The organism is Marinomonas foliarum (genome assembly GCF_003337275.1).
Classification (GTDB): domain Bacteria; phylum Pseudomonadota; class Gammaproteobacteria; order Pseudomonadales; family Marinomonadaceae; genus Marinomonas; species Marinomonas foliarum.
Genome location: NZ_QPJQ01000020.1, coordinates 1 through 57,671 on the forward strand (window position 1 = coordinate 1; position 57,671 = coordinate 57,671).

48 protein-coding genes (1 of these 48 running past the window's edge) are annotated in these 57,671 nt (G+C 43.0%); 23 read left to right on the forward strand and 25 right to left on the reverse strand.

Annotation, left to right across the window (positions count from 1 at the left end):
- The first annotated feature begins 88 nt into the window (after positions 1 to 88).
- Entirely contained in the window at positions 89 to 889 is an 801-nt protein-coding gene (locus DFP77_RS11215) for an MBL fold metallo-hydrolase (protein WP_258861134.1), read from the forward strand.
- A 70-nt stretch (positions 890 to 959) separates the two neighbouring features.
- Here the strand turns inward: DFP77_RS11215 and DFP77_RS11220 are convergent, their stop codons facing one another.
- Positions 960 to 1,853, reverse strand: a complete 894-nt coding sequence (locus tag DFP77_RS11220) for a LysR family transcriptional regulator (protein WP_114412380.1) — start codon at positions 1,851 to 1,853, stop codon at positions 960 to 962.
- 256 nt (positions 1,854 to 2,109) lie between these two features.
- On the opposite strand from DFP77_RS11220, the gene DFP77_RS11225 reads away from it, so the two are divergent.
- Entirely contained in the window at positions 2,110 to 4,065 is a 1,956-nt protein-coding gene (locus DFP77_RS11225; protein WP_114412381.1) for a ligand-gated channel protein, read from the forward strand.
- Between the two features lie 96 nt (positions 4,066 to 4,161).
- Here the strand turns inward: DFP77_RS11225 and DFP77_RS11230 are convergent, their stop codons facing one another.
- The gene (locus DFP77_RS11230; protein WP_114412382.1) at positions 4,162 to 5,538 is read right to left on the reverse strand and encodes a glycine--tRNA ligase; all 1,377 of its coding nucleotides are present in this window, start codon (positions 5,536 to 5,538) and stop codon (positions 4,162 to 4,164) included.
- A gap of 271 nt (positions 5,539 to 5,809) precedes the next feature.
- Between DFP77_RS11230 and DFP77_RS11235 the strand changes: the two genes are divergently transcribed.
- Positions 5,810 to 6,250, forward strand: a complete 441-nt coding sequence (locus tag DFP77_RS11235; RefSeq protein WP_114412383.1) for a DUF3429 domain-containing protein — start codon at positions 5,810 to 5,812, stop codon at positions 6,248 to 6,250.
- A 156-nt stretch (positions 6,251 to 6,406) separates the two neighbouring features.
- Here the strand turns inward: DFP77_RS11235 and DFP77_RS11240 are convergent, their stop codons facing one another.
- Positions 6,407 to 6,667: a DUF5062 family protein gene (locus DFP77_RS11240; protein ID WP_012068645.1), complete on the reverse strand. Its 261-nt coding sequence runs from the start codon at positions 6,665 to 6,667 to the stop codon at positions 6,407 to 6,409.
- 262 nt (positions 6,668 to 6,929) lie between these two features.
- Between DFP77_RS11240 and DFP77_RS11245 the strand changes: the two genes are divergently transcribed.
- The 10 genes from DFP77_RS11245 (at position 6,930) to ggt (ending at position 21,632) form a co-directional block, all read left to right on the forward strand.
- Positions 6,930 to 7,619 carry a GntR family transcriptional regulator gene (locus DFP77_RS11245; RefSeq protein ID WP_114412384.1) on the forward strand — a complete coding sequence of 230 codons (690 nt, stop codon included), beginning with the start codon at positions 6,930 to 6,932 and terminating at the stop codon, positions 7,617 to 7,619.
- Between the two features lie 28 nt (positions 7,620 to 7,647).
- Positions 7,648 to 8,526, forward strand: coding sequence for a methylisocitrate lyase (prpB, locus tag DFP77_RS11250; RefSeq protein ID WP_114412385.1), 879 nt, complete (start codon positions 7,648 to 7,650; stop codon positions 8,524 to 8,526).
- A 108-nt stretch (positions 8,527 to 8,634) separates the two neighbouring features.
- On the forward strand, positions 8,635 to 9,774 hold the full coding sequence (prpC, locus tag DFP77_RS11255) for a bifunctional 2-methylcitrate synthase/citrate synthase (RefSeq protein ID WP_114412386.1): 1,140 nt from the start codon (positions 8,635 to 8,637) through the stop codon (positions 9,772 to 9,774).
- Positions 9,775 to 9,820: 46 nt separating this feature from the next.
- Positions 9,821 to 11,308 carry a 2-methylcitrate dehydratase gene (gene prpD, locus DFP77_RS11260; RefSeq protein WP_114412387.1) on the forward strand — a complete coding sequence of 496 codons (1,488 nt, stop codon included), beginning with the start codon at positions 9,821 to 9,823 and terminating at the stop codon, positions 11,306 to 11,308.
- A gap of 468 nt (positions 11,309 to 11,776) precedes the next feature.
- Positions 11,777 to 13,753 carry a methyl-accepting chemotaxis protein gene (locus DFP77_RS11265; RefSeq protein WP_258861135.1) on the forward strand — a complete coding sequence of 659 codons (1,977 nt, stop codon included), beginning with the start codon at positions 11,777 to 11,779 and terminating at the stop codon, positions 13,751 to 13,753.
- A 93-nt stretch (positions 13,754 to 13,846) separates the two neighbouring features.
- Positions 13,847 to 15,949: a tRNA(Met) cytidine acetyltransferase TmcA domain-containing protein gene (locus tag DFP77_RS11270; protein WP_114412389.1), complete on the forward strand. Its 2,103-nt coding sequence runs from the start codon at positions 13,847 to 13,849 to the stop codon at positions 15,947 to 15,949.
- A 269-nt stretch (positions 15,950 to 16,218) separates the two neighbouring features.
- On the forward strand, positions 16,219 to 17,211 hold the full coding sequence (locus DFP77_RS11275; RefSeq protein WP_114412390.1) for a TRAP transporter substrate-binding protein: 993 nt from the start codon (positions 16,219 to 16,221) through the stop codon (positions 17,209 to 17,211).
- Between the two features lie 169 nt (positions 17,212 to 17,380).
- Positions 17,381 to 18,058: a TRAP transporter small permease gene (locus tag DFP77_RS11280; RefSeq protein WP_114412391.1), complete on the forward strand. Its 678-nt coding sequence runs from the start codon at positions 17,381 to 17,383 to the stop codon at positions 18,056 to 18,058.
- 16 nt (positions 18,059 to 18,074) lie between these two features.
- Positions 18,075 to 19,688: a TRAP transporter large permease gene (locus tag DFP77_RS11285; protein ID WP_114412392.1), complete on the forward strand. Its 1,614-nt coding sequence runs from the start codon at positions 18,075 to 18,077 to the stop codon at positions 19,686 to 19,688.
- A gap of 183 nt (positions 19,689 to 19,871) precedes the next feature.
- Positions 19,872 to 21,632: a gamma-glutamyltransferase gene (ggt, locus tag DFP77_RS11290; protein ID WP_114412393.1), complete on the forward strand. Its 1,761-nt coding sequence runs from the start codon at positions 19,872 to 19,874 to the stop codon at positions 21,630 to 21,632.
- Between the two features lie 20 nt (positions 21,633 to 21,652).
- On the opposite strand, the gene DFP77_RS11295 is transcribed toward ggt, so the two are convergent.
- The 3 genes from DFP77_RS11295 to DFP77_RS11305 form a co-directional block, all read right to left on the reverse strand.
- Positions 21,653 to 22,411, reverse strand: a complete 759-nt coding sequence (locus DFP77_RS11295) for a sulfite exporter TauE/SafE family protein (protein ID WP_114412394.1) — start codon at positions 22,409 to 22,411, stop codon at positions 21,653 to 21,655.
- 96 nt (positions 22,412 to 22,507) lie between these two features.
- On the reverse strand, positions 22,508 to 23,866 hold the full coding sequence (locus tag DFP77_RS11300; RefSeq protein WP_114412395.1) for a sigma-54-dependent transcriptional regulator: 1,359 nt from the start codon (positions 23,864 to 23,866) through the stop codon (positions 22,508 to 22,510).
- The gene (locus tag DFP77_RS11305) at positions 23,866 to 26,157 is read right to left on the reverse strand and encodes an ATP-binding protein (RefSeq protein ID WP_258861136.1); all 2,292 of its coding nucleotides are present in this window, start codon (positions 26,155 to 26,157) and stop codon (positions 23,866 to 23,868) included. The genes DFP77_RS11300 and DFP77_RS11305 overlap by 1 nt, the downstream gene beginning before the upstream one ends.
- A gap of 125 nt (positions 26,158 to 26,282) precedes the next feature.
- Between DFP77_RS11305 and DFP77_RS11310 the strand changes: the two genes are divergently transcribed.
- Entirely contained in the window at positions 26,283 to 28,847 is a 2,565-nt protein-coding gene (locus DFP77_RS11310) for a bifunctional diguanylate cyclase/phosphodiesterase (protein ID WP_114412396.1), read from the forward strand.
- On the opposite strand, the gene epmA is transcribed toward DFP77_RS11310, so the two are convergent.
- Genes epmA through DFP77_RS11325 form a run of 3 tightly spaced genes read right to left on the reverse strand, consistent with a single transcriptional unit; the run spans position 28,832 to position 31,383 of the window.
- Positions 28,832 to 29,809 carry an EF-P lysine aminoacylase EpmA gene (gene epmA, locus DFP77_RS11315; protein ID WP_114412397.1) on the reverse strand — a complete coding sequence of 326 codons (978 nt, stop codon included), beginning with the start codon at positions 29,807 to 29,809 and terminating at the stop codon, positions 28,832 to 28,834. The genes DFP77_RS11310 and epmA overlap by 16 nt on opposite strands.
- Positions 29,810 to 29,857: 48 nt before the next feature.
- Positions 29,858 to 30,496, reverse strand: coding sequence for a LysE family translocator (locus DFP77_RS11320; protein ID WP_114412398.1), 639 nt, complete (start codon positions 30,494 to 30,496; stop codon positions 29,858 to 29,860).
- The gene (locus DFP77_RS11325; RefSeq protein WP_114412399.1) at positions 30,472 to 31,383 is read right to left on the reverse strand and encodes an EamA family transporter; all 912 of its coding nucleotides are present in this window, start codon (positions 31,381 to 31,383) and stop codon (positions 30,472 to 30,474) included. The genes DFP77_RS11320 and DFP77_RS11325 overlap by 25 nt, the downstream gene beginning before the upstream one ends.
- Before the next feature lie 234 nt (positions 31,384 to 31,617).
- Here DFP77_RS11325 and DFP77_RS11330 point away from each other — a divergent pair, with 234 nt between their 5' ends.
- On the forward strand, positions 31,618 to 33,072 hold the full coding sequence (locus DFP77_RS11330; protein ID WP_114412400.1) for an aminotransferase-like domain-containing protein: 1,455 nt from the start codon (positions 31,618 to 31,620) through the stop codon (positions 33,070 to 33,072).
- A 44-nt stretch (positions 33,073 to 33,116) separates the two neighbouring features.
- Here DFP77_RS11330 and DFP77_RS11335 read toward each other — a convergent pair whose 3' ends face one another.
- The 7 genes from DFP77_RS11335 to DFP77_RS11365 all read right to left on the reverse strand — a co-directional run bounded on the left by DFP77_RS11335 (position 33,117) and on the right by DFP77_RS11365 (position 42,454).
- Positions 33,117 to 34,748 (reverse strand): type I restriction-modification system subunit M, encoded by a 1,632-nt coding sequence (locus DFP77_RS11335; RefSeq protein WP_114412401.1) that lies wholly within the window; start codon positions 34,746 to 34,748, stop codon positions 33,117 to 33,119.
- Positions 34,745 to 35,929 (reverse strand): AAA family ATPase, encoded by a 1,185-nt coding sequence (locus DFP77_RS11340; protein ID WP_114412402.1) that lies wholly within the window; start codon positions 35,927 to 35,929, stop codon positions 34,745 to 34,747. Before DFP77_RS11340 ends, DFP77_RS11335 begins: the two co-directional genes overlap by 4 nt.
- The gene (locus tag DFP77_RS11345) at positions 35,926 to 36,237 is read right to left on the reverse strand and encodes a virulence RhuM family protein (protein ID WP_114412403.1); all 312 of its coding nucleotides are present in this window, start codon (positions 36,235 to 36,237) and stop codon (positions 35,926 to 35,928) included. Before DFP77_RS11345 ends, DFP77_RS11340 begins: the two co-directional genes overlap by 4 nt.
- A 76-nt stretch (positions 36,238 to 36,313) precedes the next feature.
- Complete coding sequence (locus tag DFP77_RS11350; RefSeq protein WP_147270556.1) at positions 36,314 to 37,159, reverse strand: hypothetical protein; 846 nt, start codon at positions 37,157 to 37,159, stop codon at positions 36,314 to 36,316.
- A 4-nt stretch (positions 37,160 to 37,163) separates the two neighbouring features.
- On the reverse strand, positions 37,164 to 38,444 hold the full coding sequence (locus DFP77_RS11355) for a restriction endonuclease subunit S (RefSeq protein WP_220235537.1): 1,281 nt from the start codon (positions 38,442 to 38,444) through the stop codon (positions 37,164 to 37,166).
- An 87-nt stretch (positions 38,445 to 38,531) separates the two neighbouring features.
- Positions 38,532 to 39,374 carry a DNA damage-inducible protein D gene (dinD, locus tag DFP77_RS11360; RefSeq protein WP_114412406.1) on the reverse strand — a complete coding sequence of 281 codons (843 nt, stop codon included), beginning with the start codon at positions 39,372 to 39,374 and terminating at the stop codon, positions 38,532 to 38,534.
- Between the two features lie 17 nt (positions 39,375 to 39,391).
- Positions 39,392 to 42,454: a type I restriction endonuclease subunit R gene (locus DFP77_RS11365; protein WP_114412407.1), complete on the reverse strand. Its 3,063-nt coding sequence runs from the start codon at positions 42,452 to 42,454 to the stop codon at positions 39,392 to 39,394.
- Between the two features lie 203 nt (positions 42,455 to 42,657).
- On the opposite strand from DFP77_RS11365, the gene DFP77_RS11370 reads away from it, so the two are divergent.
- The gene (locus tag DFP77_RS11370) at positions 42,658 to 42,909 is read left to right on the forward strand and encodes a hypothetical protein (RefSeq protein WP_309477161.1); all 252 of its coding nucleotides are present in this window, start codon (positions 42,658 to 42,660) and stop codon (positions 42,907 to 42,909) included.
- A 65-nt stretch (positions 42,910 to 42,974) separates the two neighbouring features.
- On the opposite strand, the gene DFP77_RS11375 is transcribed toward DFP77_RS11370, so the two are convergent.
- Positions 42,975 to 43,703: an SDR family oxidoreductase gene (locus DFP77_RS11375; RefSeq protein ID WP_114412408.1), complete on the reverse strand. Its 729-nt coding sequence runs from the start codon at positions 43,701 to 43,703 to the stop codon at positions 42,975 to 42,977.
- Between the two features lie 255 nt (positions 43,704 to 43,958).
- Between DFP77_RS11375 and DFP77_RS11380 the strand changes: the two genes are divergently transcribed.
- Positions 43,959 to 44,396 (forward strand): DoxX family protein, encoded by a 438-nt coding sequence (locus DFP77_RS11380; RefSeq protein WP_114412409.1) that lies wholly within the window; start codon positions 43,959 to 43,961, stop codon positions 44,394 to 44,396.
- 80 nt (positions 44,397 to 44,476) lie between these two features.
- On the opposite strand, the gene DFP77_RS11385 is transcribed toward DFP77_RS11380, so the two are convergent.
- The 3 genes from DFP77_RS11385 to efp all read right to left on the reverse strand — a co-directional run bounded on the left by DFP77_RS11385 (position 44,477) and on the right by efp (position 48,024).
- Positions 44,477 to 45,451 (reverse strand): universal stress protein, encoded by a 975-nt coding sequence (locus tag DFP77_RS11385; RefSeq protein ID WP_114412410.1) that lies wholly within the window; start codon positions 45,449 to 45,451, stop codon positions 44,477 to 44,479.
- Positions 45,448 to 47,160, reverse strand: a complete 1,713-nt coding sequence (locus tag DFP77_RS11390) for a cation:proton antiporter (RefSeq protein ID WP_114412411.1) — start codon at positions 47,158 to 47,160, stop codon at positions 45,448 to 45,450. The genes DFP77_RS11385 and DFP77_RS11390 overlap by 4 nt, the downstream gene beginning before the upstream one ends.
- A 288-nt stretch (positions 47,161 to 47,448) precedes the next feature.
- A complete protein-coding gene (efp, locus tag DFP77_RS11395) occupies positions 47,449 to 48,024 on the reverse strand; it encodes an elongation factor P (RefSeq protein WP_114412412.1) in 576 nt (191 codons plus the stop codon).
- 214 nt (positions 48,025 to 48,238) lie between these two features.
- On the opposite strand from efp, the gene epmB reads away from it, so the two are divergent.
- On the forward strand, positions 48,239 to 49,255 hold the full coding sequence (gene epmB / locus DFP77_RS11400) for an EF-P beta-lysylation protein EpmB (RefSeq protein ID WP_114412439.1): 1,017 nt from the start codon (positions 48,239 to 48,241) through the stop codon (positions 49,253 to 49,255).
- 32 nt (positions 49,256 to 49,287) lie between these two features.
- Here epmB and DFP77_RS11405 read toward each other — a convergent pair whose 3' ends face one another.
- Together DFP77_RS11405 and DFP77_RS11410 are read right to left on the reverse strand one after the other, a co-directional pair.
- A complete protein-coding gene (locus DFP77_RS11405; RefSeq protein ID WP_181858540.1) occupies positions 49,288 to 50,631 on the reverse strand; it encodes a ribonuclease J in 1,344 nt (447 codons plus the stop codon).
- 176 nt (positions 50,632 to 50,807) lie between these two features.
- Positions 50,808 to 52,214, reverse strand: a complete 1,407-nt coding sequence (locus DFP77_RS11410; RefSeq protein ID WP_114412413.1) for an amidohydrolase — start codon at positions 52,212 to 52,214, stop codon at positions 50,808 to 50,810.
- A 122-nt stretch (positions 52,215 to 52,336) separates the two neighbouring features.
- Here DFP77_RS11410 and DFP77_RS11415 point away from each other — a divergent pair, with 122 nt between their 5' ends.
- On the forward strand, positions 52,337 to 53,269 hold the full coding sequence (locus tag DFP77_RS11415) for an aq_1923 C-terminal domain (RefSeq protein ID WP_114412414.1): 933 nt from the start codon (positions 52,337 to 52,339) through the stop codon (positions 53,267 to 53,269).
- A gap of 50 nt (positions 53,270 to 53,319) precedes the next feature.
- On the opposite strand, the gene DFP77_RS11420 is transcribed toward DFP77_RS11415, so the two are convergent.
- Entirely contained in the window at positions 53,320 to 53,697 is a 378-nt protein-coding gene (locus DFP77_RS11420) for a DUF4870 family protein (RefSeq protein WP_114412415.1), read from the reverse strand.
- A gap of 165 nt (positions 53,698 to 53,862) precedes the next feature.
- Between DFP77_RS11420 and DFP77_RS11425 the strand changes: the two genes are divergently transcribed.
- Positions 53,863 to 54,339 carry a LabA-like NYN domain-containing protein gene (locus DFP77_RS11425; protein WP_114412416.1) on the forward strand — a complete coding sequence of 159 codons (477 nt, stop codon included), beginning with the start codon at positions 53,863 to 53,865 and terminating at the stop codon, positions 54,337 to 54,339.
- Between the two features lie 80 nt (positions 54,340 to 54,419).
- Complete coding sequence (locus DFP77_RS11430) at positions 54,420 to 55,469, forward strand: GGDEF domain-containing protein (RefSeq protein ID WP_114412417.1); 1,050 nt, start codon at positions 54,420 to 54,422, stop codon at positions 55,467 to 55,469.
- Between the two features lie 39 nt (positions 55,470 to 55,508).
- Here DFP77_RS11430 and DFP77_RS11435 read toward each other — a convergent pair whose 3' ends face one another.
- A complete protein-coding gene (locus tag DFP77_RS11435) occupies positions 55,509 to 55,730 on the reverse strand; it encodes a VF530 family protein (RefSeq protein ID WP_114412418.1) in 222 nt (73 codons plus the stop codon).
- A 170-nt stretch (positions 55,731 to 55,900) separates the two neighbouring features.
- Here DFP77_RS11435 and DFP77_RS11440 point away from each other — a divergent pair, with 170 nt between their 5' ends.
- Entirely contained in the window at positions 55,901 to 56,188 is a 288-nt protein-coding gene (locus tag DFP77_RS11440; RefSeq protein ID WP_114412419.1) for an HlyU family transcriptional regulator, read from the forward strand.
- Between the two features lie 18 nt (positions 56,189 to 56,206).
- Positions 56,207 to 57,217 carry an alpha/beta hydrolase gene (locus DFP77_RS11445; RefSeq protein WP_114412420.1) on the forward strand — a complete coding sequence of 337 codons (1,011 nt, stop codon included), beginning with the start codon at positions 56,207 to 56,209 and terminating at the stop codon, positions 57,215 to 57,217.
- Between the two features lie 4 nt (positions 57,218 to 57,221).
- Here the strand turns inward: DFP77_RS11445 and DFP77_RS11450 are convergent, their stop codons facing one another.
- Positions 57,222 to 57,671: the 3' portion of an SDR family NAD(P)-dependent oxidoreductase gene (locus DFP77_RS11450; RefSeq protein WP_114412421.1), read on the reverse strand. It continues 384 nt past the right edge of the window; only the last 450 of its 834 coding nucleotides appear in the window; the start codon falls outside the window, past its right edge — the gene reads right to left on this strand; its stop codon occupies positions 57,222 to 57,224.

Consider the following 57,671-nt stretch of genomic DNA (forward strand, 5'->3'; position numbering starts at 1 on the left):
CAAGTGGGTTAAGTGGTGATTAAATGTCGCTTCTGAGGAAATACTGTCACAAGCTGAAAGTCAGCTAAAAATTGTCTTACTTGTTCGTATGTTCCTTAAACTTGGTCATTCTTCTATTTTATTAAAAGTCTATGGAGAGTATTGGCTGATTGATCCTGTATTCTCGGATCGTGCATCACCGTTTCAGTTTGTTGGACCAAAACGATTCCACCAGCCGCCAATTAGTTTAGAAGATTTACCTCCTATCGATAAAGTCTTGATTTCCCATAATCATTACGATCATTTAGACAAAGCGAGCATCAAAATTTTGCTCGCGAAAACGCAACAGTTTCTGGTGCCAAAAGGAGTCGATGGGGATCTCATTAATTGGGGAGTCGAGGCCAATAAAATTGTTACATTCGATTGGTGGCAAGAACTTCAGACTAACCAAGGTTTGGTTGCCTTTACGCCTACACAACATTTTTCTGGTCGTGGAATGGGCGATGGCAATACCACCTTATGGGGATCTTGGGTCATTAAAACACCACAAGAAAGCGTTTTCTTCAGCGGTGATTCTGGCTATTTTTCAGGATTTAAAGAGATTGGCGACAAGTACGGGCCCTTTGATCTTACCATGGTGGAAACGGGCGCTTACGATAAAGACTGGGCGGATATCCATATGAAACCAGAGGAAAGTATTCAAGCACATATGGATTTACAGGGTAAAGTGATGATGCCAATTCACAATGGCACTTTCGATTTGGCATTTCATACCTGGCATGATCCGTTTGATCGGGTAGTTACTGAAGCTGAACGTCGTGAAGTGACGTTAAGTACTCCAGAATTTGGTCGTATATTTTCCATTATCGATTTGCCGCCGTTAACGCCTTGGTGGCAACAGGCACCTTAATCAGCCCACCTTTCGCCAGACCTCGGCGCTTTGCTATCTTCTGATAACCAAGCGCTGAAGCTATCTATCATCAATAAAAGGCTTTGCCAGCTTCCCGTAGATATTGAATCAATGTCTGCATTTTTTTGGGGAGGTGACCAAAAGGATATTGCAGATAAACCGGAAGTGGCTTGCCCTGCCATTCAGGCAAGCACGAGACAAACACTTCAGGATGTCGTTTTATATGTTTATCTGCAAAATAATGGGGCAATAAGCCAACGCCTTTACCTTGAATAATAGCTTCTGCATGCAAAATATATTGGTCTACCGTAAGACGTGATTGCGGCAGATCAAACGATACATCGCCCTCTGTCTCATGCTCTAGGGTGATGTTGTTTTGTTCATTCTTTAAGGTATCAACCCAAGCGTAATGATTAAGCTCTGTCGGATGATTTAACATACCAATGCGTTCCAAATAGTCTGAGCTGGCATACAAACCTTGGCTTAGAGCACCAATCTGCTCAGACCGTAGCTGATCATTAACCGGCTCACCAACCCACACGCATATATCGTTGCTTTTTATTTCTTGGAACAACTGATTGCCAGTGCGGACTTCAATATTAACCTGAGGAAACTCTTCTAGGAAATCAAACATGAGTCCCGAAAACCAACCTCGAACTAGCGTTGTGTGAACATACACTACTAACGACCCACTAATTTCATCTTTCAATTCTTCAACCGCTTTGTGTCCTTCATCGGCGACATGGAGCAGTTTTTTGGCAAACGGCAAGAACTTAATCCCAGCCTCATTGGCAAAAAGTCGGTTGGCTTGCCGACGCAGTAAAGGCTGATTTAACGCCTCTTCTAAGTGGCTAATGCGACGACTTAACGTGGATTTAGATACACCAAGTTCCTGAGCACTTTCCTTAAGGCTGCCTGTTTCCATAACGGACACAAACGTCCTCACCTCATTCAAATCGTACATTCACTTTTCCCCTGATCTACCTTTAAACATTCTTAAGATGCAGTCCAAATTTTGCTTTTCTGTTCACTTTAATACAGCCCTCATAAAACTAGCTGGTCTTGAGGTCTCTTGCAGATGTTGCAAAAAGAGGAACAGAACGTGCCACCACAAAAAGTGAATATTATCAGATAATACAAATGATAAGCATTCTTAATATCTTTTGTGTGCCAAATTATACGAGATAAACACTACTTCTACTACGGAGAAATTGTTCATAATGACCCCTTCAGCTCGCTATTATAAACTGACCACTTTAGCCGCCCTAATCAGCGCTACCACTTATTCAGCAACACTATTAGCAGAAGAGAATACTGTTGACCTAGATAAATTGGTTGTATCGGCTTCGGGATATGAGCAACAAATCACTGATGCCCCTGCATCTATTACCGTCGTTACTCAAAAAGAACTTGAAAAGAAAGCTTATAGAGATGTCACAGATGCCTTGAAAGATGTGCCTGGTGTTATGGTAACGGGTGGTGGTTCTTCTGGAGATATATCCATGCGTGGTATGAGCGGAAAATACACTCTCATACTTGTCGATGGAAAGCGCCAAGGCTCACGCGAGACAAGACCAAATAGTGATGGCCCTGGTATTGAACAAGGTTGGACGCCACCATTATCAGCCGTTGAGCGTATTGAAGTTATCCGTGGCCCAATGTCTTCGTTGTACGGCTCAGATGCGCTTGGTGGTGTTATTAATATCATCACCAAAAAAGTACAAGATAAATGGGGTGGTGAGTTGTCATTAAGCACAACACGTCAAGACAGTTCAGTATCAGGCGATAGCCAACAGGCCGACTTAATGCTGAGCGGACCTTTAATAAAAGACAAGCTAGGTTTACAGCTTTATGGTCAAATTTCACAGCGTGATGAGGACAATATTGTTAATGGTTATGCGGATCAAGAAATTACAAATGGCACAGCTAAACTCTCTTGGCTTATGTCAGAACACCAAAACCTAACCTTTGAAGCAGGTAAAGAAACACAAAATAGAACAGTCAGTTTAGGAAAATCCGCTGGGGCAAGAGCATCATCTGATAGTGATGTCGACTACGATCGTGAGCACTACGCCATCACCCACACCGCAAACGTGAATGACAATCACCTTGAAACTTACCTAACTCACGAAGAAATCGACAACCCTAGTCGTGATATGAACTATCAAAATACTGTACTTAACAACAAAACAGTACTTCCATTCGATGCTCACATATTGACCCTTGGTGGACAATTCGACTATCAAAAACTAAAAGATGAAAGTAACACTCTTTCGAATGGACTGGATGAGCTTACTCGTTGGAACATGTCATTATTTGCAGAAGACGAATATTTTGTTACTGATGATCTATCTTTAACAGGCGGCTTACGCTACAACGAAGATGAAAACTACGGTTCAAACGTATCACCACGACTATATAGTAACTGGTCATTCGCTCCAGATTGGACATTGAAGGGAGGCATAAGCTCTGGCTACCGTTCACCCGATCTTCGTCAAGGTACAGATGGTTGGGGACAAGTAACAGGTGGAGGTGATGCGGTAATTTTAGGTAACTCTGATTTAAAACCCGAAGAAAGTACAAGCCACGAAATTGGCCTTTACTGGGATAATCAACAAAGTACACAACTCAGCGCAACCGTCTTTCATACAAATTATAAAGATAAAATCACCGAAACAAGACTGTGTAATGCTTCTTGCGTGTATCAGGGTGAAAATTATCGTTTTATTAGCGAACGCGTAAACGTAGATCGTGTAGTAATGCGAGGTGTTGAGCTTACCTTCTCGCATCAATTCACAGAAACTGTGTCCTTAGCAGCGAACTACACCTATACAGATTCAGAACAAAAAACTGGTGATTTCGCAGGAAAACCGTTAAATCGTCTGCCAGAGCACATGGCTAATGCAACACTGAACTGGGATACAACACCTAAACTCACTTCTTGGACTCGCGTGAACTACCGAGGGTCATCTAGTGAAGGTTTAGGCCGCACGTCAATGGAGGAAGCAATTCCTTCCTATACCTTTGTCGATACAGGCATCAGTTACAACGTCAACAACACAGTGTCTGTTTATGCGGGCATATACAACTTTTTTGATGAAAAAGTAGATTATGATACTTACAACAAGGTATTAGACGGTCGTCGCTATAATGCCAAAGTAAAAGTAGTCTTCTAGTTAATGCTCTTTTGACTTTCCCTTTGTGTTAACAGCACACAAAAAAAACCACGCTCTCCGAAAGAAAAGCGTGGTTTTTTATATCATCAATAAAAACTAGTTTTTATTGATGAAGTAGTTAATTACGTAAGCAGGAAGATCTGCTGCGTTCACAACAATCTGCTCCATAGTGTCACGGTCACGAACCGTCACTGGTGCACCTTCTTGTTCGATAGAATCGAAGTCGACAGTGACACAGATAGGCGTACCTACTTCGTCATGACGACGGTAGCCTTTACCTACGTTACCTGTGTTTTCATAAAGAATGCGACCAAGACCTAGTTTCTGCAGCTTGTTCTTCAACTCTTTCGCAAGCGCAACGATCTCTGGCTTGTTCTTCTTAAGCGGCATGATAGCCACTTTGATTGGTGCTAGATGCGGTTTGAACTTAAGCACTGTACGAGTCGAACCGTTTGGTAGTTCTTCTTCTGTATAAGCTTCTGTCATTACAGCCAATAGGCCACGATCTAGACCAGCAGAAGGTTCGATACAGAAAGGAACTTCCCATTTGTTCGCTTCAAGGTCACGGATAGCCAACTTAGCTGTGGAATGCTCGTTCTTTTTCACTTTTGCAGAAAGACCAAACTCTTCTTGTGCTTTCGTGTGAGAGCCTAGATCGTAATCGGTGCGGTTCGCAACACCTTCTAATTCCTCAAAGCCATGTGGAAACTTGTACAAGATATCTACAGTAGATTTAGAATAATGAGCTAGATCATCACCTGTCACGTATTCAAACTGGATATTTTCTTCGGCAAGACCTTGATCTAACCACCACTGTTTACGTGCTCCAACCCAGAATTCATGCCATTTCTCATCCTCACCTGGCTTACAGAAGAACTCCAATTCCATTTGTTCGAATTCACGAACACGGAAAATGAAGTTACGTGGTGTGATTTCGTTACGGAAAGATTTACCAATCTGTGCGATACCGAATGGCAAAGTACGGGAAGTCGAGTCAACCACGTTTTTGAAGTTCGTGAAGATACCCTGTGCTGTTTCTGGACGAAGGTAAGTATAAGACTCTTCGTTCACCATTGGGCCAACGTTGGTTTTAAACATCAAGTTAAAATCACGAGGCTCAGTCACATTGGTAGAACCACAGTTGTCACAGACTTTAATGTCTTTCATGTGGTCAGCACGCATTCGGGATTTACACTCATGGCAATCTACCATTGGATCGGTAAAAGTATCCTCATGACCAGAATATTTGTAGACGTGTTTGTTTTGAATGATCGCAGCATCCAAACCCTCTACATCGTCGCGCTCATAAACCATGGCGCGCCACCAAGCGGCTTTTAGGTTGTTTTTTAATTCAATACCTAGCGGACCGTAATCGTAAGCACCTTGCATACCACCGTAGATTTCACTGCCTTGGAAAATAAATCCGCGACGTTTACATAGGGAGACGAGTTCATCCATTGTTTTAGCTGGCATTTCTAAACACACCTTAAGCAAAATTCGTTAAATAAGGACATGAGAGCCATTTTGGCATCATGTTCAAGTAATCATAGCCGACCATTGTACTCGTTGACCCAATTTCGCTCAATGGCGATTCTTGATTAGAGCACTACAAAAAACTTTACACTTATTTGTACATAAATAGGATAAAACAAGGATATAAAGTACTGTTTTAAAGTCTATTTTGTTAGATAATTCGCATTGTTTTCATATTTATATTTTTCGGTACTTTTTCAAAGGTAACAACATGCGTTTTTATAAGTCTGTAGTGGTCACTCTCGCTACATTGAGCATAGTTCCATTTATTTTAGCCACTTATTTGAATCTTTCTCACAGCACTCTATTTGGTAAAACTGGCGTAACAATTTTTGCAACCTATGGAGCCATTATCCTGAGCTTTCTCAGTGGTATTATTTGGGGACGAGTAATAGAGCAACCGGAAAGTGGTGCCGGTAAAATATTATTGATTTCCTCTAATATCGTTTTGCTCTCAGCATGGTGCTCGTTACTGCTGAGTACACCTGAATTGTCAGTCGTATTGCTGTTGCTAGGCTTCATTACTATTTTCTGGCTAGAAGCAAGATGGTTGAAGCCATCCTATGTAAACAAAGCCTATTTGACGCTCCACTTTGGCATCACATCGCTCGTCTGTATTATGCATTTGCTGGTTTTATACCCGCATTATTAATAGTGCTAGCTGAAACAAACTGATCTAAGTCTCTTTCCCAAACGTATCATTACTCGACAATTTAATAGATTGGCAGTATTTCAGACAATAAAACCGCTTACCTTGACTGGAACAACCAAACAATTGAGTGGTAAGCCTTAAAATATCCGCGTTATTTTATTTAAGCAGAGGATCATCTTTTGGCAACAACTTCTGAATCCACAACGCTAGTTTGTGCTTCATACTTGGCAAGTCTTCCTTGTCAGCAGGCAAGCCCACCACTAACTTATCCAGCACCAACAAGCGATAAATCGCCTCGGTTTTCTCATTAGCCGACATAGTCGAAGAAAAACCTGCGTAGCCACGTTTAAGCGCATAATTTTCGCCAACCTGAATGGCTTTTTTACTAAGAGCGGCTTCATTTTTAATTTTTTTCATGTTGTTCCTTATCTACTGGTGCATCACACGATTTCCTCGACTCTATCAGTTTTTTATCACCAACCCAGCATTTCAAACAAATAAAGGTAAAAAACACCTTAATAAACATTCTGTTAGCTGTTTCCAACATCTAGATAAAACACTTAAGTACGACCAAAGGATAAGAGCAAATTCAATTTATTGTCGACAATCTACCTTGATAAACCGCTAAAACCAGACTATAACTAGCAATATTGTTAACAATAAAGTATTTCGTCTTCTTATGAACAACCTTATTTCTATCAAATCTGCGACACTGTCTGAAGACATCGCCCAACAGCTCACTAATGCCATTGTGCAAGGACAGATCCCCCAAGGGAGCAAGATATCTGAACCAGAGCTCGCCAAACAATATGGCGTTTCCCGCGGGCCATTAAGAGAAGCCATCGTGAAATTAGAAGGTCTTGGTCTTGTCACCCGCACCGCCAATGTGGGTGCTCGTGTTATAGAACTGAACACTCAAGATATGCTCGACACCTTCACCATGCGAGAAGCATTAGAAGGCATGGCCGCTCGCTTAGCCGCCAGCAAGATGCCATCAGATGAAATAAACAACTTGTATGCATTGCTCGATAAGCACCAAGCACACCTAGATGCCAATCAAGACGAACATTACGTGCAACAAGGCGGCAACGACGATTTTCACTTACGCATCATTCACGCCAGCGGCAACGCCAAGCTTATTCGTTTATTGACCGAAGAACTGTATGCAGTGATTCGCATGTATCGTCGCCACACAGCCGACCAACGCAGCGATCCACGCCAAGCCTTACGCGAGCACAAAGCCATTCTCGATGCGATTGCCAATCACGAAGGTGATCTCGCAGAACTACTCATGCGCCGCCATATCAGCCGCGCCAGCCGGCTATTAAAACAAGCGATGGAGCATTCTGCTATCGCTTCCCGCACTTAATTAAAATCGTTCTAAAGAGAGGAAAATAATGACAATACTTTCAGCAGGCGCCCGTTTTAGACAAGCCGTCGCAACCCAATCGCCACTGCAGGTTGTCGGCGCCGTGAACGCATATTGCGCCATGATGGCCGAACAAACTGGTCATCATGCCATTTACTTATCTGGCGGCGGCGTTGCTAACGCCTCCTATGGTTTGCCAGACCTTGGCATGACCGATTTACACGACGTATTAGAAGACGTTCGACGTATTACTTCCGCCTCTAACTTGCCATTACTGGTCGATATCGATACTGGCTTTGGCGGTGCATTTAATATCACTCGAACCATTCAGAAAATGGAAAAAGCTGGCGCGGCGGCAGTGCATATTGAAGACCAAGTTCAACAAAAGCGTTGCGGCCATCGCCCGAATAAAGCCATTGTCAGCCAAGACGAAATGGTCAATCGCGTTAAAGCCTGCGTAGACGCTCGTGTCGATGACAACTTTGTCATTATGGCTCGCACCGATGCCTTGGCCGTGGAAGGCATGGAATCCGCCATTGAACGAGCGATTGCTTGTGTTGATGCCGGCGCAGATATGATCTTCCCAGAAGCCATGATCACCTTGGACCAATACAAAGAATTTGTCGCTGCTGTAAAGGTTCCCGTTTTGGCAAACATCACCGAATTTGGCGCTACGCCTTTATTCAGCAAAGAAGAATTGGCCAGCGCTGGCGTGGATTTAGTGCTCTACCCACTGAGTGCATTTCGAGCAATGAACAAAGCCGCGCTCAATGTGTATCAGCATTTATTGAACGACGGTCACCAACGTAATGTGGTCGACAGCATGCAAACTCGTAACGAGCTTTATGAATTTCTCAACTACCATGAATACGAAGACAAATTAGACGCGCTCTTCTCTAAGAAATAAGAGTCTAAGAAATAAAAGCCTAAAAAATAAAAACTTAAGATAACAACAAGTAAAGCGTTTAAATATTTTCAACGAATCTCAAAACAAATAAAAATATGAGGTAGGAAAATGGCTAAAGTACTTTCTGGCGCAGGTCTACGCGGCCAAAGCGCAGGTGAAACCGCACTCTGCACCGTGGGCAAAGCAGCCTCCGGGTTAACCTATCGCGGCTACGACATTGATGTCTTAGCCGACAAAGCGAGCTTTGAAGAAGTCGCTTATCTTCTGCTGTACGGCAAGTTACCTAACCGCACTCAGCTGCACGACTACGAACAAAGATTAATGAGTTTACGCAGCTTGCCTGAAGAGCTAAAAGCCGTCTTGGAGCTTATCCCTAAAAGCGCTCATCCGATGGATGTGATGCGCACCGGCTGCTCTTTCTTAGGTAATCTAGAGCCAGAGCTGCCATTTGAAAAGCAACCTTCTCTAGCACTGCATACTGCGGATCGATTGGTCGCGACGCTGCCAGCTATGGTGGTTTATTGGTATCGTTTCACCCATGATGGCGTTCGCGTAAATACGCACAATGCCAACGTGCCTTCCTTGGCGGGTCATTTTCTCACCATGCTGCATGACAAAGAACCAAGCGCCCTCCATACGCAAGTCATGAATGCGTCTTTGATCTTGTACGCTGAGCACGAATTCAACGCTTCCACTTTTACTGCTCGTGTTTGTGCTTCCACCTTGTCAGACATGTATTCATGCGTTACTGGCGGTATCGGCAGCTTACGCGGGCCACTTCATGGTGGCGCAAATGAAGCCGCGATGGACATGATAGAACCATGGAAAACCCCAGACGAAGCCGAAGCGGCCTTGATGCAAAAACTCGCCAATAAAGAAAAAGTCATGGGCTTTGGTCACGCTATTTACAGTGAGCGCGATCCCCGTAACGACATCATCAAAAAGTGGGCAAAAACACTCAGTGAAGACGTCGGTGACGATCACTTATACGCGGTATCAGAACGTTGTGAAGAAGTTATGTGGCGCGAGAAAAAACTCTTTTGTAATGCGGATTTTTTCCACGCCAGTGCTTATCGCTTTATGGGGATTCCAACCAAGTTATTTACGCCAATTTTCGTTTGCTCTCGTGTCACAGGCTGGGCTGCTCACGTCATGGAACAACGGGCGAACAACCGCATTATTCGACCAAGCGCCGATTATATTGGACCAGATCATTCTGAGTGGGTTGATATTGACGACCGTCATTAGTCCAACAAACAAACACATGAAACCTTTGCGCAATTAAGGATAAGAAATGAGCAACAACGTAGATTTAAATAACCGCCCGGATTACGACAAAGTCATCCAAGACATCGCGGATTATGTACTGAACTTTAAAGTAGAAAGCCAAGAAGCCCTCGACACAGCACGCAACTGTTTAATGGATACGCTCGGCTGTGGCTTGCTTGCTCTACGCTTTCCAGAATGCACCAAGCACCTTGGCCCAATCGTACAGGGGACTGTCGTGCCAAATGGTGCTCGTGTACCGGGCACGTCTTTGTCTCTCGACCCTGTGAAAGCGGCGTGGGACATTGGTTGTATCATTCGCTGGTTGGATTATAACGACACTTGGTTGGCGGCAGAATGGGGCCATCCTTCTGATAACTTAGGTGGCATTCTGGCAGTAGCCGATCACCTGTCACAAGTTCGACTATCGAACGGCGAAAGTCCGATGACCATGCGCGAAGTGTTAGAATCCATGGTGATGGCACACGAAATCCAAGGTGTTATCGCTCTAGAAAACTCTTTCAACCGTGTGGGTTTGTGTCACGTGTTACTAGTTCGTGTTGCCTCTGTTGCTGTGGTAACCAAGATGATGGGCGGCGATAGAGAACAAATCATGGCGGCGATTTCGCAAGCTTGGGTCGATGGCTCCGCTCTGCGTACTTATCGTCATGCGCCAAACGCAGGTTCACGCAAGTCTTGGGCGGCAGGCGATGCGACTTCTCGTGCAGTTCGCCTAGCGGATATGTCGATGCGAGGCGAAATGGGCATTCCTGGTGTACTTACCGCGCCACAATGGGGTTTCTATGATGTGTCTTTCTCGAAGACCAACAAAGATCAAGCCATCAAGCCTGACGCACAACGTCAGTTTTCATTTTCACAAGATTATGGCACTTACGTAATGGAAAACGTCTTGTTCAAGATCTCTTTCCCAGCAGAATTCCATGCTCAAACCGCTGCCGAAGCATCTGTTATTCTGCACCCTCTAGTGAAAGATCGTTTAACAGAGATCGACAAGATCGTCATTCGTACTCATGAATCAGCAATTCGTATTATTTCCAAGTCCGGCCCATTAGCGAATGCTGCCGACCGCGACCATTGCTTGCAATACATGGCCGCTGTGCCATTGGCGTTTGGTAATTTGATCGCCGAACATTATGAAGATGACTTTCATGCAGCTAACCCGATCATCGATGAACTGCGTAACAAGATGGAAATCGTTGAAGACAAACGCTTTACTGCTGAATATTTAGAGTCCGATAAGCGCTCTATTGCCAATGCGATTCAAGTATTCTTTAAAGACGGCAGCAGCACTGAAGAAGTCGTGGTGGAATATCCAGTTGGACACCGTCGTCGCCGTGAAGAAGGCATTCCGTTGTTAGAGCAGAAGTTTAAAAACAACTTGGCAACTCGTTTTCCAAGCCGCCAATGCCAAAACATTTTTACGCTTTGCAAGGATCAAGCCGCTCTTGAAAGCACGGCAGTGAATCGCTTCATGGATTTATTTGTTATTGCGTAAACCATCGATGTCATCCAAATAAGCGCTGAATCACTCGGCGCTTATTTCTTTGCTTAAATCCACCTTCCTTAACTCTGCCTGTCATTTTGTATCTAGCCGATATACCACAAGAACAAAGCGATATAATTCGCACCTTCACCAATCGCTTACAAAGAGATTTATCTACGCTTAAGTCAGAATTATAGCCTTGTGGTTATAAAACACTCACAAGCCTACTTTCTAATACGTAAAGACAGCCTATCTATTATCGGTTCTTACCTTTGATTCTTTTCGTTCACAAAAAGCCACAAAAAGAAGAGTGTAAGGAAATTGTAACCAACACTTCTTACATGTATCTTTCACCGAAAATAAAAACAAGTCTCATACAGGACATTCCTCCCTATCCAAAAAATTGCAAGGATTCTTTGCTATATGATTTCTGTTTTTAAAAAAACCTCGCTACCAAAGCAGCTTAGTTTTGGTGCGTTCATGAGTATTCTCGTAATATTCACTTTGATTGTTTTAATTATTGATCGATTATTTAGCTACCAAATCAATGATATAGTCAGCAGCCATCAACAAAAAGAAGCCGCGCTTGTGGCTGAGCAGCTAGAAAGCAAATATCAACTTCTCACCAAAACGGCCAATCGTTTCAGCGGTATTTTAGTCAACCAACTTGAATCTATCTCGATCGATAATGAGCAAACTACGCTTATCAATAATCAGCTACTTCCTACTCTAACGTTGAATAATCAAGTCATTAATGAGAACGCAAAATTTCTAACCGACTTTGCTCATTCCGCTCAACTTGAAGCGAGTTTGCTAGTAAAAACAACTAAAGGTTTGGTAAGAGCGAGCACTACCCTAAAAGACTCAACGGATCGTATCGCCGCAGGTAGTATTGTTGACATACCCGCGGCTGTAAAAGCCCAGCAAACCAACACAGCCCAGATTGCTCAAACACTGTTGTGGAACAAGAAATACATTAGCCATTATGAGAATATTCCCAATAACCCAAACTTGATGATTGAACTGCTTATTCCTTATTCCGCAATTCTTGAATCGTCCGCCAAATCAATTAATGCCATGCAATTTGGAAAAAGCGGTTACATTTACGTCACTGACACTGGCAGTAATGAGGCAACCCTACTTATTCACCCAAGCTTGGCGGGAAAGAATCTCTATACGGAATTCCCTGAATTAAAAGATACCTTTAAAAAAATGTATCAAGAAGACAGCGGCATCGTGTCTTATGCATTAAAAATTGCCGGCAAAGGTGACAAGGCACGTTCATCAAAAGCGGTTTATCAGCATGTAAAGGGCTGGAACTGGGTAGTCACGTTGAAATCCTATAACGATGAATATCAAGAAGAAATTAATGGCATCATTTGGGCGATTATTGGTGTATGCGTAATAGCGGCACTAGTCTTGAGCGTCGTATTATGGTGGTTTATCCGCTATTCCTTAGCACCGTTAAAAGAAATATCTTCTGCGCTGAATCAGTTAGGTAAAGGCAATCTGTCTTTCCGCTTTGAACAGAAAAAAGATTCAGACAGCAAAAACGAAATCGACTTATTACAAAACGACTCGATTCGAATGCGTGATAACTTAATTAATCTTGTTAAGAACATTTTACGCTCCAGTCAGGAATTACTGGCATCAACGGAAGGCATTTCCAACGCTAATACTAACTTGCGCCAAAGCGCTACAGAGAGCCAAGATTCTAGCGCCCAGGTTGGGTCTGCTATCACACAGATAGCAACCTCTATTCAAGAAGTAGCTCAAAGCTCTAACCAAGTGTCTGAAGAATCGATTAACGCCAGAAAGCTAACAGAAGATGGTAACAGCGCAGTACAAACTGTAGAAGAGACAGTAAGCGCCCTATCTTCAGCGTTTAGCCAAGCCTCGGACACCGTTCAGCAAGTAGAAGAAAGTTCAAAAAATATTGGAGATGTTGTTACTGTCATCAGCAATATTGCCGAACAAACCAACTTGCTTGCTCTTAATGCTGCTATTGAAGCAGCCCGTGCAGGCGAACAAGGACGTGGATTTGCGGTTGTTGCTGATGAGGTACGAGTGCTTGCACAACGCACACAGCAATCTACTGAAGAAATTCGCAATGTGGTTGAGAAATTGCAAAGCAATAGCCGATCTGCGGTAAATGACATGGAGCAAGGCCGTAACCAAGTCGACAACAGCGTACAACAAGCGAATTATGCTCATAGTCTTTTAACGAAGATTTATCAATCGATGCTAAACGTCGAAATGGGTATAAATAATGTTGCAGCGGCAACGGAAGAGCAAAGTGTCGCTTCAACACAGATTAATCAAAACGCGGAAGAGCTTCAGCAGTCGGCTATTGCCACCCTTGGACTTGCCAATACCTCCCAAGAGCACAGCCAACATATCCGTGAATTGGCCTCTCAGTTACAAAAAGACTTGGCAATCTTCACTTTGAAAAAATAACCTTTGAAAAAACAACCAACTTTGCATCAGCATTCGTTGGCACTTCCTTGTGGTCACAGTATGATAGTGTGACCACAAGGAAATTTTATTTATATGTCTGACTACCGCCGCCATTGCTTTATTTTAAAAGGCTCGCCTTGCGAGGTTTTGTCAGACTTTCTTCGTCTGTGTAAAAATATCTCTGCACCGCTTATTGCTGCTCATGATGTGAGCCAATATGACGAATTACTAGCTCCATCGTTAACCAAAAAACAGTTTAAGACTTGTTCTTTTAAACAAACCCGACAAGAGCTCGGCAGCAGCCACGATGCTGTTTTGGTGGATTTGACTCATGGAATATCTGCCAGTGCATTGGCTATTTTAGCAGGCACGGTTAGAGGCAATGGCCTTTTTGCTATCGCTTTACCAAACCAAGACTGGTTGAAAATGGCCGACCAAGAGCTATCTCGTTACTTGCCTTGGCCATACGAGCCTGAACAGGTTTATTCAAATTTCAAACAGTATCTACTCGAACACTTAAAAAGCACTTCGCCTTTTCAATGGCTAGAGCCTCAGCAAGTCTCCTCGTTACCAGAACTGCCCCCTCTGAATGCCAATGCGCCACTAACACCAGAACAATCAAGTGCTCAATCATGTTTATTTGCTGAACAAGCACAATCTTACGTATTGATTGCGCCTCGTGGCCGCGGGAAATCCACCTTACTAGGTGATAGCTTGGCCAAGCTTTTAAAAGCGGGGAAACGTGTAGCAATTACTGCGCCCAACCAAGATGCCATTGTGAGTCTAAAAGCTCGGTTTGAAAGCCTCCTTGGATCGTCCAACGCCGAGCTGCCTTTCTATGCTCCTGACGCTCTAGTAGATGATTCAACGTATTGGGATTTTCTGTTTGTAGATGAAGCCTCAATGATCCCGTTACCTTTGCTAATGGCATTAAACCAAAAAGCCAATCACTGCCTGTTTAGTACAACTAATTATGGTTACGAAGGCTCAGGGAAAGGCTTTGGAATTCGTTTCTGCCGACATTTAGCATCACAAAAAACCACCAAGTCATTGGCGTTACAACAGCTTGTTTTAAGCCAACCTATTCGATGGGGGGAAAATGACCCACTGGAAAACTGGATAAACAACACGCTCTTGCTAGCACCTAAAGAGCAAGTAGAGCAAGTAGAGCAGATAGTAAATACCAGTGTTTCAGTTAAGCCACCCAATGGCACAACCGCAAAAAAAATACTCACTGGTAAAAACTGGTTAGAAAACTCCGACTTACTCAACGATACTTTCCAATTGTTAGTAAGCGCCCACTATCAAACGTCAGCAGATAACTTGCGCTGGATATTAGATGACCCATCCGTAACCAGCTTTATTTCGATGACAGCAGAGCAAATACACAGCGTTGCAATAGTAACTGAAGAGGGACATTTACCAGAAGACTTGAGTCTAGCGGTAATGCAAGGAAAACGCCGTCCTCGGGGACACTTAGTACCGCAATCGTTGCTCGCTCACGAAGGGCTAGAAAACGCTGGACAGTACGGCTACTGGCGTATCAGCCGTATTGCAACAGAACAGTCTCAGCAAAACACGGGGTTAGCAAGTCAGCTGCTGAGCTACATAGAAGAGTCGGCAAATAAACGCTGTGATTTTTTATGCTCCAGTTTTGCAGCGACACCCGATGTAGTGTCTTTTTGGCTCAAAAATGGTTACCTACCAGTTCGATTGGGAACAGCAAAAGATCAAGCTAGCGGCAGTTACTCAATCATGATGGTAAAACCACTAACAAAGCTAGCCACTCAGCAAGCAGCGAAATGGCATTCAGGGTTTATGGAGCAATTCTCAATAAACCTACTTTTACAATATGCCGATTTATCTATTGAGTTAATTTTACTTATTTTGAGACAGTACTCTTTCCATCAGACCGAAGTACCGCATTTCGTTAAGCTAACACAGCAAGATTCTCACAATATTGCGCTATTTGTAGAATTTCACCGTCCTTTTGACAGTATTCGACCCACTTTCCTCAAGGCGACATTCAATCTTGCCTTACAGGGTCAATTAACACCTACAGAGCCAAGTCATCAGCTGTTGTTAGAAGCGGCATTAGGTAGAAATACTGAACAAACACGTCAAAGTTCGAACCTATCCGGTAAGAAAGCCATGCACCAGAGTTTCAAAAAACTCCTTTCAACTGTTCACTCATAAAATGGGTGGCCAACCACCCATTTAAATCTATTTCATGTGTGCAATCCCCCCGATTAAATGATTAAAGATCTTCACCAGAATTGCTAAGAATAAATTTAACTCAATAAATTCATACAGTTAGAATAAATCTAAAGATTTGGCACGGATTGTGTAAACAGTATGATAAGCACCACCTGTTTTGCTCTGCCTGCCTCCGATATGGACTTAGAGAAATATCAGGCTAAAAACCAGGTAAACAATAATAATTCAGTTTTTGGAGTCTTATAACAATGAAAAAAATCAGCCTTGCTCTTACATCTTTAGCTCTTGCTCTTTCTGCTGGTACAGCGGTAGCAAACTGTGATTCAGGTGAGCGTGTTGTTAAATTCAGCCACGTAACTGGTGGTACTACTCACCCTAAAGTGGTTGCTGCAAATAACTTCGCAGACCGCGTAAATAAAGAAATGAACGGCAAATTGTGTGTTGAAGTTTTCCCTAACTCCACATTGTTTGGTGATTCAAAAGAACTTGAAGCGCTACTTCTAGGTGACGTTCAACTACTTGCTCCTTCACTATCGAAGTTCGGTTCTTACACTGATAAATATGGTGTATTTGATCTACCTTTCATCTTTAAAGATATGGACCACGCCATCCGCTTCACTAAAACAGCAGAAGGCAAAAAGCTACTTACCGAAATGGATGAGTACGCTGGCTTTGTTGGTCTAGGCTACTGGATGTCTGGTATGAAGTATTTTTCTGCCAACAAACCTCTTTTGGTTCCTAGCGATGCAGAAGGCATGAAATTCCGTGTACAAACATCTGATGTTGCAAAACAAATGATTGCAGCAATGGGCGCTTCGCCTCAAGCAATGGCATTTTCCGAAGTATACGGCGCCTTGCAAACAGGTGTTGTAGATGGACAAGAAAACACTTGGTCAAACATCTACACGAAAAAATTCTACGAAGTACAAGACAGTACAACTGAAACCAACCACCAGTTGTTAGCTTACTTGTTTATGACGTCTTCTGAGTTTTTGCAAAGCCTTTCTCCTGAAGACCGCGTTCAATTTACTCAAATTGCTGATGAAGTGACACAAGCAGCCAACTTGAATGTAAAAGCAGCAGAAGCGGCTAACCGTGAAAACATTCTAAAAGCTGGCGGCAAGATCAATACCCTTTCGCCAGCCCAGCGCCAAGAATGGGTCGATACTATGAAGCCTGTTTGGAAGCAGTTTGAAAGCTACATCGGTAAAGATTTGATTAACGCTGCTGCCGGCGCTTAATTCTTTTTTACCCAGCAGTAAGCTGACCCGAAAGGGTCAGCTTCTGTGGTTTTCATCTGGTTTTTTCTTGGCTTAATCTGCTCCGAGCAGATTACCTCCCAAAACCGACCAAATGCACCACTAACCTGCTTATTAATTTGTTCTGGTCCACTTAGTTAAGGAGACCCCCATGGCACTTTGGCCGCACCTTTATTTACTTATTTTTATTATTATTCTTTGGGCATTAGAGAAACGCTTCCCAAAAGTCATGGAACGGGCTGAAGAAAATCTACTAATGATCGTTATCTCCTCAATCATGGCGGTATCGTTCGGACAGGTTATTGCTCGTTATGGGTTTAACACGGGCTGGGATGCTGCACTTGAATTCAATACAGTCGCCTTCTCTTGGTTAATCCTATTGGGCATGAGCTACGGTATCAAAACTGGCCTTCACTTAGGTGTCGATATCGTTTTGAATGCAGTTCCAAAGCCAGTAACAAAAGCTATGTCTTTGTTTGGCGCAGCGGCCGCTATGCTATACGGACTTATCTTGCTCGACTCAACTTGGTTAGCAATGCTAGGTGTTGATGTGAGCGGTGGCGCAATCGAATATTGGTTGAAAATGTTCAAAATTGGCATAGGTTCAGAAGAACTCCGTTACCCTGAATTCGTACAAGAAATGTTTGGTTTGCGTCCACGCGTTCACCGTTGGATTGTTCTTGTTATTCTGCCAATTAGTTTGGCTCTACTTTCTTATCGATCTCTGCAAGCCTTTATCGATATCGCTCGTGGCAAACGTGCAATGTTGATCAGTGGCCATGAAGCACAAGATCTTGTTAAAGAAAATCAAAACGTCTTGAAAGACTAGGCGTAGGAGCTTAATTATGGAATCAATCATTCTATTTTCATTGGTACTAATCCTGCTGTTTATCGGCTTGCCGGTTGGTATTTCATTGGGCTTATCGTCCATACTATTTATTACTTTCTTCTCACATGACTCTCTGTCATCTGTGGCGATCTCTCTGTTTGGTGCTGGTCAGCACTATACCTTGCTCGCTATTCCATTTTTCATCATTGCCTCGTCTTACATGTCGACCGGCGGCGTAGCGAAGCGTTTGATTAACTTCGCCATTGCCAGCGTTGGTCACTTCCGTGGTGGCTTGGCGATGGCATCGGTATTGGCATGTATGATGTTCGCAGCCTTGTCTGGATCCTCTCCAGCAACCGTTGTTGCCATAGGTACGATTGCCATTGCGGGTATGACACAAGTAGGTTACTCAAAAGAATTCGCAGCTGGCATCATTGCCAATGCAGGTACCTTGGGTATTTTGATCCCACCATCCATTGTAATGGTAGTGTACGCGGCATCCGTTGACGTATCTGTTGGTCGTATGTTTTTGGCGGGTGTTATCCCTGGCTTAATGGCTGGCGGTATGTTGATGCTAGCAATCTATGTGGTTGCACGTATCAAAAAGCTACCTGCTGAAGAGTGGAAAGGTTTTGGCCACCTTATTCGTGGTGGTAAAGAAGCAGGCTGGGGCTTGTTCCTAGTTGTTATCATCATGGGCGGTATTTATGGTGGTGTATTCACTCCTACTGAAGCCGCTGTTGTTGCTGCTGTGTACTCTATGTTTATCGCACTGTTTGTTTACCGCGATATGGGCCCATTAAAAGGTAAAACATGGACAAACGACAACGATGCTCCGCATGCTCGAGTTGGTTTTAATGGTACCGTTTATGGTGTGTCCTTCTTCCTAGTGTGGGAAATCATGTCCTTTTTCGTGTTCGCAGACAGCGAAACAGTGACCGGCGGTGACCGTGCTATTTGGGGCGCTATAATGTCCGTTGCCTTGGCGATTTTCTATGTTTACAAACGTTCTAGTAAAATAGAAGAATCCGTTGGTAAATGCTTGTCTGCAGGTGTGCCTATTTGGGGGCGAAACTTGTCTATGATGCTACGTGGCTTTTTTCCTTCTTTGTTTGGCGAAGAATCTCGAAAAGTTATGTTAGAAGGCACTAAGACAACCATCATGCTGATGTTTATCATCGCAAACGCTTTGCTGTTTGCTCACACCTTGTCTGCAGAACGTATTCCGCAAATGATCACAGAGTGGATGCTTGGTGTTGGCTTTAACTGGTTTACCTTCCTAATCGCTGTAAACATATTGTTGCTAATTGGCGGTCAGTTTATGGAGCCATCGGGTCTTTTGGTTATCGTAGCGCCTGTTGTATTCCCAATTGCAATGGAGCTAGGTGTTGACCCGATTCACCTTGGTATCATCATGGTGGTAAACATGGAAATCGGTATGATCACGCCACCAATTGGTTTGAACCTATTTGTTACCTCCGGCATCACTGGTATGAGTTTGGCGCGTGTCGTAAAAGCGGCCATGCCATTTGTATTAGTATTGATGGTGTTCTTAGTGATGGTAACTTACATCCCAGCTCTTTCTACTGCATTGCCGTACAGCATCATGGGACCTGAAATCATTCAATAACGATTTAATTCCAAAGCGCACTTAATAATGTACGAAAACATTCATAAATTTTGACGCCCTTCGGGGCGTTTTTTTTGTTTATTGTTTACAACTTTACAGCACTTTTTCCTCTTCACTCTATGGCTGTTTTTTGTTCTGATGGAGTAAAGCATTTATCATTCATTTGCATCTATAAGGATTTTAATGATGCTATCAACCCGTTGGTTAAAAACATTCCGTCTTATTCCCTTACTTACTTTTGGTTCTTTTGCTCTCGCAGCAGAGCAAGCCGCCGATACCGTTGCTCCAGAAGGAGCCAACGGCATAGAAGATAAAACCTTAGCTCACGCAGAAAAGTTCATGGTGGCGACAGCTAACCCAGAAGCCAGCAAAGTAGGCTATGATATTCTCAAAGCTGGCGGATCAGCGATTGACGCCCTAGTTGCAGTACAAATGGTTCTTGGCTTGGTTGAGCCTCAATCATCCGGATTAGGAGGAGGCGCTTTTGCAGTATATTACGATGCAGCTAATCAGAAACTCACTACCTTTGATGGCCGAGAAACTGCACCGCAAGAGGCCTCTCCCGAGCTGTTTCAAGATGAAAACGGCAAGCCTTTAGCCTTCTATGACGCTGTAGTAGGTGGTCGTTCTGTTGGTACTCCAGGAACAGTTAAACTCATGGGTGACTTACATAAACGCTATGGCACTTTACCTTGGCAAGATTTATTAGCGCCAGCCACAGAGCTGGCTCAGAAGGGTTTTATCGTGTCTCCTCGCTTGGCAAATGCTATCCAGAGCAGCGCTGAGCGTCTATCTCGCTACCCATCAACAAAAGGCTACTTCTTCAATTTAGATAATACACCCGTCCAAGCCGGCACTCGATTAACCAATACCCAATATTATGACACCTTACGTTTTATTTCGACGTATGGAGCCGATGAGTTTTACACAGGGAAAATCGCAAAAAATATTGTTTCATCGGTACGTGGCGCCATAGACAACCCAGGAGTTCTGTCAGAGCAGGACTTCCTTAGTTATCGTATAAAAGAGCGCCCACCTATCTGTTTACCTTATAAAGAATATGACATTTGCGGCATGGGGCCACCAAGCTCTGGCGCCTTAACTGTTGGGCAAATTCTCGAAATTACTGAGCAATTCGACCTTGCAGCTTTAGGCCCTAACTCACCAGAAGCTTGGCAAATAATTGGGGAAGCATCTCGCCTTGCCTTTGCCGACCGTGGTCGTTACATGGCAGACACTGACTTTGTCCCGATGCCTCAAGGCTTATTAGACAAATCGTATTTGGCCGAACGAGCCAAGCTCATCACGAAAAACAAAGCATTAGAGAGTGTTGAGGCTGGCGAGCCAGAATGGCGCCATCCGATCAAGCAAGCCAATGACATAGCGATTGAACTGCCTTCCACCAGCCATATTTCTATTGTCGACAAAGACGGTAATGCCGTCTCTGTAACCACCACAATTGAAAATGCTTTTGGCTCAAATATGATGAGCAATGGTTTTTTGCTAAATAATGAGCTGACAGACTTCTCTTTTAAATCTCACCAAGATGGCTACCCGATCGCTAACCGTTTAGAACCGGGTAAACGCCCTCGTTCTTCTATGTCGCCAACCATTGTGATGAAAGACAACAAACCTTATTTGGTAGTTGGTTCCCCTGGCGGCTCCCGTATTATTGGTTACGTGGCCAAGACGCTTATCGCGCACCTTGAATGGGGCATGGATATTCAACAAGCCATTAACTTGCCAAATATGCTGAATCGATTCGGTACCTTTGATTTAGAAAAAGGTACACAAGCCGCATCATACGAAAGTGCGCTCAAGAAAATGGGCTACAAGGTGTCGGTACAGGATTTAAATTCTGGAGTGCAAGGTATCGTTATTCAGCCGAATGGTTTAGCTGGTGGCGCGGACCCAAGACGAGAAGGCTTGGTGTTAGGGGATTAAAAGCAAACATTCTCAATAGGTTATAGTAAGGCAATGGACTGCCAAACCAACCTTAACGCCATAGCGGTTAACACTATATTAAAAATTCGATGAAAATGACGATCAGGCATACGCTTTAGCACTTTAAGCCCAACCCAAGTACCTACTGCGCCGCTAATAACCATACAAAACAGTAAAGGCAACCAATCAACTAGCGGAAATCCAGCGACTTCAAAAACTGTAATTTTCAGCACATGCTGTAACGACATCGCGGCCGCAAATGTGGCAACAGTTCGAAAACGGTCAGCGTGAATTTGCTTGATAAAAGCGGCCACTAACGGCCCCGTTGCGCCAGCAAACAAAGTAATAAAGGTCGTCACACCGCCTGCAATGACGGTTCCCCAAGGACCAAGCACCATTTTTGGTAGCTTTGGCCCCCAGCATAAATACAAAATAAATAACGCAATCGTTAAATACATAATAGCAGGTGGTAGCGAAACCAAGACAAAACTGCCAATAAAAGCTCCCAACAAGGCGCCTGGAACAAATGTTGCTATTAGCTTCCAGTCAATATGACGCCAGCTCATCGCCGCTCGACCAGCGTTAGACCCTAGCTGTGCGACGCCATGCAGTGGAATAATAAGCTGTGGCGGTAACACCTGCGCCATCACGCCAAGCAACATAACGCCACCCCCCGCGCCAAAACTGGCGGTAAAAAAAGACGTTAATCCAGACACAATAACAAGAAGGATAAATAAGTGCGGAGACACTTGATCAAAAAGCAATGCAGTTAAATTCATATCGTCGACAGGAAATCACATGGAATAAAGGCGGCAGGATAGCAAAATGGGCGTCTGAAATCTCAGCCACCCTATTCTTATTCGTGATACAGAAAATTATTGCTTATAAATATCTTTATCAAGATCGTACTTACGCATCTTGTCGTAAAGCGTTTTACGCGGTAAACCAAGAGCATCCATCGTCCCTTTGATGGAGCCTTTTTGGCGCAGCAATTCTTGCTCTAACAAGGTTTTTTCAAAGCGCTCTAATTGCTCAGGGAGCGTCATCACGCCTGGGTTGTTTTCATTGATAATGATCTGATCAAACTCGAAAGACCCCGCCTCACCCATCAGCACATATCGCTCGGCTAGGTTACGTAACTCACGGACATTCCCCGGCCAATCGTAGCTCAGCAAGCTGTGCATTCGCGCGGCTGAAAGCGCTTCTGCCTCACGTTTATATTGGGCTATAGCCACCAAACAAAAATGCTGCCAGAGCAAAGAAATATCGTCCTTGCGCTCTCTTAGCGGCGGAATATCGACTCGTACAACGTTGAGTCGATAGTACAAATCTTCACGAAAGGTTCCACCTTCACTTAGCTGTTTGAGGTCAACCTTGGTCGCGGCTAAAATACGCAGATCCAGATCAATCGCCGTATTAGAACCTAAACGCTCTAGGCGACGTTCTTCTAACACTCTCAGCAAGCGGATTTGCATAGACATCGGCATGCTTTCAATTTCATCAAGAAACAAAGTTCCGCCGTTGGCGTGTTCCAGCTTACCAATACGCTGCGTCTTGGCATCCGTAAATGCGCCTTTTTCATGACCAAATAATTCAGACTCCATTATAGAATCTGGCACAGCGCCGCAGTTAATTGCCACAAAAGCATGACCACGACGAGAGCTGTGTTCATGAATATAACGTGCCACTAACTCTTTGCCCGTGCCCGTTTCCCCTTGAATAAGAATATCCGCACCGGTATCAGCTACATGCAACAACGCCTGACGCAGACGATGGATGCCTGGCGTATTACCAATAATCCGTGGTCCAGGGGCATTTTGCGCCGCCAATTCCAAACGTAAATTGCGGTTCTCTAAAGTAAGTTGTCGCTTTTCTGAGGCCCGGCGTACTACGTCTAGAAAATCTTCATTGGAAAAAGGCTTTTCAATAAAATCATAAGCGCCATCGCGAATGGCACTCACCGCCATGCTGATATCACCATGCCCCGTAATGAGAATAAAAGGAATTTCCGCGTCTATTTTTTTAACGTCTTCAAATAATTCTAAACCACTTTTACCGGGCAAATTAATATCGCTGACAATCACACCAGACCAATCAAGAGAAAGCTTTTCAATGACGCCTTGCGCCGAAGCAAACTCAGCAACATCGAAGTCTTCCAGCTGTAAAGTCTGAGAAATCGCAATCCGAACGGCTTGCTCATCATCAATTAATATTACTTTCTTACTGTCTGGCATTAGGGTTCCTCTGCTATAAGAGACTGAGATGACTGATGCTTAAAGCGAGGTAGACTAACACAAAACTCAGCACCGCCTTCGGTCAGGTTTTGAGCAACAATTTGACCTCCCATCACGTCTACAATTCGCTGGCTAATAGATAACCCTAAGCCCAAGCCTAATCCCGACGATTTGGAAGTAAAAAATGGTTCGAAAAGGTGTTTGGTAGCTTCTTCACTCAAGCCGTTCCCTGTGTCTTGTACACAAATAACGATCTGATCTTGCGTGGCTTTTTGTTTAATAAATACTCTACGCTCATTATTTGAATCTTCTAAAATAGCATCGGCAGCATTGGCTAATAAATTCACCAAGACTTGCTCTAAAAAGACCATATCGCCATTCACGATAAAATCTTGATCTTCAGCCACTACCAATTCAATGCCCACTTCCTTATAACGTGGGGTCATGATTTTAAGTGCTCCCATTATAGCCGTTTGAACAGCTATTGGACCTTGCTGAACATCACCTTTGCGGGCAAACACTTTAAAGCGCGCAATAATGTCACCCATGTGGTGACCTAGTTGGCTTATGTGCTGTAAATTAGCGTGGGCCTGCTCGTATTGACCACGATCCAAAAACTTTAAACCATTGCCTGCAAAAGCTCGAATAGCTGTTAATGGTTGGTTTAACTCATGATTCAAACCCGCACTTAATTGCCCTAACACTGCTAATTTTGCAGTTTGAATAAGCTCTCTCTGGGTGCCTTTATGCTCCTCAATTTCTTGACGAAGCCGAGTGTTAGCATCTTGCAATTCAAAGGTACGCTCCTTTACTCGCTCTTCAAGTTCGATTCTAGCCTGAGTAATATCTTGTTCAAAGCGCTTACGCTCTGTCATGTCATGGAAAGTAACCAAGTAACTTAGACGATTGGGTAATTGCATCTGACACAGGGTCATCTCAACTGCTACCGCATGCTCTGAATAACACAGATAACCTTCACGAGTCAGAACTTTAACCCCTAAATCATTAGCTACCGTCAGCAGATCATCCTGATAATGCATATCTGGGCCGCTTTTATTATAGGGTTGAAATAATATATTCAGAGGCTCTCCCACCAAAGGCGCCAATGGTTGACCCACCAACTGTTCAACTGCTGGGTTAAAGGACTCAATTCTGTAGTGCTCATCCAAAGTCACCAAACCTGCCTGTGTGTTTTGTATCACTTCACGAATATAGGCTTGATTGTGGCGCGTCATTTCATTGGCGTCTGATCGCTCGCGCAACATACGGCTTCGCAGCAGTGCAAGTCCAAACAGCAGCCCTGTGATGGTCACACCACCAGCAAAAATTGCTCGCCATAGGGAGATTTCTTCATTAATGGTTTTCAGTGGCGCTAATATTGATATTTTAAAATCCAATAACCGAATAGGACGACTCATTCGCAAAAAAGACTGCCTTTGTAATATCTCAACCCCGTCAACAACAGTGTCTTCCAGAATGTCAATTTCTTGGGACTTCTCGTCAAAGTTTTTTTGATAGACAATCGCTAGCTTTTCAATGGATTTACCAAAATAACGTTGCGAGTCGGCAATACGCTGAAGTTCAGTATGAGACAACTCTCCTAATACTCGGTACAGCCAATTAGACCGAGAACTACTAAATACAATACCGTCAGGATCCAATAATAAAAATTCGTAATGTTGATTGGCAAAACGCTTTTCGAACTGTGTTAAGTCGACTTTTACAACAGCGACACCTATAACAGAGTCGCCTTCATAAACAGGATATGAGAAATAATAACCACGGCGGTTAGATGTTGTACCAAGGGCATAATAACGCCCAGGCTTACCTTGGATGGCGTCTTTAAAATAAGGCCGGAAAGCAAAGTTACGTCCGACAAAACTGGCACTCTCTCGGTAGTTAGAAGCGGCGATAGTCAAGCCATCAGTATCCAAAATATAGCTGTCAGACGCTTCTGTAATGCGGTTAATTTGTTCCAACTCACGGTTGAGCTGATTAATATCCGATTCAAAACCATCTCGAAGTGCTTTACTAACACGGTCGTTGGAGGCCAATAATGTCGGCATATGTTGGTATTTGGCAATTGCACTTTCCAAGACACTGGCAAGCTGATTTAGCTGCTCAAAAGAATCAATCCGCAGCTCTTTAACTTGCTGATTGCGTAATGCTTCCCCACCCTTCAAAATAGACAAAGAAGAAATGATGAAAATAATAATATATAGCCAAAAAACATGCTTTTTCATGCGGTTAGCATCGAACAATTTTGCAACAAAACGATTACTTTGATTCAAGTGTTTATCCTAATATATGTGCTAACTAATATGTTTCTTAGATTGAATTCATCAGGCCTTTCAGGCATCTTTGGATAACAGGTGAAATTGTGCACCTTTTATGAATTATATTAAATAGGATCAAAATGCATTCCATCAGTATTCATAGCCTAACAATTGAGGACCTTGATCAAAAACTGAAAGGAATGCTGTCGCCCGATCTTATCCAACTGTACGGCACTTTTCCGTTCGAAGAGGCAAAAACATGGGCAAGCTATCTTACCCAACGCTTTCCGGATGCTTGCCGTATAGGTATGGCAAGCCAGAAACACATTTCAAATGGCCTAGTCAAAAGCAGTGGCGCTACGCTTATATTATCCTATTTTGAACATAGCCACCTGAGTTATAACTCCGCGCCCTATGACAGCGCTAAAGTAGAGCAATCAGGACAACGACTTTTTGCTCCATTTCTTGCTAGTGATGACAAAAATCTGGCCAGTGTTTATATCCTGCTCGTAGATTCTAGAGATGCCATTCAAGATGCGTTCTTCCAAGTATCACTAGAAAATGACCTAGTCATAAGCGGTGGTCGTGCTGGGCTTTCTGACATTTCGAACAGCTGGGTGCTGTGTCAGAATGAGGTATATCAAGAGCAGGCTGTTGCTGTTGGTATTACTGGTGAATACCTAATACAAAAGAATGACCTCTTTGTCGATAACATTGCTATTGGTCGGCGTATGCTCATTACCGAGAGCGATGGTAAAGTACTCAAACAAATAGACCATTTACCTGCGCAGCAAATCTACCAACGTTATTTATCTAATGGTGAGCGGATTAGCCTATCATTAGCGAATAAATTTGCACTCAAGACAGTACATAACAATATTGAAATCAATGCAGTGCCATTAAGTTGGGAAAATGATGGCAGCATACTAATGAGCGAAGCGCTTCCTGAAGGCGCTTATGTGAAGTTTCTTTACTTTCACCCTGTTCAATCTCTGCTTTCTATCGCACCTAAAATACAAAGCCTGAACGAACAAAGCCCTGATAGTATTTTTATTTTTAACTGCATTAGTCGCGAAGATTATGTCGATGAAGAGCCAAGCGATCAACTACACATGCTCAACCAAATTATTCCACTTCATGGTACTTATTGCTTTGGTGAGTTTTTTTCGTCTCAATTTGGCACAAAAAGCATGCAACATACGTTGACCTATTTAGCCATCAGCGAGTCCGGCGGTGAACAAAAGCGCAGACCAACTCCATTACAACTGCTAGATGATAGTGATTCTTTGGCGCCCATGTTTAACCTGATTAGCAATACATTTGAAGAGCTAGAGCAAGAGCACGCTTCTTTTGGCAAAAACACAAAAACAGACACCGCGAGCAATGACTGGCTATATGATTTACAAACAGGCTTGCTAAATCGTTTTTCATTGATTGGCCGCTTAAATAACTCACAAGATATTTCCCATCTCGCCGTTTTTAAAATACGTAACTTTCGCTTGATTAATCAGCAATATGGCTACCATGCTGCAGACGATTTGTTTGCCCAACTTGCCCATTATTTAAAACGTCGTTTAGGAACAAACTCGGTAGGCATTGAATTCACATGCTATCGTCTATCCGCCAATGAAATAGCCATCTCCATTCATAACAGTATTGCCCCCCATAAAATATTTAGGCTATTTCGCAACCTTGCTGAAGAGATTGAAAACGAAGAGTTCTCCACCACGAAAAAAGTAGAACAGCTACTCACTTTAAGCCTTTCTGTTGGTATGGCTTCTATATTGGATCAAAACGGTCGTGCGTTGTGCGAACAATCACACCTTCTTATCAAAGCAAGTGAAGCAAGACGGTTCGCTCAAATGAACAACCAACCCATTTATTGGAATGGTGACCTACCTGAAAGCACGTCGACTGAAGAAAATTTGGATTGGATTATTAAAATTCGTAAAGCCTTAGAGAACGCTGATATTCTGGCCTACTTTCAACCCTATTATGACAGTAAAACGGGTGATGAAGTGGGTGCAGAAGCTCTATTAAGAGCACGTATCGATGGAAAAATAGTAAGTCCCGCTCTATTTTTAGATCTAATAAAACAAACCCAGCTTTATGCCAAAATAACGCTATTCATGCTGGCTAAATGTGAGCACACTCTAAAGACCTATCCCAATGTTAAAGTCGCATTAAATTTGTCCGTTCTAGACTTCAAACACTATGCAACCCTAAAAGCATTGCGACATTTTTTTCAACGCAATAATGTCGAAGGTCGATTGACTCTGGAAATTACCGAATCAGAATCCATCCAAGACTATGACTGGATTAGCCCAATTATTAATGAATTTAGAAACGCTGGTGCATTGTTAGCTATCGACGATTTTGGCGCGGGCTACTCAAATTTAGAAAAGCTGATAGCACTGAACCCAGACATTCTCAAACTGGATGGTTGTATTATCAAAACCATTGATAAAGACGAAAAACTGCATAAATTAGTACAACATACCAACAACTTAGCTCACTCGTTAGGCATTAAAACACAAGCTGAGTTTGTCCATAATGAAGCTGTTCAACAACGGCTGATTGATCTTAATATTGATTACTTACAGGGCTATCATTTATCTGAGCCACTCAGTGAATCAGACTGGCTTAATAAATATAAAGACAATGAAGTTCAGAGCAGCTCGCCTTTTGATCAAGCTCGATTATGAGCAAAAGGTAAAACCTCGGCAATATGCGACTTATGACAGATTAACATCAAGAGTCGATCCACGCCTAACGCAACTCCTGCGCAATCAGGTAAACCATGCGCTAAAGCACTAATGAGTCGTTCATCAAACTGTCTATTCGCCAACCGCATTTCAATTCGGGTCATCTTATCTTCGGCAAAACGTTTTGCCTGCTCATTGGCATCGGTCAATTCGTGGTAACCATTTGCCAGTTCCATACCCTGCCAATACAGCTCAAACCTAGCTGCCACTAATTGGCCTTTATCATCTAAGTGAGTCTTCGCAAGTGCCGCCTGAGACGCAGGATAGCTATGAATAAAGCACGGCGTATATTGACCAATCGCAGGTTCTACCACGCTAGAAAAAAGCAACTCTAGCAAAGTATCTCTATCCTCCTCTTGTAAACCGTATTCTGTGTATTCATGAGCACATTCTTGTAGCTGGAACAGTGTTGCTGTGAAAGGATCCAATCCCGTATGACGTAAAAACGCCAATTGATAACTGAGTCGCTCGCACGTCAACGTCTCGTCATTTAACAGTACCGACAGCAACTGTTGAATCTCATCCATTAATTGCCAATGATCGAAATCCACTCGATACCATTCCAACATAGTAAATTCGATACTATGGCGACGGCCAACTTCCTCGGCTCGAAACACTTTGCCTAACTGATAAATAGATCCTGAACCAGCACAAAGCAGACGCTTCATAGCAAATTCTGGAGAGGTTTGAAGATAATAAGTCAGGTCTTCTCCTTGGGAACGGGTCTGACTGGTGAGCACTTCAATATGCGGATCCGTGATACTCCCCAGAGACAAACACTGTGTGTCCACCTCCATCACCTCACGGGCATCAAAAAAAGCACGAATGGCTTTCAGTAACTGCGCGCGCTTTTGTAAAGTCGAAAGGTCAGCACTGGGTTGCCACAAAGAAGCATCGTACATAGAAAAGCACTCTGAAAAATAAAGTGCATCATAACAAATACTGTAACGTTAATTCAGCTTACTCAGCAGTATTTTAATGCCCGCAACACCAAACATCAGCGCGAAGGCAGCATCAAAGCCGCGTTTCATTTTGAAATAGCCTTGGCGAATCCGTGGGTTGGAAAACAGAACAGCGTAGCCCAAATTTATGCAAGCGCTTTGAATCGTTAATAAGGTAATCACAGACAACAAACCTTGTGTGGAAACCGAACTCGGCATCCCCATGGCAAATAACGATCCTATAAACAAAATCGCTTTAGGATTGGTTAAATGGATAGCCAAACCACGAAGATAAGCTGAACGTAAAGATGTTTGTTGAGTCTCTAGCGTGGTCAACATTTTGCTCGTATCCGATTTATTAGCCATCGCTGAATGACAGGATTTGTAAGCCAAGAATAATAAATATGCCGCACTAACATAACGTAAGCTTTCGAATAGCCAGACATTCGCATACAGCACAGCGCCTAAACCAAAGGCCGCCGAACAAGACCAAAATAGTGAACCTGTTGATATTCCCGATGCCAACGCCAGACCTTGCACGCGCCCCTGATTCATTGACGTCGATGCAATCGCCAAGGTCGCCGGCCCAGGGCTCGCCATAACAACAAAAGCACCAATTAATATCAGGGCATAGTGGATTTCTTGCATGAATCACCTCTCAGTCTTTTAAAGAAACTTAATTGCGGCAATGCCATTTGCCCAACAAACAGACCCAACAAAATCAATACGGCGGCGATGATCTGAGTCGTTTCTATTGGCTCATGGTAAAACCAATAGCCGCCTAAAATACCAAACACTGGCACCAACAAGGTCATTGGAGCCACGCTCGAAACTGAGTATTTCATTATCATCTTATTCCAAAACCAGTAACCCAATAATGTCGTTGGGTAAGCTTGAAATAAAACCGAAAACAGCGTCCATTGGGTAAATTGATTCGGCAACTCAGTGACAGCTTGCATCCCTTCAAAAATAACCGCAAGCAATAACAAAGGCAAAGGTGCAAACAACATCCCCCAGATGTTAAAAGCAAAAACCGCTTTAGTATTCGCGCGTTTTACAATCAAACCATTAATACTCCAAAACATTGACGCCATTAACACCAGCACTAAACCTTTGCCAGTCACCGAACCGCCTTCAGAGTACATAATCAAAGCAAGTCCCAGCAACGCCAACCCAGCGCCGAGCAACTTATTATGAGTAATGGTTTCGTTTAGACACAGCCTGCCCACCAATAAACTACTAACGACACTCATATCCAACAATAAAGATGCCATTCCCGCCGAGACACCCGCGCCAATCGATAAGGTGGTTAACCCCCAAACACCGACACCAAAAGACAAACCGTAAGCGATCAGATAACGCCACGGCACATCTGGTTTTTTAATAAAAAAGATCAAAGGAAACACCGCAAAACTAAAACGCAACGCGGTAAGCACTAAAGGATGAACACTGTTCACACCCAGCTTGATCACACTAAAATTCAATCCCCACAACGCCATCAAGGCAAACAGCAAGCCAAAGTCTCGTAGTTTCATTATTCGTTCCTAGTAAATAAAATCTGTTGTAAACAATAACGAAGGCGCTCAGTTACACGCGGTGTTTCTATTCGAAACTACCGCCTACCTCACAGAAACACCGCGTGTAACTGAACATAGCTAAGCATTTCCTTCAGAAAGAAGTATCACTAGAAAACCAAAAAGAACACAGATTCAATTTTTTATAAAAATAAGAGTACAATTTGAAGAAAGGAAATACTTTTGGGGAATGTTATGGCGCTTTACGAAACACTGGCTCGGCATTATATAGACGATATAAAAGCGCAAAGACTGCCTGCAGGAAGCCGTTTGCCAGCGTTACGGACAATGGCAAAACAGCATCAAGTCAGCATGACCACCGCGACTAAAGCCTACGACTACCTTCAACAAACAGGTTGGATTTATGCGCAGCCACAGTCAGGGTATTTTGTTGCCAACCAAATAGAAGCAACCAGCTTCCCAAGTTTAGACATCAAAAGCATTGAACAGAGGGATCCAAAACGCTTTGCGCCGTTAAATGGCTATAACCCTGCCTCGGCGCTTTTTAGTCCGCTTGGCACCTCGATGATTTCGCCAGAATTACAACCTAGCGTCGCACTGCAACGCAGCATTAAACGTGTCACTCAAAGAGCTGGAAAGCATCTCTTTCAATACCCAGAAACACAAGGCGACAAAGGCCTGAGAAGCGCCCTTGCGGAACATTTTCGTCATAACAATCTGGCCTTTTCAGCAGCCGACTTTGTGATTACCAATGGGTGCATTGATGCGGTAAGACTGGCGATCGAAAGCGTAACCAAAGAAGGCGATACCATCGCCATAAGCTCTCCTTGCTTTAGTGGCTTGCTCGATTTACTCAGCACCCTTTCCCGCAAAGTGATTGAAATTCCTATTCACGATAATGGCTTGGATTTAGACCACTTAGAAACTTTATTACAACAAGGCTTGATCAAAGCTTCTCTGTTCAGCACATCAAATATGAATCCCACCGGTATGACGCTGCCCGTTGAGCAAAAGCAGGCACTCGCGACACTTGCGGCGAAATACAAAACGCCGATGATAGAAGACGACGTCTATTTCGAATTAAGCCACCAGAAACAACAAACGCTACCCGCAAAATATTGGGATAAAGAAGGATTTGTTATTTGGTGCGGTTCTTTTTCTAAAACATTAGCGGCGGGCTTGCGGCTTGGTTGGTGTGTTCCGGGTCGATATTTAACGCCTTATCTTAATCAACACGCCTTAACCAGCTTTGGTGTGAATGGGCTTATACAGTTTTGCATGGCGGAATTTATCAACACCTGTGAATATCGCTCCCATGTGAATAAAATACGTACGGTGTTGAACCAACACATCCACTATTATCAACAATTTTTGCTCGAGCACTTACCCGCCACAGCGAAAATCAGTGCTCCACAAGGCGGCATTGTACTTTGGGTGCAAATCCCCAGTTTAAATGCTGTGCAGCTTGAAAAAGAAGCCAATAAACAGGGCATAGACATCCGCAGCGGAGCGTGTTTTAGCACCCACGACTTTTACCACGATTGCTTTCGACTCAACTGCGGTTGGCCGCTGCAAAATACTGGGGATAAACACAGTACTTATCAACAATTGATCAGCTTATGCGGAATAATAGAGCAATTATTAAATTGCCCCATCGCCAAAAATAAAAGATCTCACCTCCCAAATTGAAATGAGATCCTTTGCGTTTTAGCTAAGTCTTTACTGGTTATTTTTTAAGGCAAAAGCGGTAACCCAAGCTCTGCAAGGAACTTGTTATGCTCTGCCTTTGCCTTGTCAATAGACTGCTCAATATCCAATAGACTTCGGTTAACGTCTTGTAGATTAATTTTCTTTTCTTGTTTTGCTGTACTGACATAACGTGAAATATTCAGATTAAAATCGTTTTTTTCAATCTCATCCATTGAAACTCGGCGTGAATAACGCTCTTCTTCCTTACGAAATTGATAAGTGCTGACTATCTTATCAATATCGTTTGGCTCAGCATCTACCCCTTCGCGCAGCTTATTTTGACGTTTGCCTTTTTCAAAATGTTCCGCCGCGTTAATAAACAATACATCATCGTACTTTTTGCACTTTTTCAGCACTATGATACAAACTGGTATGCCAGTAGAGAAAAACAAATTAGCCGGTAATCCGATAACGGTATCGATATGGCCATCTTTTAACAATTTGGTGCGAATACGCGCTTCTGCGCCACCACGAAATAAGACACCATGGGGCAGGATAATCGCCATCGTGCCTTCATCACTTAAAAAGTGAAAACCATGCAATAAGAAAGCAAAATCAGCAGCTGATTTCGGTGCTAGACCATAGCCTTTAAAACGGAAGTTCTCCCCAAGGGCTTCATTTGGCTCCCAGCGGTAACTAAAAGGAGGATTGGCTACCACGGCATCGCATAGCAGCTTTTTCGCTGGATTCATTTCATTGAGTAAATCCCAATCATTCAGCAGTGAATCACCATGATGAATCTCGAACTCGGAGTCTTTCATCCCATGTAACAGCATGTTCATGCGCGCAAGGTTATAGGTGGTAATATTGGTTTCCTGCCCATAGATTCGACCAATACTGCCACCCGCCTCTTTCAGCTTATTACGCACATTTAACAACAACGAACCAGAACCACAGGCGAAGTCTAATACCTTATTCAGTTTGTTCTTTTTGCCCATCGCCGGTTCTTGGCTGTCCAGCGTGACAATCTCAGACAATATGGTAGAAATTTGCTGCGGTGTATAAAATTCACCGGCTTTCTTGCCCGAACCGGCGGCGAATTGCCCGATCAGATATTCATAGGCGTCACCAAGCACATCGCTACTGGTTGAAAATCCGGCTATACCTTCGGCGATTTTGGAAATAATGCTACACAGCTTGGCGTTACGAAGGCTGTAGTTTTTGCCCAGCTTTTCCGAATCCAGATTAATCTCCGAGAACAAACCCTGAAAACTGTTTTCAAAGGATTTGTTTTCGATGTATTTAAAACCCTGCTGTAAGGTGAGCAAAAGATCATCTTGCTGTGTTCTGGCAAGCTCAGCGATACTGCTCCACAAATGCGCGGGTTCAATCACATAATGCACTTTACGGCGCATTTGCTTTTCAAACTCTGGAATATCCTCTTCGTTTTGTTCATACCACACACTTAACGGCGCGCGTTTATCCTCTTGTGCAAGCTGCGGATAATCCGGTCCCAATTCCCTTTTTGCGGCGGCTTCATAATTGTCAGACAGATAGCGCAAGAACAGAAAAGACAGCATGTAATCGCGAAAATCATCGGCGTTCATCGCGCCGCGTAAATCATCAGCAATACCCCAGAGGGTACTGCCCAGTTTGTTTAAATCGTGTTCGGTCATGTTGGTTTCCTTGCTGAAGGCTCAGCAAATATTTTCGGCAGGTCAAACTGAAAGCTGGCAATAAAATCTTTAAGAATCTGTCGAAACAGGTTTTGGTTATCTTCGCCCATTGGAGTAGGTTCAAAAATGGCATAACTGCCGTGACTAAGTAGGTTAAGAACACGGTTAAACAGTGCTCTATTCTCATCATTGTCGATCTTCTTGAGGCAAAAAGAGATGTCTGAATGCCCAAAAAAAGCAGCGGTCTTTTCCATAATGCTACGCAGAGCATTGAAGTGAAATGTGTATAGCTTACCTGTTTCTGGATCGGCGGCTTTTTGTAATTCGGCAAGGCTGGCGACATGATGAAAAAAAGGCGTGTCTTCAGTAGGCTGAAGAGTATAAATGCCCTCGCTATTAGGACGATGGAGAAAATAGCGTCTGTGTTTTACCTTAGGTTCGTTTTCCTTCGCTCTACCGATTTCATTGCACATCACATTAAAAAATAATGAATGATGAGAAGAAACGACGATTTTAAGTGGGTTCGATATACCACTCTCGTTTTTACGGTTTGTCGCACGGCGAAGGAGTTTGGCTAAATCACAGGTAATCGCGACTGCATTGTTATCATCAAGAGAAGAAATCGGATCATCAACATAAATATATTTGACCCATTGATAAGATTCGTGACTATCCAGAATCCGCTCGCAGATCGCCATAAATATGCACCATATAAAAATGCTTTCTTCACCTCGCGAAATTTTGATGTTTTCCTGCGTATCTTTGCTGAATTTCACAAAATAAGGTTTGGAGAATGTTTCACCCCCTTGTCGAATTTCTTTGTAATCAAAATCGAAACCAAAATCAGCATACCGACTAAGGTATTCATCGATAGTCGGTTCAAGCCCTAAGCTTGAAAAACCATCAAAAAATCTTGATTCATAATTCACTTTTAATCCGCGTGCAGAATCATTTTCAAGATCGTTTTCCCAGGTAAATAAGTCTTCCGTGAAGGCGTTAAAATACAGCGTATCCGGTTTTCCGTTATTGTTACGCTTGCCTCGATCTTTAAAATCCATCGATAACCGAGTCTTTCCTGTACGGTTGTAAGCGTACAAAAGAACCAATTCCTTATCGTTTAGGTCATCACGCAATCGGGTTACCAGACTATTCAGATTTTGATAGGTGCGAACCCCACTCATGCTCTCACCTCGGCCATAGACTCCCATGCGGAAGAGTAATAAAAAGCGATATTCGCATCCAAATTATGCTGACTAATGCGGTACTGCTTGCAATCAGTAGCAGTTGTAAAGAAATCCCTTACAACTGAACCCTCAATAAGCTCTTGTTCTAAATATATATTGTTCAAGTACTGACCAATATTCTGCTTACTCATCCCAAACAGCTTTGCCATCATCTTCTGGACAAGCAATACGATTTCATTGACAAAACTTATATCTCGCGTAATTTGGCTGGCTTCTATTTTGTAAAATACATTACTGTCCGTCATAGAACTACACTCAGGTTATGATCTTGCTCGTTCCTACGCAGGAGAGAGGGTAAATCTGTAAAAAAGTTTTTACTCATCATAAAAGACTCAACTGAGTTGGCTCCTCAGTAGCTGGCAGAGAAGCAGCTATACCATAAATTCTACGAATAGAGTCATCTTCAATCGGTAAATCAATCACTTCGTCGTTGTAACTCAAAACCCGTATTACCAGATACTTAACTTTATTTGTAGGTCGCTTAACTAGCTGTACTCTCATTACATCTTTGGTGTGCAAAGGCAAAGCGTCTATCTTGACTTTCTCCCAGAATTTACCAGTCAAATCTTTATCAAAAGCAAATGCGCTTTCTGTATCCTCAACAATTTCTATTTTCCCGCGCCAAGAACGCTTTCCCTTCCAGTCAGGACTGGAAACCGTAATATCAGTCTCACCTAAATATATATGCTCTTCGTCAGGTAGCTTCTTGATATATAAATAGAAATTATTTTTTGGTATAGGAGGAAAACTTCCCATTCTGAATGAATCAATGCATTTATCATTCTGAAACTGTCTATAAATTTTGTTTTTACTTTTTATACAATCCCTTGGAAGCTCATCAGGCAATTCAGCAGCTTCTGTGGTGACAAATTCATTTACCTTCTGAATAATAAATTCTCGACCTTTTTTAGCCCACTCCTCGGAGGTCTCCCCTGTCAATAGAATTGATATAGGGTTAATTCCAATAAAGCTAATTACAACTCCTGTAACAGCTAACGTTGTTTTCCATCCACCTTCTTCAGGTATGCCAATTTGTATTTCTACATCAAGACCAAATAACGCAGCAATTTCCTTGTATGACTCTATTAGAACAAGCAAGGAGTCTGAGTTTATTTCATGCTTTCCTTGAAGATTGCCGAAGTGTATTGGGAGATTAACAGGCTCCATGCTCTTATTCCCCATCTATCTTAGGGAAGAGCTGCTGCATCAATCCCTTTTTATGAGCTTTCAACTCTTCAATCTTTTGGGCTTGCGCGGCGATCAGGTCGTCAACGGATGATAAGCATTCAGCGATTTTTTGTTGCTCTCCCCCAACTGGTGGAAAACAAATCTCAAATTCATTGATCTGTTTAGCGCTTATATGTGGAATCCCGCTACTAGTATTAATTCGATCTACATATGAATGAAATTTTCTTGAATGTATATGTTGAAATATAAATTGAATTGTAGATTCACGCTTTGATCTTAAACGTGCTACTCGTTGAATCAGTAACGATCCAGCATCTTTTTCCGTAACAATCGCCGAATTCTTTCCCACTTTGGAACCATCCATTCCAATAATTAAGTCGTTGACATTCAATCGGTACTTTTCAAGCGGCACAGCATCACCCAAGAAAAATCTATCGATCTTTGGGCTATGACGAATGAAGCCTTCTGTAATATTTATCCCTCTCATCAAAGGAATGCCGCTAGGGTCACCTGAAATGTCCTGGCTTTTGAAAGGAAATCCTGAAAGCAATTTAACTTTTTCACCCAATGAATACAGCACCCACTCCCCTGTATCCCAAAACTCAGGAAAACGCAGTGTGGGAACGCTTTCTCCCTCAGAGGGAAAGAGGTTTTGCACTAATCCCTTTTTATAGGATTGTAGTGCTTGGTGCTTTTGTATATGCGCGGTGATCAGTTCATCAAGGGAAGACAGGCAATCGGCGATTTTTTGTTGTTCTTCTCTATCAACAGGTGTTGGCAATATGATGCTAAAAAAATCATCTGGGCGAATATTCAATAATCCATCACTCCGAGCTCCACTCGTGATGAATTTCAGAATCTGCCTTCCATGATAGTTGTTATCAAAGTAACCTTTATAAAAGTCCGGTACATAGCCTGTCTTGAACCGAAAACTGATAAAGGCGTTAGGGGCAGCGACTTCTTCAAATTCTTTGAGTCTGTAAACTGCTCCCTGTTGAAATGTCTTGGAATTTCCTTTGTTATAAGAAAATTCTCCGGCCTTTAAAACGATGTAGTTTTTATACTGCTTACCAGATATATCCCTACTAAATTTTTCAGCTTGAGAGACAAATCCTTTCCCTGCAGTTATGCTAACGGTTGTCAATTTTCTATCGCCAACCTTCTTAGTAATTCGATCACTAATCTCACCTAACTGCGGCGAACTCCAACCCTCAGCATTTTCAAACGCAGGAAAACGCAGCTCTGGTACTAATTCTTGTTTCATATTCTTACTCATACGCTGCCAACCTCGCAATTTCTCGCCCTTGGGCAAGTTGATTAAGCAAGAGAAAACAGACTAGTTTATTGCTCATTATTCTTCCAGCCCATTGGGATTTTTCAGCGCTTTCTTTTCCGCCGATGCTAAGCGCCGTTCGACCTTTTTCACATCTTCGGCGGGAGCTAGGCTTTCTGGGCGAATACCTCGGCTTAGCAGGGTTTGGCGCACGGCTTCGTTGTTGGTGACATGCTCTTGGGAAATATGTTGTTCACGATTCATCGCCTGTTCGCGGGCATTGTGAATGGTGATTTCAGTGGCAAAGTCTTTGGCCTTAAGGATGATGGTGGGGGCGAAATCCGCCAGTGGGCGGTTGTCTGGCACCTGCCATTGAGCTTTCATAGCTTTGGTGTTTTTGCCAAACAGGGCGGTATCGCCTTTACTGCGAATGAGCGCAAAGTTCTGATTGTCGCCGGTTTGCTCAAAAATCACATTCGACAATTCTTTTTCGGTAGCAGACAGCTTTTTGCGCGCCGTTAACCGTTCCGCTTCCAATAGACGCTGCTCAATCAACTCTGCCTTGCGGGTCTGCATGGCGAAGTAGGTTTGAGCAAAGGCAATCGCTTGTTTGGCTGGGTCACCATTTTGGGCAATGAGATAGCAGGCGTAGCGCGTCAGCATAATATCGCTAATCTCCCTTTGGCTACCAGAGCCAAGTTCGACCATTTTCCCGACGTCAGCAAAATGGTCGGTGATATCATGATCCGACACTTCGCAGGCCGTCTTCGCTTTGGATATGGCGTTGAGGAAGTTATCCCATTTGCTATAGCCAAGCAGATGTTGTAAATCCCGCGCGAGCCAATATTCTATGCCGTTATCCGTTTGCTGAGCGTGACCTTCGAAGTTTTCTGTCAGGGTGTGGATCATGTCATTTTTCATTTTGCGCTCCTTGCGGGTTATTCATAGGCCGCTAGCCCTGCGATTTCACGCCCTTGGGCGAGTTTGTTGAGTAGTGGTAACAATTCTTCCATGAGTGCCAGTTCGGCCTGTGTACGTGCTTTCCAACCTAAATCTAAGGGTTCCAGTAATTCACTGAGCTTTTCACCATCAAAGATCATGCGATCCATAATGCTGTCAACAAAGCCTTGTAAGGCTGGACGTTCTATACCGTGTTGTTCTGCGATAGCGGCGAGTTCATTAGCGGATTTTTCAGCCTTGAATTGTTGGTAACCTTCACGAATGATTTTTTCCGTCAAGCTTTTATCGGTTGGCAGGCTGTTGATATAAGCCACAATATCGTCGCGTTCATCCATCAGGTTTGCGCTGGAGCTGATTAAATCAATCAGTTGTTGACGACTCATTTTGTGTTTACTGGGTTTATCATCATCGGTAGATTTGGCGATTAGACCGATAATGTAGTCATAATCGATGACGGCAGAGGCAAACAACACCAATTCAAATTCGAGCTGTTGTATCGGATCGTTAGGGTCATCGCTACCTTTGGCTTGCTGGGCTTTTAGGCGCTGAGCGGTTTCCAGATAGGAGCCTCTTAAGGCCCGCAGGTCATCTTCGGGCAATAGGGTATTGATGGTTTCTTTTTGCGCGTCGTCAAGGTCAGTGTATTGATCGAGATGGGTTTTTAGACGCTGTACTTCTTTGAAACGATTGATAAATTCAATACGTGCGGCGTCACCTTTAAGGTTGTAAACGGCTTCTGGCTCACATACTTTGCCGGTGTTCCCATTTATTGCGGCCTCCCCTTGAGCACCACTTTGGGCTATAAACTGGCTCATTGCCGCGACAGCCTGCTGGTATTTTTCAATGACTTTGGGCGCAGGATCGACCAGCCAGATTTCTTTGGCGCGGTCTTTATCCTGCCCTGAGAATCGAGCAATTGCAGTATTAACGGCTTCTTCCTGATAACGAAAGTCAAGAATATTGCCATAAGGCTTGGTATCGTTGAGCACACGGTTAGTACGTGAAAAGGCTTGAATCAAGCCGTGGTACTTTAGGCTCTTATCCACATACAGAGTGTTAAGGTATTTGGAATCAAAGCCTGTGAGCAACATATCTACCACGATAACAATGTCGATTTTGTTTTTATGTGGGTAATCGGCATTGCTGTATTTCTGGTCTTTGATGCGTTGCTGCACGTCCTGATAATACAGATCAAACTCATTGATGGTGTGGTTGCTATTATATTGTGCGTTGTAGTCGGCAATAATAGTTTTCAGAGCAGCTTTTTTCTCATCTGGTGCTTGCTGGTTGTCGGCTTTTTCTTGCGGCAAATCTTCTTGTATTTGCTGCACATCTTTATTGCCTTCAGCTGGCGGTGAAAACACACAGGCGATATTTAACGGTATATAAGCGTCATCTTCTGCGAGTTTTTGTTGCTGGGCCTGTTTAAATAGCTGGTAATACTCAATGGCGTTGTTGATTGAGGCAGTGGCCAATATCGCGTTAAAGCGGCGGTGATTGGTCGCTGCATTGTGTTTTTTCAGTATCTCCGTGACTACAGCCTCAGTGGATGGCAGCTTAAGCTTTACTTGCTTTTGCTTACCCGCTTTGTCGCCTATGACCTTTTTGGCTTTTTCACCAAAATAGTCGATATGAAAACGCAGCACATTGCGGTCTTCAATGGCATTGGTGATGGTGTAAGGGTGCAACTGCTGTTGAAAAATATCTTCGGTAGTTTTGTATGACCCTACCGTGCCATCAATTTGTTTGTAAGTGGCGTTTTCTTCAAATATGGGGGTGCCCGTGAAACCAAACAATTGTGCCTTAGGGAAGAAGGTTTTGATTGCTTGGTGGTTATCACCAAATTGGGAGCGATGGCATTCGTCAAAGATAAAAACGATTCTTTGGTTACGTAGCGGTTCAAGACGCTCTTTGTAGGTTTGCTTGCCATTCTGTTTATGTAGCTGATTGCGCTTGCTGTTTTCATCCAATGCAAGGCCAAGCTTTTGAATAGTGGTGACGATGACTTTATCGGCATAGTCTTCCGATAACATGCGTCTTACTAAGGCTTCGGTGTTGGTATTTTCTTCGACACAACCTTCTTGAAACTTGTTGAATTCCTCACGGGTCTGGCGGTCAAGATCTTTACGGTCGACCACAAATAAGCATTTATCAATGTCTGGATTGTCTTTCAGCAATGTGGACGTTTTAAACGATGTCAGAGTTTTACCGCTGCCGGTGGTATGCCAGATATAACCGTTACCCCGATTTTGATGGATACAATCGACTATCGCCTTCACCGCATAGATTTGGTAAGGGCGCATGATCATCAGTTTTTGCTCACTGGCAACTAACACCATATAACGGCTGATCATCTGGCCTAAGGTACATTTTTTTAGGAAATGGTCAGCAAAATCATCCAAATGAGTGATCTTGGAGTTGTCTTCACGAGCAAGTTGATAAATAGGCAGAAAGCGTTCATCGGCATTAAAACTGAAATGCTGATTATGATTGTTGGCAAAGTAGAGAGTGTTACTTTGATTGCTGACAATGAAAAGCTGCATAAAACACAACAGTGTGTTGGTGTAGCCATTGCCGATGTCGTTTTTGTATTCGACAATTTGCTCCATAGCTCGGCGTGGTGACAGCTCTAGGGTTTTCAACTCAATTTGCACAACAGGAACGCCGTTGATTAACAAAATAACATCGTAGCGGTGATGGCTATTGTCGGTATTGATGCGTAATTGATTGATGACTTCAAAGTCGTTTTTGCACCAGTCCTTGATATTAACCAAGGTGCATTGCAGCGGCGTGCCGTCATCGCGCTGAAACGTATTGCGTTCTCGAAGGGTTTTAGCGGCTGAAAAAACATCGGCATTGACGATTTCATCGCGTAGGCGGGCGAACTCAGAATCCGTCAGTTTGACGTAGTTGAGGGCTTCAAACTTTTCACGAAAATTTTGTTCGAGCGTGACTTTATCGCGAATATCTGGGCGATAGCTGTATTTGAGTCCCTGCAGCTTGGCAATAAGGTTATTTTCTATACTATGCTCTTTAATCATGAGTTCGCCCTACACTATCCATTTTTTAAACTCGCTAATTTTAGCATTGATAAGTAATTTATCTTCATCAACTTTCAAAAAAATATGGTGTTGTTGTTTACACACAACCGATTGCACCTTTACTCCTTTAATCCTAACCTTTAGATCAATAAAAGCGCCCCAAACCCTTTAGGTAAGTAATAAGAGAAACACTAAGAGGAATAATGATTATGTCTTATCGCTCTGTAAAATTGGTTAAACGCCCTACACTGGAAATTACCGAAGATGCCTTCAATATTGTTAGCCAAGATCTTCCAACGCCATCTGAAGGCGAAGTACTTGTAAAACTCTCTCACCTATCTTTAGACCCTGCTATGCGTGGTTGGATGAGCCCTGATGAAAACAGCTACATTCCACCAGTAAAATTAGGCGATACCATGCGCGCCAGTGACATAGGTGAAGTGGTCAAAACGTAAAAGGGAATGGCCAAGTGGGTCATTCCCTTTTTCATTTAGATCGATGTCATAAGCCGAATGGTGAATTATAGATCAAACTGCGACGGCAACATCACCACATCCCGAATCGTCACATGACGAGGACGCGTTAACATAAAGATCAAAGCTTCTGCCACATCGCTGGCATCCATCAAGCTGCCTTTCGCTTTCGCCTCTGCAAGTTTCTCTGCTGGCCAATCAGATAATAACGACGTGATCACTGGACCAGGCGATACCGAGCCAACGCGAATACCATGTTGACCCACTTGACGACGTACGGTTTGCACAAAGCAATTCATCGCCCATTTCGATGACGCATAAACCGGTTCCCAAGGCGTCGGATAGTGCCCCGCCAAAGAGCTGGTGACTAATATATCGCCCACGCCTCGTTCTATCATATGCGGCAAAACATCACGGACATTTTTCATCACCACGTTAATGTTTAAATTGAGCATCCGATCTATCGCATCATTTTCGGCATCAACGAGATCTCCGCCCACATACAAGCCCGCATTGGCGTGAAAAATATCAATGACGTTGGTTTTTGCTAAAATGTTTGGTATCAAGGCAGCGCACGCGGCAGGATCCAATAAATCCACCACTAAGGTCACAACCGCACCGCCATGTTTGTCTTGCAACGCCTTTAGTGCCGACTCATCTCGGTCAACAATAACTACCTGTGCGCCTTCGGCCATCATAGCTTCGGCACTGGCAAGACCGATTCCGGATGCGCCACCCGTCACGACAGCGACTTTCCCTGTTAATGTTTGAGACATGTTTTATCCTGCTTATTGTTATTGAAAGGTATCAACACGCTACCATTCTAACCACGGAAAGTTCTGCTACTTTTTTGCTTATAACTAAACCAAATAGGGAGATTTACCAATAAAAAGCGCATCCGAGACAGCATTTCAGTGAATGTTCAATTTTTTTGATCAATTACCTCAAAAAGCTCCGTTATTCTATTTCTTTTTTTTATATATAGTACGCACAACTTAAACAGAGCATCACTCACACCGAGGTAAATAAATATGGCATCTTTCATTCAAAAAATGACTAACACAACGTCTGGCGTCGCTAGCACCATTTTGCGTATTCCAGTGGGTTTAATCCTTATGGCACATGGCGCGCAAAAATTGTTCGGGTCTTTTGGCGGTTACGGTTTGGAAGGCACTGGACAATGGATGGCCTCTATCGGTTTAGAGCCGGGTTACTTGATGGCACTTTTGGCAGGTAGTGCCGAATTCTTTGGCGGCTTGGCACTGGTGATCGGTTTACTGGTTCGCCCAGCGGCCGCGGTGGTTGCTTTTACTATGCTTATAGCCATTTTCTCTGTGCATTTTTCAAATGGCTTGTTCATGGCAAACAACGGTTATGAATACGCGTTAACGCTTTTGGTGATTGCCGTGTCTTTGCTCTTCAGCGGCGCAGGTGCTCTCTCTGTGGATAAAACCATTTCGGCTAAATAATGATTCGTTTTACTAAACTGTAGATAGTTGCCAAAAACCTCGATACCAAAATATCGAGGTTTTTATATTTTATTTGACCTTTATAAGGATATCGGTGACACAAAACCATCTGGCTTTAACGTTAAAACAGAGCATTGAAGTTGGGCAAGTATAGTTTCTGCTGTATTACCAATAATCACTCCAGCAATACCAGATCTTGCTACAGTCCCCATTACCATCAGATCAGCATTAATGTTGTTGGCTAACTTAGGTAGCTCCCGATCAGGTGTCCCTTGCACAACATGGGGTTGTGGTGACAAATACCGAAAAGTTTCCTCTCCAAGCATCTGCTTCAAACTATCCATCATCGTGTTCATCTGATAGCGTCTATTACGATATTCACTCTCAAACAACTGCTTCTCCACCTTCTCTGGTTGTTCCACCCATAAACCAATAAAACCAGCATGAGGAACATCATATACATTCACTACGTGTAATGTCGCCATTTCTGATAATGCTATCAAACTCGACAATTCTAAGATTTTTTTATTCAATTCGTACTTGATTTCTTGTGGACCAAACTCAAACTCATTGTCAAAATCAACTGCTGCAATAATATTTTTATGCTTTGGCTTTTCATCTTTCTTAATTAACCAAACTGGACATGGGCATTTACGCAACAAATGCATATCATCACTACCTAGAAGGCGATCAAGCCAATCAAGATTTGTCACCTCTTTAACCACTAAATCGAATTGCTTATCGTATACAGCACGAATGGTTTCTATGTACTTTTTGCCAAAACGAACCTCTGCAGTCGTATTCAACGATTGGTCTATCGATTGAATAAATGCGTTTAACCTATTATGCTCTTTTTCTAAAACTTTACCCTTTATCTCTTCTTCTGTTATACCAGTCAAGTGAACAAGTCCCGTCGACTTGATATCAGGATGAATATACAACAAAGTCAAGTTTGCCTGATTGACCTTTGCTAAATTAATGGCCTGAACAAATGATGGTGAAAGTGCATTGGTATCATTATTAAGTACGTAGACAATATTATTAAATTTTTTCATGGCAAAGTTCCCTTTGTAAGTTGCGATTGCTCAACTTGAATATTCAGACCTTCTAATAACAATTCAGTAGCACGATCAGCTGCATCCTGAAATGGCTCTAGGATAAGGTTTACCCCAAGGCGATTTAACTCTTCAGTTTCCAATTTACTATGTGATACAGCAGCCAACTTCCCACTAAAACTGGTCGTTTCAACAAGCTGCACAATCGTTTTTCTGGTGTCCTCGAAAGACACACCAGTATGATGATGTGGAATAGTAGAGACAATCCATCTAGCCTGACGTAAAGGCAACTCAGCGATAAATTCTGCATCAGTAACGTCTCCATAAGCGGTGTGAAGACCTAGCTGCCCCCAGAGTTTCGTCGCCGATGGGTTAAAGTCAACGCCCATCACTATTACGCCTTGCTCATTTAATCTTGTCGCAATAGCGGTGCCTAATCGTCCTAATCCAAAAACAACAACTTGAGGATGATTGCTCGGTCCTTGCTCAGAATTTTGCTCACGAGTGGTATTTTCCCGCTCAAATATATCAAGTACTGGCTCAAAGAATGTGTACAGCTGATGAGAATAAGTAATCATGTAAGTTGATACTGCAATGGTAATAATACCCACCAACGTCACCAATCCCAAAATATCCTGCGAAACATGCCCCAAACTGATGCCCATCGCAATAAAAATAAGAGAAAACTCACTTATCTGAGCTACCGTTAACCCGGCTAAAAAAGCCGTTCTTTTTCGATAGCCCATGACTCCCATAATAATAAGCACAATAAGCGGATTACCAATCAATACAAACAATGAGAAAATAATAGCGCCATAAATATTTGAACCTAGCAACGACAAATCCAATGTTGCGCCCAATGCGATAAAGAAAAACAAAAGTAAAAAATCGCGTAACGGCGCCAACCTAGCGGCAATACTTTCTCTAAAAGGCGTAGAAGCTAGGGACACACCCGCTAATAAACCACCAACTTCCATACCAAGACCCACCATATGACCGACTGCCGCAAATAAGGCAGCTTGTGCAATCGCATAAATGACAAGTAACTCTGGAACCCGCGCCAATAAACTAGTCAAAGGATTGGCAATATATCGAATAAACAGGATGACAAATAACAGCAGCCCCATGGCTGAACCCGCAACATGCCATACTGATGAATCGTTAGAATCACCGTGCCCAGAACCAATACCAATCGTCGCTAACACAATCATCGCCATGACAACCACAAGATCCTGAACAATCAGGAAACCAAGCGCAATTTGTCCATGTAGAGAATCAATTTCTCTTTTATCCGACAAAAGTTTTACAATGATAATCGTTGAAGAGAAAGTAAGAGCAACCGCAAGATATAGGCTTGAAGTGGTATCCAAACCTATCATGAGACCAATCAGATACCCTATGATAGAGGTAAAGGCAACTTGTCCAAGACCTGTTAATACAGATACCCAACCAATTGACTTGATTAACTTTATATCCAACTTTATGCCAACCAGAAAAAGCAAAATAGCAATTCCGAGCTCAGAAAGAAGTTTAATTTGTTCCTTAGAATGAACAATATCTAAAACCGATGGCCCAGCTATCAAGCCCACTGCAATAAAACTAACAATCAAAGGTTGTCTGAGTAATAAGCCAACAAAACCTATAAGTGCAGCCAACACTAATAATGCTGCAATTTCATTGAAAGACGACTGGGTAATTAATTCAAACAATTTCGACTCCTTACTCTAAAAATAGGGTAAAAAAAATGAAAATCTGCAGTATTGACTTACACAAAATTTCTCCACCGATGTCAGATTGCTCCTTGATACTAAAACGCTTTCTCACTTTCTGCCAATCATTAAACGAATAAGCTGTTGACTTAAAAAAGAGTAAACATGCTTTATATTGATTTAAATCATAAAAATATTCAAAAAAGCTACAATCCTAAAAAATGGCTATAAAAAAGCCCCGATCGTTTCCCATCGGAGGCTTTCATGTTCAGAACGCTAAAGCAGGAATTACTTACCGGTGGCGCGAGAAACGTATTCGCCAGTTCGCGTATCAATACGTAATACTTCACCAATATTGATAAATAACGGCACTTTTACAACCGCACCGGTCACTAAAGTAGCCGGTTTAGAACCTCCGTTCGCCGTATCACCTTTAACACCTGGATCCGTTTCTTTTACTTCAAGCTCAATGAAGTTAGGCGCCGCAACAGCCAATGGAGCACCGTTATAAAGAGTCACAACGTATCTTTCTTGCTCTTTTAACCATTTAACTGTGTCACCAACTGCGGTTTCATCAGCAGCATGTTGTTCAAAAGAACCATCCACAGCCATGAAGTGCCAAAACTCGCCGTCGGTGTACAAGTACTCCATATCGGTGTCCATAACATCAGCAGACTCAAGCGTATCACCAGATTTAAAAGTACGTTCCCAAACTCGGCCAGAACGTAGGTTACGCAACTTCAAGCGGTTAAAGGCTTGGCCTTTACCTGGTTTAACGTGTTCGTTATCGATAATCGCACATGGATCACCGTCAACCATTACTTTCGCGCCGCTGCGCATATCGCTGGTAGAAATATTAGCCATACATCCTCACAGTATATTTTTAGAGAAAAGGCTCAGACTGGCGTATCATGTCAGTCTCAAGATCTCTGCGAACTTCTTTTGATGCCATTTAGAATGGCTAAATAAGCAAATAAAAAGAGCGTTTGCAAAGGTCTCGGAGAGCCACTGGCCGAATCGGCCCAAATAAGTTGGCGCAATCATAACCTAAATGAACACAATTTTGCAGATATTTGACGTGATCCCTATTCAAACTAAGAACAATTTAAGCTGGTCCCAACACCTGTCACAGGCTCTAACCTCCTTACCTGAACTGGTTGAGCATTTAGGTCTCTCTAAAAGCCTAGCTCGACAAGGAATAGAAGCACATGAAAGTTTCAAATTACTGGCGCCTCGACCTTATTTGTCTCGCATTGAATATGGCAATCCAAACGACCCGCTGCTGCTACAAGTTTTACCTAGTGCCACAGAGATGCAAAAGGCCGCAGGTTACACAAAAGACCCTCTAGAAGAAGCCGATCATAATCCGCAAAAAGCCATCGTGCATAAGTACAAGCGCCGTTTGCTAGTCATTACCACTGGGACTTGCGCTGTCAATTGCCGATACTGCTTCCGCCGACATTTCCCTTATGGTGACAATCAACTCGCGCAAGCCGAATGGCAATCCGTAATAGACTATTTAAAGGATCATCCCGAAATTAACGAAGTCATTTTAAGTGGTGGTGATCCATTAATGATGAAAGACGCGCTACTTGCTGACAAAGTTCGTAAGCTCGAAGCCTTGCCACAAATCAAGCGATTACGTATTCATTCGCGCTTACCTGTGGTCATTCCAAACCGAATCTGCGAAGAGATGCTAGAGTGGATCAAGGCTAGCCGCCTCGACATCGTCATGGTGTGGCATATTAACCATGCCAATGAAATGGATGCAGAACTGGCTCAGGCGGCTTTTAAACTGAAAAGAGTAGGCGTCACCCTGCTAAACCAAGGCGTACTATTAAAAGGCGTGAACGACTCTGTAGAAGCACAAGTGAATTTGAGCGAGGCCGTATTCGATGCGGGTATTTTACCTTACTACATGTTCACTTTAGATCCAGTAGAAGGTGCAGCACACTTTGATATTGCCATCGAGGACGCGCAACGCTTGATGGGAAAAGTGGCTGCTGAATTACCGGGATATTTGGTGCCGAGGCTTGCTAAAGAGATTCCTGGGAAATCGGCTAAAAGCGTCTTCGCACCTCTGTTGAATGCTTGATCTCAGGAGTTTATAAAGAGTTCTTGGGGTAGCTATCTTAACAGCGCAATACGACCGACTTTTACTTGCTGGCGTCGAATAAAGGCATTCGGGGCCAGTTGGTATAAGTCACCATTTTGACCAACAAGTTGACTTGGTACATGGCTCTGTTTTGCAACTTCAGCATGAGCATCCAAATGCTGCGGTTCGCCATGAACAGGAATGGCCAGTTGAGGCTGCACCCAAGTATAAAGTTGCTTAAGCTCTTCGCGGCAAGGATGACCACTAACGTGAATGGTTAAGTCAGTTTCATGAGCTTGTAAAGTACGAATTTTTCGACCTTTAAATTGCTCGGCCAGCCTGTCGATAGCTTGTTCATTGCCCGGAATGCGCATGGAACTAAAAATCACCAGATCGTCGGCTTCAAGACTCAAATCATAGCAATTGTCTGCAGCGAGACGATTCAACGTTGCTCTTGGCTCCCCTTGACTTCCAGTTACCACCGCAAGCACTTCTTCTCTTGGTAAATAACCTAGATGCGCCGCATCGATGATCGGCAAATCATCTGGCCAATGGCCTGTCACCCGTGCGGCGCTGACCATGTTGGTTAACGACCTTCCGATCAAGGCAAGATACCGGCCTGTTTCTTTTGCCACTTGCCCCAGTGCCACTAAGCGCGCGACATTACTACTAAAACAACCAACCACCACACGATTTTTTTCTGCTGCAATAGTTTGCAATAATCCCTGATAACAATCACTTTCAGATGGCGAAAAACCGTCTTTTAATGCATTGGTGGAATCACACACCATGGCAAGAATGTTTTCTTTGGCTAAAGCTTGAAAAGCTGCGGGAGAAAACGCATCACCCAAAATGGGCTTTTTATCGATTTTCCAATCACCCGTATGAAAGATACGCCCAACAGGCGTGTCGATGGTCATCGCATAAGGTTCTGGAACCGAGTGAGTCAATCCCAACCACTTGACATTAAATACGCCAATGTTTTTGCTTTCGTTTTCTTTCACTTCAATAATCGGCACTTGATCGGTTAAACCTACTTGAACCAATTTGCGGCGCAACACTTCTGCAGTAAAAGCAGTGGTATAAACCGGACATTTGAAACGTCGCCACAGAAAGGGCAAAGCGCCCACATGATCTTCATGGGCGTGAGTAATGACGATGCCAGCTAAACGTTCTTTTTGTTCAGTAATAAAACTCGGATCAGCACAAACGATTTCGGAGGTACGCTGGTCATCAGGCGTTAACGGCTCGTTAAAGGAAACACCGCAATCCACCATCAACCATTGGCCATCATGACCATAAAGGTTCATGTTCATGCCAATCTCGCCGGTGCCACCTAAAGGCAAAAACCATAAGTCCTCTTGCGAGGGAATCAAAGATGAAATAACGCACTCCTTGTGAATACTAGTCAATCCTCTCTATGGTACGCATTTTTCATCAATATCCCAGCACACTCGTAGCGATTGGATAAAAGAAACCAAAATAAAAAACCTCTTTCTACTTTTGAGGTAAAAAGAGGTTTTTATCAAATCAGAAAAATCTCAAAAATGGCTTATAGAACTTCTTCACCATTCGCTATCACTGTATCTCGTACGGTTTGAGTATAGTCTTGAGCCTCTTTCAAGATAGCCGCTTCATCTACAGTGAGAATTTTTTTGTCTTCCATGAGGATTTTTCCATCGACTATGCTGTGTCGAACATCGCTAGGATAGGCCGAATAAACCAAGGCAGAATATGGGTTATACATTGGCACCATATGTGGCGCTTTGGTGTCGACAACAATAATGTCCGCTAGTTTTCCAACTTCCAATGAACCAACGCGATCTTCCATATGCAATGCTTTTGCAGAGCCCAATGTTGCCATATCAATGACTTTAATCGGCGGCATAGCAGCACGATCTTGATTGACTAACTTATGTACTTTAGCGACCTGACCAAACTCCGCAATCGTACTTAGGTTATTGCCGGACATTGGACCATCTGTACCTAAACCAATGCGTACACCTTCGTCGTACATTTTCAAGGCTGGAGAAACACCTTTCGCCGATTTAATATTCGCGCTCATGTTATGCGCCACGCCCATACCACTTTCTTTGACAAGTTCAATATCATGGTCGTCAACTAGGATCATATGAGCGCCAACTAAATGCCCATTCAAAGCACCAATATCATGCATGTATTGCACTGGACTTTTACCATCTGCACGCGCTGAAATTTTTTCCTGCTCTGTGTGAGATTCAGCCAAATGAATCAAAACAGGAACATTTTTCTCTTTGGATAAATCAGATACCCGCTGCAATACTTCTGTCGTGTTGGTATAAGGTGCATGAGGCGCAAATGCTGGTGTAATTCGTGGATGATCTTTGTATTCTTCAATAAAGTTCAAAGCATAGTTAATGCCTTCTTCGGCATTTTTTGCATCGGCGACGGGAAACTTAATGACAGTTTCACCAAGCACAGCACGCATACCAATTTGATCGACTGTTTTCGCCACTTCATCTTCAAAGTAATACATATCAGCGTAAGTCGTCACACCACCACGTAGCATTTCAACGTTGCCGAGATTAGCACCGATACGCACCATATCGCGGGTGATAAGCTTGTTTTCAAGAGGGAAAATATAACGATGTAAACGATCTGGCACATCATCTGCCAAAGAACGTAAAACGCTCATAGATACATGTGTGTGGGTGTTGATTAAACCTGGCATGACGATATCCCCATCCACATCCAACACTTTTTCTGCGTCAAACTGATCCGCTAATGATGCATCACCCACTGCTAATATTTTATTGCCTTTAATTGCGATAACACCATTTTGATAGAGTGTTTTGCTTTTATCCATGGTCAAAACGGTAGCGTCTTTGATTAGCAAGTCGACAGATTCTGCGCCCCAAGATGGCACAGATAACGTCGTTGTTGCTAATACTGCCAATAAGACACTTTTTTTAAACTGCATTCGATTGTCCTTTATTAGATAATGTTCCAAGTTAGTCGTCCTTTAATAGCGACAACATTGCTCAATAATACCTGCATGTTTTATTCCAACACAGACACAAGCTGAAAATCTAGGATGAGAAATTGAATAATATCGGAAGCAAATTTAAGAACGGCCTTGGCAAAGCAGTAACCTACTTTATTTTACTCTCTTGTTTCGCTGTTTTGGTCATCTACGCAGTACAGCGCTTTGGTGGGGATTACGCTGAGCAAAAGATTCAAGAACAACTAGAACTATCTGGCCTCGCTCCTTTTGTTCATTATGAAAGTGTTCATCTGGATCCATTCACCCTGACGCCTTCACTAGAAAATGTTAGCTTTGGCAATGAGTTTTCCCCATGGCTAAGGTTTGCCAGAATATCTTTGAACAGTTATCCGATCAATTACCCAGATCTAGACGTGGATTTTTGGATTCAAGAAAGTCCAATAGACAGTCTATCCCGTGATACAAGAAACCTAATGCGTGCTGCTGGAATCGAAACCTTACTGGGTAAAGGCTCTTTTACTTCCAAGGTGGAGGGTAACAAAGTGTCATCAAGCTTCGCGCTAGACATTAAAGATATTGGCAAGCTAGCTTGGGCGTCAGATATAAGTGTATTAGATAAAACCATTGCGATGGATAATCTGCGTTCCGATGTTCTTGCCTCTTTTGCATTAGGCCAGCCAGAAGCGCTCCCCATCATCTATGGCGATGCCATTGAAGTGCGTTCTTTGAAAGTAGAGTACGAAGAGTCAGGGTTAATTGCTCACTTGGTTCCTAAATCAGCGATCTCAAGCGAGTCAACTGAAAACCAACTAAACGGATTGAAATACGCAAGTCAGGCTTTGGGGCTGGCACCAGCCAACTCAAAAGAAGCAGAGCTGATTGCCGAGGCGTTATTGAGGTTTTTAAAGCAACCAGAAAAGCTAAACCTTACACTGTCGCCTTCATCAGCGATTAGCCTAAAAGAGCTCGCACTACTGGCAAACGAAGGTACGCTTTATAAAGACAGTAAGATGGAACTATCAACCAAGTAGAACGCTTATTTACAGCCCAAGTGCGTGGACAAATGGGCTGTAAAAAACGTCTAAAAAGGATTAAACATTTCGCGATAAGATTGGTTAGAAGTCGCTCTGGCGATGCCTTTCACCATTCTGAAAATTGACCAAATCCAGACACCAAGCAACACAATATAACCAATAAAAAAGAATGCTAATATCACACCCACGACACTCCAGAAAATTCCCCACCAAAAAGTACCAATGATATTAGCGTAGTGGTCTTCAAAAAACGTGCCGCGAGCTTCGTCCGCTTTCACCATGGCCCAAATCGCACCAATAAACCAAAACACACCAGTAAATATGCCCAGCAGCATAAAAATATAAGCAATCACTACATTACTTTTAGCATTTTCCTCTCTTGGTGTTAGCGGTTTAAAGCGATTATCAGGCTCAAATCCGGACATATTCAAACACTCCGTTATTCAATAAAATTTTGTCTAATAAGCATAATGGGGATAGTTTGAAAATTATCGCCCTCTTCTTATCAGCTTTATGATTTCTTTTCACTACGAATACTTGTAACGTGGTCTTTTTCCGTTCTGTTTTCACCCATACTGCCAAGGAATACCATGACAAACGTGACGATTTTAGTCGATGTTCAAAATGTCTATTACACCTCGAGACAAGCATTTGGGCGTTCTTTCGACTACAACACTTTTTGGCAACAGGCCACAGAAGGTCGCAATGTAGTAAAGGCTATCGCTTACGCTATAGACCGAGGCGATGAGAAACAGCGTCAATTTCAAAACATTTTACGTGCGATTGGCTTTGAGGTGAAATTAAAGCCTTTTATTCAACGCTCGGATGGTTCCGCCAAAGGTGATTGGGATGTGGGCATTGCTATCGATGGCATAGAACATGGTAAAGACAGCGATGTGCTGGTGCTGCTTTCTGGCGATGGAGACTTCGATATTCTGGCTAAAACGCTCAGAGAAAAATACCAAACCAGAGTGGAAGTTTATGGCGTTGAATCCTTAACAGCACAGTCGCTCATTAATGCTGCAGATAGCTTCTCCCCTATCGATAACAAATTGTTACTAAAATAAATACAACATAGCTATATTTATAAGGGAGAATGTTGAACTCAAAATTTTGCATGCTTACATTATAGACACACGAAACCCAAATGACGAACACCAAAAATCCACACCTAATCGAAACAAGAGTCACGCTTCATAAGTGGCTAAGCCTTAGCACGGGGATTGTTCTCTTATTTTTCTGCTTCCTCAATTTTGTATTGCTGTATCAAAATGCTATTGCCTTAGTGGATGGCGTATTTGGCGTACTAAATTTGTACTTTTTTTATAAGGCCAACCAAGGAAGAATGAAGCGTTGGCACAATAATATGCTAATCCTTTCTCTTGCTTCGGCTGTTTTGTATGCCTTCTACTTTGCAGATATAAGGGCTGGGGCAGTATACTGGCTTTTGGTTTTGCCACCTTTGTTTTGTCTACTACTCGGAGCCAAACGAGGGCTATTCTGTACAATTCTCTTATCTTTTCCTGCTATTTGGATGTTATTCATCAAATCAGACACGCAAGAATTTATTCCTTACCGATCCGTGCTTAACTTTGTCCTAGCGTATTTTCTGGCATACATGGTTTGTTATTTCTACGAAAACCAATACACAACAAGAGACAAAGCTTTACAAAAAATGGCCTTTCAAGACCCATTAACTGGTGCAAAAAACCGCCATGCACTAGAGCTTTTTTTTGAATACTTCAACAAGCAAGCAATAGACCCATTCAAAGAAAAAGCGCAAGAGCCACATTTACTGATTATTGATATAGACTTCTTCAAAAGCGTTAATGACGAGTTTGGTCATGATGTGGGGGATTCAGTCTTAGTAGAAATTACTGAACTATTACATTACTACGCGGACAAGCAGCAGGTTTATCGGATTGGTGGCGAAGAGTTTTTGATCGTGTTGCAAGATTACTCTTCTTCGGAAGCGTTCAGCTTTGCAGAGAGAATTCGTAGAAACATTGAGAATTCTGTTTTCCTATACCACGAACAAGATATCAAAATCACCGTAAGTATTGGCATTGCCCAACTGAAAAAAGGCCAAACCTTCAAAGAGTTTTTTAAAGTTGCAGATAAAAATTTATATTCAGCGAAGAACAAAGGCCGCAACTTGGTCCATCATGAGATGCTCACAATAGCAGAGCAACTTTAGCATTAATCGCAACTCCGCCTTCTCCATTGAGTCAGGGTATTATTCACTGAAGGTTTCCAAAAAAAGCGCTTCAACCTTGTCTCTCGCCCAAGGCGTTTTGCGCAAAAACTTAAGACTAGACTTAACCGATGGATCGCTTTTAAAACAATTAATATTGATGCGAATAGCCAACTCTTCCCAACCGTAATGCTCCACCAGATCCGTGACAACCTTCTCTAGTTTAACGCCATGCAAAGGGTTATTAGCTTGTGTACCACTCATTTGACTTTATCCTATTTAACTATTACCAATATCCGCAAGTATACAGTAAAAGCAGAATAATCCGTTGATAAAGCCTCTTTAAAGATTAAATCAACAGACAAACAAGCAATGTTATTTGACTATTACAATAAATCCCCGAAAAATAGAGAAAAGTATAGGAGAATGTATTAATGGGTATCTTATCTAGCCTTAAAGGGCTATTTGCTGGCGGCGAAAGCGCACCAGAAAAAACAGAAGACGTCGTAGAACACAAAGGCTTTTCAATTGTACCAGCACCGATGAAAGATGGTGGCCAATACAGAGTAGCTGCAACCATTACCAAAGGTGAAGGCGAAGAGCAAAAAATACATAACTTCATTCGCTCGGATTTAATGCCAAGCCGTGACGAATGTATCGAAATCACATTACGCAAAGCCAAGCTTACGATTGATCAACTTGGCGATAGTATTTTTAAATAGTTGATAAATAAGGCGATTATGAGTGCACCTATAGGACAACACTGGAAACAGGTTAATGACTGTGAAGACCTATTAGGTGCCGACTTTAGAGCACGCACCTTTGCCTTTGCTGGGCCAAAAACACAAGTACACACAACTCTAATTAATCACCTTGGTAACCCATCGGCAACCAAAGCCATATTATACGTACATGGCTACACGGATTATTTCTTTCAAACAGGATTGGCCGAACATTTTATTCAGCTTGGCTACCGTTTCTACGCAATTGACCTCCAAGGCTATGGACGCTCCATTCGCCCTTCGACACCGCCGAATTGGTGCGAGTCCCTTGAACAATACGGTCAAGATTTAGACATTGCCTTGGCTACGATGAAAGCAGATGGCGTTGATGATATTGTCATTCTAGGACACTCAACTGGTGGCCTTGTCGTATCAACTTACTTATCCCAGCCCTATGCTTTACCAGAACGAGAAAGCTACTATCAAATAGCCTTTCCCACTATCAGCGGCTTGATTTTAAACAGTCCATTTTTGGCGTTACCATTCCCACCAGCCGTTCTTAAGCGCATTAGCTGGCCCATTCGAATCTTAGTATCACTGCTGCCCTTTTCTTATTTGCGCGCCAAGAAATTTACGCTGTATGCCAAAACAATACACAGTACATTCGGTGGTGAATGGGATTACCGATTAGATTGGAAGCCTGCACAAGGTTTTGATTTATCCTTCCATTGGCTTAGGGAGATTATTATTGCGCAGCGTAATTTAGCAAATCAGCGCATAACGATTCCAACCTTACTATGTCGTTCAGATAACAGTACCATTGGCAAAAAGACGATTGAAGAAACTCAGCAAGGTGATGCTGTGTTAGACATTGACAGCATGCAAGCTGCCGCAAACAAAGCCTTCGACAACCTATCGACAGCCATCATACCGAAAGGCTTTCACGACCTTTATTTGTCTCATCCACCAGCCCGAGCTGCCTATTTATCAGCAATAACAAGCTGGTTAGAAGCACAAGATAACACCTAGAAGGCTAAGCACCTTGACGTCGCATCACCCAGTCTAATAAACAGGTTGGCAGCAAACGCCTCATAATAACAGCTCCATACGTTGGTAAAGTTACGTAATAACGCGCTTTGGGGCGAGTCGATTCCAAGGCATGAATCAATTTTTCAACCACCGCACTGGCTGGCAAGGTTTGCGATGAGGTCACGCCCTCTTTGCTCAAACGCGCAATCGCTTCCGCATAACCTTTTTGGTGACGGCTGTTCTCCATATCAATATTGTCTTGCAGAGCAAGCAAAGCATTGGCACGAAATCGACTTTCAATGGGGCCAGGCTCAATCAAACTCACTTTTATCGGCGTATCCGACAACTCCAAACGCAAGGTATCGGTCAAGCCCTCTAAAGCAAACTTACTGGCGTTATAAGCACCACGGAACGGCGCCGCAACCAAGCCGAGTACAGAGCTATTATTGACAAT

Bases quoted from the DNA above. Each gene is read 5' to 3' on its own strand.
- DFP77_RS11430 (WP_114412417.1), top strand. From the start codon at position 54,420: ATGACGAACACCAAAAATCCACACCTAATCGAAACAAGAGTCACGCTT.
- DFP77_RS11310 (WP_114412396.1), top strand. From the start codon at position 26,283: ATGCATTCCATCAGTATTCATAGCCTAACAATTGAGGACCTTGATCAA.
- DFP77_RS11235 (WP_114412383.1), top strand. From the start codon at position 5,810: ATGCGTTTTTATAAGTCTGTAGTGGTCACTCTCGCTACATTGAGCATA.
- DFP77_RS11215 (WP_258861134.1), top strand. From the start codon at position 89: ATGTTCCTTAAACTTGGTCATTCTTCTATTTTATTAAAAGTCTATGGA.
- DFP77_RS11285 (WP_114412392.1), top strand. From the start codon at position 18,075: ATGGAATCAATCATTCTATTTTCATTGGTACTAATCCTGCTGTTTATC.
- DFP77_RS11320 (WP_114412398.1), bottom strand. From the start codon at position 30,496: ATGCAAGAAATCCACTATGCCCTGATATTAATTGGTGCTTTTGTTGTT.
- DFP77_RS11275 (WP_114412390.1), top strand. From the start codon at position 16,219: ATGAAAAAAATCAGCCTTGCTCTTACATCTTTAGCTCTTGCTCTTTCT.
- DFP77_RS11280 (WP_114412391.1), top strand. From the start codon at position 17,381: ATGGCACTTTGGCCGCACCTTTATTTACTTATTTTTATTATTATTCTT.
- prpC (WP_114412386.1), top strand. From the start codon at position 8,635: ATGGCTAAAGTACTTTCTGGCGCAGGTCTACGCGGCCAAAGCGCAGGT.
- DFP77_RS11330 (WP_114412400.1), top strand. From the start codon at position 31,618: ATGGCGCTTTACGAAACACTGGCTCGGCATTATATAGACGATATAAAA.
- DFP77_RS11350 (WP_147270556.1), bottom strand. From the start codon at position 37,159: ATGGAGCCTGTTAATCTCCCAATACACTTCGGCAATCTTCAAGGAAAG.
- DFP77_RS11325 (WP_114412399.1), bottom strand. From the start codon at position 31,383: ATGAAACTACGAGACTTTGGCTTGCTGTTTGCCTTGATGGCGTTGTGG.
- DFP77_RS11345 (WP_114412403.1), bottom strand. From the start codon at position 36,237: ATGACGGACAGTAATGTATTTTACAAAATAGAAGCCAGCCAAATTACG.
- DFP77_RS11300 (WP_114412395.1), bottom strand. From the start codon at position 23,866: ATGCCAGACAGTAAGAAAGTAATATTAATTGATGATGAGCAAGCCGTT.
- DFP77_RS11245 (WP_114412384.1), top strand. From the start codon at position 6,930: ATGAACAACCTTATTTCTATCAAATCTGCGACACTGTCTGAAGACATC.
- DFP77_RS11370 (WP_309477161.1), top strand. From the start codon at position 42,658: ATGATTATGTCTTATCGCTCTGTAAAATTGGTTAAACGCCCTACACTG.
- prpD (WP_114412387.1), top strand. From the start codon at position 9,821: ATGAGCAACAACGTAGATTTAAATAACCGCCCGGATTACGACAAAGTC.
- DFP77_RS11375 (WP_114412408.1), bottom strand. From the start codon at position 43,703: ATGTCTCAAACATTAACAGGGAAAGTCGCTGTCGTGACGGGTGGCGCA.
- DFP77_RS11240 (WP_012068645.1), bottom strand. From the start codon at position 6,667: ATGAAAAAAATTAAAAATGAAGCCGCTCTTAGTAAAAAAGCCATTCAG.
- DFP77_RS11380 (WP_114412409.1), top strand. From the start codon at position 43,959: ATGGCATCTTTCATTCAAAAAATGACTAACACAACGTCTGGCGTCGCT.
- DFP77_RS11230 (WP_114412382.1), bottom strand. From the start codon at position 5,538: ATGCCAGCTAAAACAATGGATGAACTCGTCTCCCTATGTAAACGTCGC.
- DFP77_RS11440 (WP_114412419.1), top strand. From the start codon at position 55,901: ATGGGTATCTTATCTAGCCTTAAAGGGCTATTTGCTGGCGGCGAAAGC.
- DFP77_RS11445 (WP_114412420.1), top strand. From the start codon at position 56,207: ATGAGTGCACCTATAGGACAACACTGGAAACAGGTTAATGACTGTGAA.
- DFP77_RS11425 (WP_114412416.1), top strand. From the start codon at position 53,863: ATGACAAACGTGACGATTTTAGTCGATGTTCAAAATGTCTATTACACC.
- prpB (WP_114412385.1), top strand. From the start codon at position 7,648: ATGACAATACTTTCAGCAGGCGCCCGTTTTAGACAAGCCGTCGCAACC.
- epmA (WP_114412397.1), bottom strand. From the start codon at position 29,809: ATGTACGATGCTTCTTTGTGGCAACCCAGTGCTGACCTTTCGACTTTA.
- DFP77_RS11335 (WP_114412401.1), bottom strand. From the start codon at position 34,748: ATGACCGAACACGATTTAAACAAACTGGGCAGTACCCTCTGGGGTATT.
- ggt (WP_114412393.1), top strand. From the start codon at position 19,872: ATGATGCTATCAACCCGTTGGTTAAAAACATTCCGTCTTATTCCCTTA.
- DFP77_RS11435 (WP_114412418.1), bottom strand. From the start codon at position 55,730: ATGAGTGGTACACAAGCTAATAACCCTTTGCATGGCGTTAAACTAGAG.
- efp (WP_114412412.1), bottom strand. From the start codon at position 48,024: ATGGCTAATATTTCTACCAGCGATATGCGCAGCGGCGCGAAAGTAATG.
- DFP77_RS11410 (WP_114412413.1), bottom strand. From the start codon at position 52,214: ATGCAGTTTAAAAAAAGTGTCTTATTGGCAGTATTAGCAACAACGACG.
- DFP77_RS11420 (WP_114412415.1), bottom strand. From the start codon at position 53,697: ATGTCCGGATTTGAGCCTGATAATCGCTTTAAACCGCTAACACCAAGA.
- DFP77_RS11295 (WP_114412394.1), bottom strand. From the start codon at position 22,411: ATGAATTTAACTGCATTGCTTTTTGATCAAGTGTCTCCGCACTTATTT.
- DFP77_RS11265 (WP_258861135.1), top strand. From the start codon at position 11,777: ATGAGTATTCTCGTAATATTCACTTTGATTGTTTTAATTATTGATCGA.
- DFP77_RS11385 (WP_114412410.1), bottom strand. From the start codon at position 45,451: ATGAAAAAATTTAATAATATTGTCTACGTACTTAATAATGATACCAAT.
- DFP77_RS11270 (WP_114412389.1), top strand. From the start codon at position 13,847: ATGTCTGACTACCGCCGCCATTGCTTTATTTTAAAAGGCTCGCCTTGC.
- DFP77_RS11220 (WP_114412380.1), bottom strand. From the start codon at position 1,853: ATGTACGATTTGAATGAGGTGAGGACGTTTGTGTCCGTTATGGAAACA.
- DFP77_RS11225 (WP_114412381.1), top strand. From the start codon at position 2,110: ATGACCCCTTCAGCTCGCTATTATAAACTGACCACTTTAGCCGCCCTA.
- DFP77_RS11355 (WP_220235537.1), bottom strand. From the start codon at position 38,444: ATGAAACAAGAATTAGTACCAGAGCTGCGTTTTCCTGCGTTTGAAAAT.
- dinD (WP_114412406.1), bottom strand. From the start codon at position 39,374: ATGAAAAATGACATGATCCACACCCTGACAGAAAACTTCGAAGGTCAC.
- DFP77_RS11365 (WP_114412407.1), bottom strand. From the start codon at position 42,454: ATGATTAAAGAGCATAGTATAGAAAATAACCTTATTGCCAAGCTGCAG.
- DFP77_RS11340 (WP_114412402.1), bottom strand. From the start codon at position 35,929: ATGAGTGGGGTTCGCACCTATCAAAATCTGAATAGTCTGGTAACCCGA.